The sequence below is a fragment of the Marinoscillum furvescens DSM 4134 genome, from assembly GCF_003386095.1.
In the GTDB taxonomy this organism is placed as follows: domain Bacteria; phylum Bacteroidota; class Bacteroidia; order Cytophagales; family Cyclobacteriaceae; genus Marinoscillum; species Marinoscillum furvescens.
In genome coordinates, this window is record NZ_QREG01000006.1 from 1 (window position 1) to 57,671 (window position 57,671).

General features: G+C 46.0%; 49 protein-coding genes and 1 tRNA gene (1 of these 50 running past the window's edge). 12 read left to right on the top strand and 38 right to left on the bottom strand.

Annotated features, from left to right (window positions below; translation table 11 throughout):
- Positions 1-190 precede the first annotated feature (190 nt).
- From C7460_RS08115 to C7460_RS08125, 3 genes are all read right to left on the bottom strand, one after another.
- Positions 191-272 (bottom strand) — tRNA-Leu (locus tag C7460_RS08115).
- A 203-nt stretch (positions 273-475) separates the two neighbouring features.
- Positions 476-1,057 (bottom strand): T9SS type A sorting domain-containing protein, encoded by a 582-nt coding sequence (locus C7460_RS08120; RefSeq protein ID WP_115867600.1) that lies wholly within the window; start codon positions 1,055-1,057, stop codon positions 476-478.
- A 303-nt stretch (positions 1,058-1,360) separates the two neighbouring features.
- Positions 1,361-2,368, bottom strand: a complete 1,008-nt coding sequence (locus tag C7460_RS08125; protein WP_115867601.1) for an SRPBCC family protein — start codon at positions 2,366-2,368, stop codon at positions 1,361-1,363.
- 57 nt (positions 2,369-2,425) lie between these two features.
- On the opposite strand from C7460_RS08125, the gene C7460_RS08130 reads away from it, so the two are divergent.
- The 4 genes from C7460_RS08130 (at position 2,426) to C7460_RS08145 (ending at position 5,239) form a co-directional block, all read left to right on the top strand.
- On the top strand, positions 2,426-2,812 hold the full coding sequence (locus C7460_RS08130) for an RDD family protein (protein ID WP_115867602.1): 387 nt from the start codon (positions 2,426-2,428) through the stop codon (positions 2,810-2,812).
- A gap of 75 nt (positions 2,813-2,887) precedes the next feature.
- Positions 2,888-3,481 (top strand): TIGR00645 family protein, encoded by a 594-nt coding sequence (locus tag C7460_RS08135; protein ID WP_115867603.1) that lies wholly within the window; start codon positions 2,888-2,890, stop codon positions 3,479-3,481.
- Positions 3,482-3,614: 133 nt separating this feature from the next.
- The gene (locus C7460_RS08140; protein ID WP_115867604.1) at positions 3,615-4,859 is read left to right on the top strand and encodes a cystathionine gamma-synthase family protein; all 1,245 of its coding nucleotides are present in this window, start codon (positions 3,615-3,617) and stop codon (positions 4,857-4,859) included.
- Between the two features lie 5 nt (positions 4,860-4,864).
- A complete protein-coding gene (locus C7460_RS08145; protein ID WP_115867605.1) occupies positions 4,865-5,239 on the top strand; it encodes a DUF4260 domain-containing protein in 375 nt (124 codons plus the stop codon).
- Here C7460_RS08145 and C7460_RS08150 read toward each other — a convergent pair.
- Both C7460_RS08150 and C7460_RS08155 read right to left on the bottom strand, forming a co-directional pair.
- Positions 5,169-5,849 (bottom strand): TFIIS N-terminal domain-containing protein, encoded by a 681-nt coding sequence (locus tag C7460_RS08150; RefSeq protein WP_115867606.1) that lies wholly within the window; start codon positions 5,847-5,849, stop codon positions 5,169-5,171. The genes C7460_RS08145 and C7460_RS08150 overlap by 71 nt on opposite strands.
- 5 nt (positions 5,850-5,854) lie before the next feature.
- Entirely contained in the window at positions 5,855-6,430 is a 576-nt protein-coding gene (locus tag C7460_RS08155; protein ID WP_115867607.1) for a hypothetical protein, read from the bottom strand.
- Positions 6,431-6,651: 221 nt separating this feature from the next.
- Here C7460_RS08155 and C7460_RS08160 point away from each other — a divergent pair, with 221 nt between their 5' ends.
- The 3 genes from C7460_RS08160 (at position 6,652) to C7460_RS08170 (ending at position 9,585) form a co-directional block, all read left to right on the top strand.
- Complete coding sequence (locus tag C7460_RS08160; protein ID WP_115867608.1) at positions 6,652-7,809, top strand: methyl-accepting chemotaxis protein; 1,158 nt, start codon at positions 6,652-6,654, stop codon at positions 7,807-7,809.
- 65 nt (positions 7,810-7,874) lie between these two features.
- Entirely contained in the window at positions 7,875-9,032 is a 1,158-nt protein-coding gene (locus C7460_RS08165; protein ID WP_262511846.1) for a methyl-accepting chemotaxis protein, read from the top strand.
- Entirely contained in the window at positions 9,025-9,585 is a 561-nt protein-coding gene (locus C7460_RS08170; RefSeq protein ID WP_115867610.1) for a pentapeptide repeat-containing protein, read from the top strand. The genes C7460_RS08165 and C7460_RS08170 overlap by 8 nt, the downstream gene beginning before the upstream one ends.
- 66 nt (positions 9,586-9,651) lie before the next feature.
- On the opposite strand, the gene azu is transcribed toward C7460_RS08170, so the two are convergent.
- The gene (gene azu / locus C7460_RS08175; protein ID WP_115867735.1) at positions 9,652-10,176 is read right to left on the bottom strand and encodes an azurin; all 525 of its coding nucleotides are present in this window, start codon (positions 10,174-10,176) and stop codon (positions 9,652-9,654) included.
- Positions 10,177-10,283: 107 nt separating this feature from the next.
- Complete coding sequence (locus C7460_RS08180) at positions 10,284-10,634, bottom strand: HepT-like ribonuclease domain-containing protein (RefSeq protein ID WP_115867611.1); 351 nt, start codon at positions 10,632-10,634, stop codon at positions 10,284-10,286.
- A gap of 63 nt (positions 10,635-10,697) precedes the next feature.
- Here C7460_RS08180 and C7460_RS08185 point away from each other — a divergent pair, with 63 nt between their 5' ends.
- Complete coding sequence (locus C7460_RS08185) at positions 10,698-12,965, top strand: TonB-dependent receptor domain-containing protein (protein ID WP_115867612.1); 2,268 nt, start codon at positions 10,698-10,700, stop codon at positions 12,963-12,965.
- Between the two features lie 502 nt (positions 12,966-13,467).
- Here C7460_RS08185 and C7460_RS08195 read toward each other — a convergent pair.
- The 20 genes from C7460_RS08195 to C7460_RS08290 all read right to left on the bottom strand — a co-directional run bounded on the left by C7460_RS08195 (position 13,468) and on the right by C7460_RS08290 (position 43,435).
- Positions 13,468-13,878 (bottom strand): GlcG/HbpS family heme-binding protein, encoded by a 411-nt coding sequence (locus C7460_RS08195; protein WP_115867614.1) that lies wholly within the window; start codon positions 13,876-13,878, stop codon positions 13,468-13,470.
- The gene (locus tag C7460_RS08200) at positions 13,875-14,990 is read right to left on the bottom strand and encodes a bile acid:sodium symporter family protein (protein ID WP_115867615.1); all 1,116 of its coding nucleotides are present in this window, start codon (positions 14,988-14,990) and stop codon (positions 13,875-13,877) included. The genes C7460_RS08195 and C7460_RS08200 overlap by 4 nt, the downstream gene beginning before the upstream one ends.
- Positions 14,987-15,991 (bottom strand): aldo/keto reductase, encoded by a 1,005-nt coding sequence (locus tag C7460_RS08205; protein WP_115867616.1) that lies wholly within the window; start codon positions 15,989-15,991, stop codon positions 14,987-14,989. Before C7460_RS08205 ends, C7460_RS08200 begins: the two co-directional genes overlap by 4 nt.
- A 13-nt stretch (positions 15,992-16,004) precedes the next feature.
- Complete coding sequence (locus C7460_RS08210; RefSeq protein ID WP_115867617.1) at positions 16,005-17,201, bottom strand: glycoside hydrolase family 88 protein; 1,197 nt, start codon at positions 17,199-17,201, stop codon at positions 16,005-16,007.
- On the bottom strand, positions 17,201-18,430 hold the full coding sequence (locus tag C7460_RS08215; RefSeq protein ID WP_170147934.1) for a DUF4861 family protein: 1,230 nt from the start codon (positions 18,428-18,430) through the stop codon (positions 17,201-17,203). The genes C7460_RS08210 and C7460_RS08215 overlap by 1 nt, the downstream gene beginning before the upstream one ends.
- A gap of 80 nt (positions 18,431-18,510) precedes the next feature.
- Complete coding sequence (locus C7460_RS08220; RefSeq protein ID WP_170147935.1) at positions 18,511-20,064, bottom strand: arylsulfatase; 1,554 nt, start codon at positions 20,062-20,064, stop codon at positions 18,511-18,513.
- A gap of 91 nt (positions 20,065-20,155) precedes the next feature.
- Positions 20,156-21,817, bottom strand: a complete 1,662-nt coding sequence (locus C7460_RS08225; RefSeq protein ID WP_115867620.1) for a CBM96 family carbohydrate-binding protein — start codon at positions 21,815-21,817, stop codon at positions 20,156-20,158.
- 109 nt (positions 21,818-21,926) lie between these two features.
- Positions 21,927-23,429, bottom strand: a complete 1,503-nt coding sequence (locus C7460_RS08230; protein ID WP_221409476.1) for a RagB/SusD family nutrient uptake outer membrane protein — start codon at positions 23,427-23,429, stop codon at positions 21,927-21,929.
- Positions 23,430-23,450: 21 nt separating this feature from the next.
- Entirely contained in the window at positions 23,451-26,786 is a 3,336-nt protein-coding gene (locus C7460_RS08235; RefSeq protein ID WP_245986250.1) for a TonB-dependent receptor, read from the bottom strand.
- A gap of 81 nt (positions 26,787-26,867) precedes the next feature.
- Complete coding sequence (locus C7460_RS08240) at positions 26,868-27,929, bottom strand: FecR family protein (RefSeq protein ID WP_115867623.1); 1,062 nt, start codon at positions 27,927-27,929, stop codon at positions 26,868-26,870.
- Positions 27,930-28,098: 169 nt separating this feature from the next.
- Positions 28,099-28,704 (bottom strand): RNA polymerase sigma factor, encoded by a 606-nt coding sequence (locus C7460_RS08245; protein WP_221409477.1) that lies wholly within the window; start codon positions 28,702-28,704, stop codon positions 28,099-28,101.
- Between the two features lie 104 nt (positions 28,705-28,808).
- Entirely contained in the window at positions 28,809-31,895 is a 3,087-nt protein-coding gene (locus C7460_RS08250) for a glycoside hydrolase family 2 protein (RefSeq protein WP_115867625.1), read from the bottom strand.
- Entirely contained in the window at positions 31,895-33,457 is a 1,563-nt protein-coding gene (locus C7460_RS08255) for a right-handed parallel beta-helix repeat-containing protein (protein ID WP_115867626.1), read from the bottom strand. Before C7460_RS08255 ends, C7460_RS08250 begins: the two co-directional genes overlap by 1 nt.
- Before the next feature lie 19 nt (positions 33,458-33,476).
- Positions 33,477-36,083, bottom strand: a complete 2,607-nt coding sequence (locus C7460_RS08260) for an Ig-like domain-containing protein (protein ID WP_170147936.1) — start codon at positions 36,081-36,083, stop codon at positions 33,477-33,479.
- 416 nt (positions 36,084-36,499) lie between these two features.
- Positions 36,500-40,399 (bottom strand): Ig-like domain-containing protein, encoded by a 3,900-nt coding sequence (locus tag C7460_RS08265; RefSeq protein WP_221409478.1) that lies wholly within the window; start codon positions 40,397-40,399, stop codon positions 36,500-36,502.
- Positions 40,400-40,723: 324 nt separating this feature from the next.
- Positions 40,724-41,443: a LytR/AlgR family response regulator transcription factor gene (locus C7460_RS08275; RefSeq protein WP_115867630.1), complete on the bottom strand. Its 720-nt coding sequence runs from the start codon at positions 41,441-41,443 to the stop codon at positions 40,724-40,726.
- 107 nt (positions 41,444-41,550) lie between these two features.
- On the bottom strand, positions 41,551-41,709 hold the full coding sequence (locus C7460_RS23695; protein WP_170147937.1) for a hypothetical protein: 159 nt from the start codon (positions 41,707-41,709) through the stop codon (positions 41,551-41,553).
- A gap of 100 nt (positions 41,710-41,809) precedes the next feature.
- The gene (locus tag C7460_RS08280) at positions 41,810-42,502 is read right to left on the bottom strand and encodes a hypothetical protein (protein WP_115867631.1); all 693 of its coding nucleotides are present in this window, start codon (positions 42,500-42,502) and stop codon (positions 41,810-41,812) included.
- A gap of 35 nt (positions 42,503-42,537) precedes the next feature.
- A complete protein-coding gene (locus tag C7460_RS08285) occupies positions 42,538-42,957 on the bottom strand; it encodes an acyl-CoA thioesterase (protein ID WP_115867632.1) in 420 nt (139 codons plus the stop codon).
- Between the two features lie 121 nt (positions 42,958-43,078).
- Complete coding sequence (locus C7460_RS08290) at positions 43,079-43,435, bottom strand: hypothetical protein (protein ID WP_115867633.1); 357 nt, start codon at positions 43,433-43,435, stop codon at positions 43,079-43,081.
- Between the two features lie 173 nt (positions 43,436-43,608).
- Between C7460_RS08290 and C7460_RS24365 the strand changes: the two genes are divergently transcribed.
- The 3 genes from C7460_RS24365 to C7460_RS08300 all read left to right on the top strand — a co-directional run bounded on the left by C7460_RS24365 (position 43,609) and on the right by C7460_RS08300 (position 45,397).
- Positions 43,609-43,734, top strand: a complete 126-nt coding sequence (locus tag C7460_RS24365; RefSeq protein ID WP_262511845.1) for a hypothetical protein — start codon at positions 43,609-43,611, stop codon at positions 43,732-43,734.
- A gap of 204 nt (positions 43,735-43,938) precedes the next feature.
- A complete protein-coding gene (locus C7460_RS08295; protein ID WP_115867634.1) occupies positions 43,939-44,379 on the top strand; it encodes a DUF5004 domain-containing protein in 441 nt (146 codons plus the stop codon).
- A gap of 133 nt (positions 44,380-44,512) precedes the next feature.
- Positions 44,513-45,397, top strand: coding sequence for an ion transporter (locus C7460_RS08300; RefSeq protein ID WP_221409479.1), 885 nt, complete (start codon positions 44,513-44,515; stop codon positions 45,395-45,397).
- Here C7460_RS08300 and C7460_RS08305 read toward each other — a convergent pair.
- Positions 45,394-45,993, bottom strand: a complete 600-nt coding sequence (locus C7460_RS08305; protein WP_115867737.1) for a toxin-antitoxin system YwqK family antitoxin — start codon at positions 45,991-45,993, stop codon at positions 45,394-45,396. The genes C7460_RS08300 and C7460_RS08305 overlap by 4 nt on opposite strands.
- Positions 45,994-46,115: 122 nt before the next feature.
- Between C7460_RS08305 and C7460_RS08310 the strand changes: the two genes are divergently transcribed.
- Complete coding sequence (locus C7460_RS08310; RefSeq protein ID WP_115867635.1) at positions 46,116-46,676, top strand: DinB family protein; 561 nt, start codon at positions 46,116-46,118, stop codon at positions 46,674-46,676.
- Positions 46,677-46,721: 45 nt separating this feature from the next.
- Here C7460_RS08310 and argJ read toward each other — a convergent pair whose 3' ends face one another.
- The 10 genes from argJ to C7460_RS08360 form a co-directional block, all read right to left on the bottom strand.
- Positions 46,722-47,939: a bifunctional glutamate N-acetyltransferase/amino-acid acetyltransferase ArgJ gene (gene argJ / locus C7460_RS08315; RefSeq protein ID WP_115867636.1), complete on the bottom strand. Its 1,218-nt coding sequence runs from the start codon at positions 47,937-47,939 to the stop codon at positions 46,722-46,724.
- Between the two features lie 18 nt (positions 47,940-47,957).
- Positions 47,958-48,995, bottom strand: coding sequence for an N-acetyl-gamma-glutamyl-phosphate reductase (gene argC / locus C7460_RS08320; RefSeq protein ID WP_115867637.1), 1,038 nt, complete (start codon positions 48,993-48,995; stop codon positions 47,958-47,960).
- Positions 48,995-50,188: an aspartate aminotransferase family protein gene (locus C7460_RS08325; RefSeq protein ID WP_115867638.1), complete on the bottom strand. Its 1,194-nt coding sequence runs from the start codon at positions 50,186-50,188 to the stop codon at positions 48,995-48,997. The genes argC and C7460_RS08325 overlap by 1 nt, the downstream gene beginning before the upstream one ends.
- A 3-nt stretch (positions 50,189-50,191) precedes the next feature.
- A complete protein-coding gene (gene argB / locus C7460_RS08330) occupies positions 50,192-51,028 on the bottom strand; it encodes an acetylglutamate kinase (protein ID WP_317127693.1) in 837 nt (278 codons plus the stop codon).
- A gap of 25 nt (positions 51,029-51,053) precedes the next feature.
- Positions 51,054-51,896 carry a hypothetical protein gene (locus C7460_RS08335; protein WP_115867640.1) on the bottom strand — a complete coding sequence of 281 codons (843 nt, stop codon included), beginning with the start codon at positions 51,894-51,896 and terminating at the stop codon, positions 51,054-51,056.
- A complete protein-coding gene (alr, locus tag C7460_RS08340; protein WP_115867641.1) occupies positions 51,893-53,053 on the bottom strand; it encodes an alanine racemase in 1,161 nt (386 codons plus the stop codon). Before alr ends, C7460_RS08335 begins: the two co-directional genes overlap by 4 nt.
- Positions 53,047-55,035, bottom strand: a complete 1,989-nt coding sequence (locus C7460_RS08345; RefSeq protein ID WP_115867642.1) for a hypothetical protein — start codon at positions 55,033-55,035, stop codon at positions 53,047-53,049. Before C7460_RS08345 ends, alr begins: the two co-directional genes overlap by 7 nt.
- An 11-nt stretch (positions 55,036-55,046) precedes the next feature.
- Positions 55,047-56,270 carry an ATP-grasp domain-containing protein gene (locus C7460_RS08350; RefSeq protein WP_115867643.1) on the bottom strand — a complete coding sequence of 408 codons (1,224 nt, stop codon included), beginning with the start codon at positions 56,268-56,270 and terminating at the stop codon, positions 55,047-55,049.
- A gap of 289 nt (positions 56,271-56,559) precedes the next feature.
- Positions 56,560-57,123: a hypothetical protein gene (locus C7460_RS08355; protein ID WP_147302892.1), complete on the bottom strand. Its 564-nt coding sequence runs from the start codon at positions 57,121-57,123 to the stop codon at positions 56,560-56,562.
- Positions 57,124-57,239: 116 nt separating this feature from the next.
- Positions 57,240-57,671 carry the end of a glutamate-5-semialdehyde dehydrogenase gene (locus C7460_RS08360; RefSeq protein ID WP_115867645.1) on the bottom strand. It continues 822 nt past the right edge of the window, so only the last 432 of its 1,254 coding nucleotides appear in the window; its start codon lies off the right edge, out of view; its stop codon occupies positions 57,240-57,242.

Consider the following 57,671-nt stretch of genomic DNA (forward strand, 5'->3'; position numbering starts at 1 on the left):
TCGGCTTCCTTCATGCAGGTCTTCACAGACAATACACTTGCCGCTCAGCTAGTACTTCCCCTCATCGGGCGTACAGAGGACTTGTCCCTTTTTTTAAAAAAAAAAAAAAAACTCACCTCCAAGTATTTGCGCCCTGCCGGGCGCACGCATAAAAAAACCCTGACAATCTATAGATTGCCAGGGTTTTCAGTACCTGAGGCCGGAATCGAACCGGCACTCCTTGCGGAACACGAGTTTGAGTCGTGCGCGTCTACCAGTTCCGCCACTCAGGCATCCGTTCAGAGTAGTTTCACCCTACCCTGCTGATAAACGGATGGCAAAAGTATTTAAAGCATTCTTTTAAAACAAGGCTTTACCTTAGAAAGCAAAAACAAAAAACAACACCCCTTCCGACATCAATAATCAGTAAGGTGTATACCAAAAAAAAGGCGCCCACTGAGCGCCTCTTTTCACCTATTAGTCACATTTACCTAAACTAAAACTCGAATTTTTCTTCTTTGATCAACTGATCATCATGATACAGCAGAAATGTTACTGCACCACTTTTAAGGTTAGAAAAATTGTATTTCTTATGAACCTGATGCGTATCAGCAAAAGCCTCTTTGTATACCTGGTTTCGGTCATCATCCAGGATTACCAACGTCATATCCTTACCGTCTTTGTGAGATCCTACTACAGAGATAGCCTTACCATCCCATGGAGTGAGAATGAAGTTGAACCCACTGATGTCGCCAATAGTCAACTCTTCAATGTAAAGCTCTTCTGCAGTAGCTACCTGCATTTCGTATGTTCCTTTAGGAAGATTGGAAAGATCAAATTTCTTCACAAAACCTGAAGACTTGAAATTTTCCTTATAAACAAGCTGATCAACTTCGTCAAAAATTTGAATCTTAACATTCTCCTCTTTTGCAGCCTGATAAATCACTTTGTAAAGCTTGTCTTCTTCTTCCGCTACGATCTTGCATACCGTTGCAAGATAAGCAGTGTCTGCTGCGCTTACCATCGTGGCACTCAAAACTATTAAAAGTGCCAGTACGTGTTTGATTGAATGTTTCATAGTATTATTCATTTGCGTTATGAATTATGATACAAAGGTCAATCAAAACCGACCTAATTCGCAAGCTTTAAGGCATTTTATTAGATGAATTAATTGTTAAGTTCTAAATATTTATAATTTTCATAATTGGACTCACCCCGATTGCTTAGATCGCAATTTACCCCCCTGTTGCAATGGTTTTCATTGCATTTTTTATACCCCATTTGGTAATATTCCAATAATCACCATAATTATTCGGAAATACACCCAATTAATCTATATAAATCGAAAGTATATTCTGACTGAAATAGTCAAAGCGAAATTTTATTCTACAGGATAGAAAACACGCGTGAGCCATTGGGTAGAATCCGCATAAGATTCAGGGCCAGATACGTACTGCTCCCATGGATTCCCGGCAGTTTCATAGTTATAGTACAGTGAAAACTTCATGAGTTCGTCGTAGGCTTTGGCCAATTCACTATGTGGTCCCGTAAAGTCTGCCTGAATGGCAAAACCAGGATTTAGCTCACTAACCTGAAAATCGGCCAACTCCATCTCCGGGCTGATCGCCACAGGTACTCCGCATTCGAAACTCACCAGCTCCCGGTCAAATCTACGAAACACCACCATACGAGGACCAAGTGGCTCGATGCCCTTCACTGCCAGATAAGCATATATATCACCGAAATGTTGAGCCATGCGTGTAGCCATGAGAGCTGGGTCATTTACTGTGGAATCAGGTACCGCCAGATAATGCTGTGTGGATATTTCCGTGAGGTGTACATTATACTTAAACACCGGCGCACTTTCCACTCGCTCTTTTAGCTGCTGAAGGCCGCTTTCATAATCCGCCCCCAAAAAGCCATCGATACCGAGCATGAAAATTTTAGAAAGCCCCTTTACCTGATTTTCGTTGTAGGTCCAGGTCACCTCTGTCCCTCCTGCAGTAGGCGCCAGGAGAAAAGAAGCCACAGGTTCACTGGGGTAACCCTCAAACCTCATTTTGCAAACCACTTTATGATTTTTCTCAACAGCCACTATCTCCATAGACCCATCGCCCACATCAGGGTTCTGACTAGACCAGTGAAAAGCTGCCCCCTCTCCAAAGGAAGGACCTTCATAGGTAAACTTCGTTTTAGGGTCACGCTGGGCCCATGGCGACCAGGTATTGAAATTCCGAAAAGAGATCAACTCCTGATATACCTCCTGAGGTGAAGCCCTAATCACCACGCTGCGTTCCATATGAGCCTCGTCGGGCAAAAAATAGACTGCTCCAAAAATTGTGACCACTAAAAGCAATAAAATCACCAATAAAACCTTTATCGCTTTCATCTCTAGGTATCTTGTTGTTGTTTTTCCAATTTAGCTCAAATAAACCTAAAATACGGAATGACATACGCTGGCTTTTGGCCACGGCTAATGGCCCATAATATTGACCTGCTTATCCTCCTCCCCTGTTACTACCTGTTGAGTTTTGGAATAGATTCCAACAGGTGGTTATTCGTTGCCTGCAGTGTCTTCACGCTGTTATATGAAATTCTATTTGTCAGTAGCAAATGGAATGCCACACCCGGTAAACGTTGGATGAAACTGAAAGTTGTAGACCAACATGGGCAACCTCCTTCACCCTGGAGGTGTGCAGCACGTACACTTATTAAAATAGTCTCGGCGCTCACCTTTTTCATTGGCTTTTTGGTGGTAGCCCTCCACCCTGCCAAACGCGGGCTTCACGACCTATTCTCAAATACTTTCGTCATATTTGTGAAGAATGATTGATTTTTCATTTTGATCATTCGCAATTCAAAATGATATTATCGTATATTTCGGCTTTCATAACTATAGATATTGAAAATGGCACAAGATTCAGGCATCAAAAAGTTTGAGAATTTTTTCGAAGGATTCATGTTTTGGAGTAGATGGGTACAGGCCCCTCTCTATACCGGTCTTATTTTAGGATCATTCCTCTATCTGGTAAAGTTTTTTCAGGAACTCTACCACACTTTTCAGCAAACAACTACACTCCACGAAACTGAGATGATGCTTCGCATCCTCGGGCTGGTGGACATCTCCATGGTAATGAACCTGGTAGTAATGGTAACTATAGGTGGATATTCCATCTTTACCAGTAGAATAGATGTAGACTCGCATGAAGACAAGCCGCTCTGGCTGGAAGACCTTGATGCTGGTCAGCTAAAGATTAAACTTGCAACCTCACTGGCATCCATCTCCGGGGTACAGCTCCTCAAGACTTTTATAGATTATCGTGAGGCAGAGCAAAAAGCCGGAGCCGAAGGAATCATCATCGAGATTGTGATCCACATGGTATTCATCATCTCGGCACTTCTCCTCGCACAAACTGAGAAAATTACGCACAGCTACAAGCACGGACATGCCGCCGCACTCAAGTTTGGTGATGGCACTAAAGAAGAGGAAGACGAACACTAAAAGTCTTCTTTGACAGACTTAAGAAAAGCCCCTGCTAAGAACATTTAGCAGGGGCTTTATTTTTTGTGGTCAGCAGCGCAGTTTGGGAAGAAATAGTATCTTCGAGCGAAGTACAACAACTACCCCAAACAACATGACCTACACCCCAAAACCCGAGAGTCTAATGATGACTCATGGCTACAAACCAGAGCTATCTGAGGGAGCCATCAAATGCCCAATTTTCCAAACCTCCACATTTGTTTTTAAGACCGCCCAGGAAGGCAAAGCTTTTTTCGAAGTAGCCTATGGCAAACGTGAAAAGCTACCCAACGAAGAGCTGGGATTGATCTATAGCCGCATCAACAACCCCGATCTGGAGATCCTGGAAAACCGCCTGTGCCTGTGGGACCAGGCCGAGGACTGTGCGGTATTCGAAAGCGGCATGTCTGCCATCACTACAGTACTTCTGGAGTTTTTGAAGCCTGGAGACCTACTGCTATATAGTCGCCCGATATACGGTGGCACTGATCATTTTATTCATCACTTCTTACCCAAAATGGGGATTGATGTTCTGGGATTTAAACCCGGCCAGAGTGAAGCAGAAATCCTACAGCTACTAGAAGCCTCCGGCAAAAAAAGCCAGCTAAAGATGATTTTCGTAGAAACACCGGCCAACCCTACCAATGACCTGATAGACCTCTCCTGCTGCCGACGTATAGCCGATCAGCTGGAGCAGGACGAGCGCATACTCATCGCCACTGACAATACATACATGGGACCGCTCTGGCAGCACCCCCTCCAGCACGGAGCAGACCTGGTGATGTACTCAGCCACCAAATACATAGGAGGCCATAGCGACATCATTGCCGGTGCAGTGCTCGGCTCCAAGCCACTGCTACAGCGTGTAAAAACACTGCGCACCTTTCTGGGCAATATGGCTGGACCCTGGACCGGATGGCTCATGATGCGCTCCCTAGAGACACTCAAGGTACGCATGGAAGAACAACAGAAAAATGCCCAACAGGTAGCTAAACACCTTGCAGACCATCCTAAAGTAGCCAGTGTAAACTACCTCGGACTCTTACAGCCTGGCGATCGTGGCTATGACATCTTCAGCAGACAGTGCCTTGGAAGTGGGGCCATGGTTTCATTTGAAATCAAAGGTGGCGAATCGGAAGCATTCACTTTCCTGAACCACCTCAAGCTCATCAAACTTGCCGTAAGTCTCGGCAGCACCGAGAGCCTGGCCCAGCACCCCAAGTCCATGACGCATGCCGGAGTGGACGATGAAGACCTTAAAACCATGCAAATTACTGACGCAAAGATCAGACTCTCTATAGGTGTAGAACACCACCAGGATATTATATGGGATATCGATCAGGCTTTACATCACGTGTAACAACCATGAATCAACTCTTAAAACTAGAAGAACTGGGCATTTTCGTATTAGCGATAGTGGGATTTAACATACTTCCTTATACATGGTGGTATTTTCCAGCGCTGTTGCTTTTGCCAGATATCGGCATGCTAGGGTATCTGGCAGGCTCCCGGGTAGGAGCGATTTGCTACAATTTTTTCCACCACCGCTTGCTAGCCAGCACATTGCTACTTGCTGGTTGGTATTTCCAAATGGATCAGTTGTATTTGGCAGGGATCATCCTCATAGCCCACATTTCGCTAGACCGAATGTTAGGGTATGGATTAAAGTTTAGTGATTCCTTTGCTCATACCCATCTTGGTTGGCTAAAGAATACTGCATCGGAGCATGATCAAAAGTAACCTCCAGGTCTCGAATCTCGTGCAAGATACCTGTCAGCGTTTTCTGCTGATAGGTATCTGACAGATGCTTAGACTTCAGCACCTCGTACATAGAGGCGTATATATCTATTTCATAGTCCTTCTTAGTACCCTCCGAGAGAATCAGCGCCTTCTTGGTGATGTACATTGCTTTGCGCAAAGACTTATTGAGCTCGTCAGCTTTGTTTTCTTCTCCCACACAGGCGAGCGCATGCTCCACTTGCAGGTAAGCCATAGCCAACAGCGCCCTTACATAGCAGTCATTGACCATTTCTGTATCCGGCACTCTGCTGAGATAAGCATCACGCATTTTGACTAGCGAAGGCAGCACCTCGTCCACCAGTTCCTGTCCAGATTTATGGTTGAGCCTGTCGCGCAGCAAGTACATCTTTCGTATAGCTGTAGACAGCTCCTGCTGACTCCTGTCATAATCTTCTTCTTGCAGATAGAGCTTAGAGTTAAACAAACAAATCACAGGTTCAATCGCTGTTTGTGTGAGCGTAACAGGCTGTACAGCCTGCTGAAATGCATCGATCACAAACAGGATATTGAAAGCAAACAGAGCAAATGTGAGGTATCGCAGTGGCCTCATAGGCTTTAGTTCGGGTGATTTTCTGAAAGCAACTTCACCTCCTTCACCTGATCTGGGTGAATGTGATGGATGTGCTTATCTATACTTACTACCTTCTTATCGATGTGCTTCAAAAACTTTCCCAGCTTAGTTTCCAGGACGAGTCGTTGCCCATCATAAGAGTACATTCCAGAGGCTTTTTGCAACTCTTCCTTGTTGCGCTCCAGATCTCGACGCGACAGACAGCTTTCCTTGAGAAAGCTCACAAATGACTTTACACCGTATTCAGCTTCAAACTGCTGCAACTCTTTCATGGTCTTGCGGTATTCATGACTACTAATCTCCAGCTCCACCGTAGGATCCTTCATTAGATCTAGCAACACAGAATCGTAGTGATGAATCAGAGAAAGTATCTCCAGGGTATTGTTCCTGAATTTGGCATCATTGCAAAGTAGTCCGAGCCCATCATAGGTCTTGAGTACATCTGATGCTTCCAGCCAGTGCTCCGTGAGCAGATCATATTCCTCCTCGATACTCGTTTGAGCAAACAAAGTGCTGATCGTACTCAGACTTAAAAAAATCAATACCGCTGTTCTTTTCATATTGGTCAAAAAGTCTATTTTCTCAACATCAAAAGTACCGCAGTAAATCGCCAGTTTTTATCGGAGTAATTCACCAAAAAAAGGTCATTATAAATGCCGATATCTGGCATCCGTAAAACCACGTACCCGCCAAAATTAACCCAAGCATAACTCCCCGAATTCACGGTTTCAGCCACTCATCATTAATCTTGCAGATACGTTCACCCATTAGTGAGTAATTGATGCAGATATTTCGAGGGCTTTCAGGTAAATTCTTAATTCCATATGGTCTCACCTTGCTTTTTGGAGGCTGGACATATTTCACCGTTAGTAATATGCTGGAGTATGAAGCCTTGCAAAAAAGTTTTCTAGCGATAAAACTAGATGTGCTAGAACTACGCAAACACGAAAAAGACTTTTTGGCCCGAGCCTATAAAGACACTACTTTCATCAATACCGGGAACAATGAGTACCTTACAGCTCATCGCACGATCAGCCACCACCTCACCTCCCACCTTGACAGTCTCTCTCAGCACGGGAAAGTGGACGCTGTGCGTGCCAATGAAGCAAAAAAACTACTTACCAACTATTCAAGCACGTTTAATGAGTTGGCTACTCAGATTCAAGTCAAAGGTTTTAAAGACCATGGGCTGGTAGGAAAGCTAAGAGGAGCGATTCATTCGATAGAAAATGCCAATATCACTTACAACAGGGCGTATATGCTCATGCTTCGGCGCCACGAAAAAGACTTTTTCTTAAGAAATGACCTACAGTATCTGAAGAAGTTTGACCAGGCTGTAACTGACTTTCGAAAGCACCTAAATCAGCGCGTGGTAAGCGGCTCTCAAAGAAAAGAGCTACTACAACTACTGGACACGTACCAACAGCACTTCCATGAAGTGGTAAGTATCCAACAGGCAATAGGTCTCACAGAAAACAAAGGATTACACGGTGAGCTTCGCCATGCCATTCATCAGCTAGTACCCTATCTGGATGAGTTTATTCGCATCAACCAGACAAGAATAGATCAACGACAACAAGTCAGTCTGATCTCCCTAATTGGCTTTTTTGTCGTGATTGTGAGTATTGGAATCATCATACTCAGGGTTCATATCCGTAAAATCACCCGAAACATCAACCTCATCAACCACAACGCCCACCTCCTCTCCCAAGGTGAGTTCCCTGTAAAGAAGCGAGTAAACTCCCGTGATGAGCTCGGCCAGGCACACCATGCACTCAATCGCCTGACGGATGGACTGATTGCCAAAACACAATTTGCCAACGACATACGAAACGGCAAACTAGACACTCATGTGGAGCTTCTAAGTAACAATGATCTGCTCGGCGCCTCACTGATAGAAATGAGGGACAATCTGGCCACTGTAGTGAAAAAGCAATAGAGGAAGCTGGAATTAAAGGTAACCTTGGTGTACGCATAGATATCAGCAACCGCAGAGGAGCCTGGCTGGAGCTGAGCAAAGCCATCAACCATCTATTGGATTCTTTCTCGGAACCTTTCCAGCACATCAATAGCATCGCCAATGCACTGGCCAACGGCGACCTCACCCAGCGCTACGAGGCTAGCACTCAAGGTGATATTCAAAAAACTACCCAAAACATCAATCATGGCCTGGACAAAGTACAGTCACTTCTCAACCAAATTGCTTCCAGAGCAACTGAGATAGGTCAGTCCTCCGCTGAGCTCAACAGCTCCAGCCATGAGATGAAATACAACACAACAGAAATTGCCTCAGCAGTATCACAAATGAGCAATGGTTCAGCACATCAGCTAACCAAAGTGGATGAAGCCTCTGCTCTAATCGAGCATGCATTCAACTACAGCAACACGACAGACAAAATCTCCAAACAAATCTTTGAAACAGCTCAGCAGGGTAAAGCAACAAGCGAAGAGGGCGCTCAGATTGTCAACAATTTTATTGCTGCTATAGATACCATCGCCGAAACTTCCCAGTCTACACGCCTACTGATGGACTCGCTCGTGGACCGCTCCAAAGAGATAGACCGGGTACTGAAAGTAATTGCCGAAATCTCCGCTCAAACCAACCTACTCGCACTAAATGCTGCAATAGAAGCCGCCCAGGCTGGCGACGCTGGACGCGGGTTTGCTGTGGTAGCAGATGAAATTCGCAAACTTGCCGAAAGCTCCAAAAACTCTACGCGAGAGATCGAACAAATCGTAAAAGACATTCAGCGTGAAACGTCTGAAACTGAAAATGCCATCCAGCAGATGGATCGGCACGTAAAGGATGGACATAGCGCCTCCAAAAACGCCACCCGCGCCTTTGAAGACACTGCAAGTATGGCCGAAAAAACGGTAGCACTGTCGGAACAAATACTAGATGCTACAGGCAAACAAAAAGAAGACCTGGCCAATGTAGTGCGCATCACTGAGAGCGTAGTAGTGATAGCTGAGCAATCGGCCTCCGGCTCCGAAGAAATTGCCTCCTCTACTTCCCAATTATCACAAGGAATGAGTCTTTTCAGTGAAAAATTTGACCGACTCGCTTATATTGCCACCTCTCTTGAAGAGGGGCTGACTCACTTCAAACTACATAAAGACTCAACTACCTACACCAAAGACGCTGAATTGTCGCATGAGTGAAATAGACCTGTTTGATCAATCCTTAGAAGGACTACAAACCCTACAGTCGGGAAAATACGAAAACTGCACGTTTCGCAACTGTCACCTGGAAGGTACCAACCTATCAGAAAGTGAGTTTATAGATTGTGAGTTTATCTCCTGCGACCTGAGCAACACCACCTTGACCAACACTGGACTAAAGGACGTCAGGTTTTCCAACTGCAAGTTATTAGGGCTTCATTTTGAAGACTGCAATCCTTTTTTGCTCGAAGTGCATTTTGAGAAATGTCAGCTGGACCTATCCACTTTTTATGGGTTGAAGCTCCCAAAAACAAGATTTCATCAGTGCTCCCTGCGGGAAGTAGATTTTACCGAAAGTGATCTCAGCCAAAGCAGCTTCGGAGGATGTGATCTCTCAGGGGCTACTTTTGAGCGCACCAACCTGACCAAAGCAGACCTCCGAGAAGCGGAGCATTTCAACATCAACCCGAATCTAAACACGCTGAAAAAAGCCAGGTTTAGCCGCATGGACCTGGCCGGGCTTCTCACTACGTTTGATCTGGACATTCGATAAAAAAAATGCTTTGACCAGAAACTCATCCTGATCAAAGCACTTTCTATAGATACTTTTTGATCGACCTTATTTGGGCTGCACTACAAAGTCACCCTGCATAACTCCCCAGTGACCTGGAAAACTACAGATAAACTTGTAATACCCAGCTGCTGGGGCTTCGAAGGTAATCGTAGCCTCTTCGCCTCCACCAATTACAGGCGTGTGAGCTATCACCCAGTCGAGCTTATCCTGAGGAATATAGTCGGTATCAGGAGCTGAAGTAGCCGCTGCTCCAAACACGGCAGGGTCAGCTTTGGCCGCCAGTAGCACCCAATTGTGTCCCATTGAGCCCTTTGGCATAGAGCCTACATGCTTCAGTGTGAGCGTCACCACCTGACCTTCGGTCACTTTCAGCTCGTCTTTGTTAAACTTCATATTGTCGGTGCCCTCTATTACCAGCGCTACCGAATCAGGCACTGCAGTCGCACTTTCTGCTGCCGGGGCTTCCGCTACCTCTTTACTGGCCGCTTGTTCCTTAGTACCACCACCTCCACAGGCTGACATCAAGACCGCAACCAGTACTACAGCTAAATAATTTTTAAGTATGTTCATGGTAAAAGTATTGGTTATTTTTTTGCGCAATATACATCAGATCAACCCAATATCCTGCGCACATTATAACTGTACCCTATGCATATTTTGACTACATTTTGTAAGCTTCATGATTGCAACTCACCTATTGTAGCTTCTATCTCGTCGGCAATGGCTTCCAGGTCATTGTGTATGAGATTCCATGTATTTTGATGATGCAACTCTGCCTCCTGGTGGTATCGGGCATTGCGCAGGTTGGAGAGCTGCGCCATCGATAGGCTATTTACCAGCTCGTCAGTAGCATGCTCTGAAACTTCATGAGCAATTTGACCTATCTCCTGTAGGTACTCATACACTGCCTCTTTAGTCTGTTCTTCTTTACGAAACTCTTCCAATGTCCGGCCAGATACAGCAGATTTTATCGCTGCTATATTGCTGACAATTTGATTTAAGTGTTGTGTAATCTCTTGCTTTTCCATGTCCTTTTCCTTTTGATTTGTAACCTCATAACCTTTTGACCCCCAGTATTTGTTTTACTCTCTATGACACACCACTCCCTCACTTTTGCTTTTATCTGTATGCTGGCAGCCTGCGCTCACGGCCAAACTACTCTGTCTGGAAAAATCTCCGATGCAACTACTGGTGCCGAACTGGCCGGGGCACTCATCATTACACCTGATGACACCACGACATCCAATACTCAAGGGCAGTTTGAAATAACTGTAAAAACACTTCCTACAACGCTTACAGTGACCTACCTGGGCTACGAAACCTACCACACGTCCACTACTGACAAAAAGCTATACATCCCCCTGCAACCGACCAGCCTCACACTCAATGAAATAATGGTAATTAGTGGGACCAACCCCAAACAACTCAACCACACACCAGCTAGTGTGCGCATCATCAGCCTTCAGATGCTCCGGCGAGATGATCCATTCACCATTACCAATGCCATGAACAGAACGCCGGGAGTAATGGTCCACACCGGCACTTCCACCACTAATAGAATAACACTGCGAGGCATCGGATCGCGCACGCCTTATGGCACCAGCAAGGTGAAAGCCTACTACGAAAACATCCCGCTAACAGATGGCAGTGGCAACTCCACGCTTGAAGATATCGATCAACAGCTCATTGGTCGCATGACGATCACCAAAGGACCGGCATCCAGCACCTATGGAGCAGGCCTGGGAGGTGTCATTCGGCTAGATGCCCCTACCCCAGCACCCTACAGCACTAACCTCACGAGTAGCTACACACTAGGGGCATTCGGGACTAGTCGAACGCTGCTCAGCGCACAGCACCACCAACAAGACTTTGATATTACTGCTACATATTCAGACTTACAGTCAGATGGCTTTCGCCAAAACAATCAACTGGACAAAAAGCAGTTCGGTATGACTGCACGCTGGAGAAAATCTGACCGCACATCATTCTCCTTTCTAGGTGTATTCACCAGGTTAAAAGCCTTTATACCTTCATCCATAAACGAGGGTGACTTTCAAAATGCGCCTAGAAAAGCTGCATTCACGTGGGCTAGCGCTAAAGGCTATGAAGCCTACGATAAGGGACTATTTGGGCTCACCTGGCACCAAAACCTCCCGCAAAAATGGAAATTAGAGAACTCCATTTTCGGTAGTTTTCGCGATGCGTATGAGCCACGACCATTCAACATACTGGATGAATCCACCCAATCGATAGGAAACCGAACCACAGCCACGCGCAAAACGGACAACTTATCTCTAACCATAGGTACAGAGCTATTCCATGACCATTATCAGTGGAAAACCTATGCCAATGAATATTCGGAAAACACCAATGGCAGTGTACAGGGTGACCAACTTTCAGATTTTGATGAAAAAAGACAGTATGCCAACCTTTTCGTGGAGATGGACTGGAAACTTTCTAACCTACTTACCCTGACTGCCGGCTCCAACCTAAACTACACCTACTATCAATTGGCAGACAACCTTCCTAATGAAGAAGACCTAAGTGGCACCTATGATTTTGGAGTAGTGCTATCACCTAAGCTAGGCATGCTCTATCAGATCAATGAACCAGTGACGCTCTTTGCGAATGTAAGTCACGGATTTTCACCCCCAACTTTGGAAGAAACCCTCCTACCTGACGGAGCCATTAATCCGGAAATCGCACCAGAAACCGGGTGGAATTTCGAAACAGGCACTCGCATCTCCACACCTCATTTTCAGCTGGATGCTGCTGCCTATTTTATGCCAATCAGAAACCTGCTGGTGGCTCAGCGAACGGCCGAAGATGCCTATGTGGGCGTCAATGCTGGTGTTAATCATCACTGGGGACTAGATCTGAGTACCAATTACCATTGGCAGGCAGGCCCCAATTATACTGTAAACACTTTTCTGAACACCTCACTGATGCGCTATACTTTTCGAGAGTTTGAACACCAGGATACCGACTACTCTGGAAATCAACTCACAGGCAGCCCTGAAATCATAGTAAACCCGGGCATAGAGCTAATCTCCGCTTCAGGAGTATACGGCAACCTAAATGGCCGCTATGTAGGTGCCATGCCCATAACTGACGCCAATGATCTCTACACCGACTCATACTGGGTAAGCAACCTTAAAATTGGGTATAAACATTCCTGGAAAGCACTAACTGTGGATGTGCACGGCGGGATCAACAACCTGACTGACACGCACTATGCCGGCATGGTACTAATCAACGCCCAGGGTTTTGGGGGCAGGGCACCACGCTATTACTACCCGGCAAACCCCAGAAACCTGTATGCAGGCTTACGGGTAAACTGGAAAATATTGGGCAACTAGAAAAACAGAAAGCTCCGATTTTCGGAGCTTTCTATGTTGTAAAACCAACGTTTGGCATTTGCCAAACATCCGCCGCAATGGTTAAGCGAAACCCAGAACGGATAACATCAGCAATATCAATGTCATTAGGATTGCTAGTCTTTTCATGTGCTTTTGGTTAGGGTTAATGTCTAGGCAAATTGGGGCTGCCCGCATTTTTTCGAAGACTAACAAAAGCGTTTTTGGATGGATAAAAAAGCTCTGAACGGGAAATTTGAGCTTTTTCAATGAAAAATACCCAAAAGTGGGTAGAGGAAATAGAGGGTTTTTTGAAAGAATTAGGTTTCGCTGAAAGCGATCATACTGATAGGAGTGAAATTAAACCGATAACCACAATTTTTAAGGGGATTGTGTGGCTTCCGCAATTTGAACACACATTTGATCAATCAAAAAAGGGCGACCCCTTGGGTCGCCCATGGATTCATCAGATGACTGACAAATCCTGCCTTAGTATTTTTCCCGTTTATAAGTCAGCAGTATCGACCAACAGTGCTTCGCTAGCAAGAGCCACTACTTCTTCATCTTCCTCTGGAGATAATCCACTCACTCCCATCCCCCCAATTACGAGTCCAGACTTTACAATGGGCAAACCTCCCCCCAAACAAGTCATCTGAGGGTCCACCCAGTTGGAAATATCCTTCTTATGCTCCTCGCTCCACTTTCCCAGCAGGTGCGTTGACTTACGCATGCGGGCGGCCGTATAGGCTTTGGCTCTTGCCAAAGGCCCAGTCTGCAGCCCTACGCCATTCATTCTGTAGAAAGCCACCAATTCACCGTGGGTATCGCACACAGCAATAGAGAGGGCTACTTCACGCTCTTCAGCGATTTTGACGGCCTCCCGTACCAATCGATTCGCATCTATACTATCCATCATACGGTTTCTAATTTTGATGTTGTTTCATGCTTTGCTTGTGGTGTCTTTTTGCTCCACCAGGTAGCCAGTGCCGAGCCGCTGATGTTCATCACTGGCCCATTTACCGCCGCAGCTAGTCCCAGTGTATTGATTTTACCCATAGAAGCGGCAATACCTGAAGCCAATCCTCCATTTTGCATACCCACCTCTATAGCTACCGTACGGCAGTCGTTTTCGGGCATACCAAACAATCGTGCTCCCCAATAGCCCAGGAAAAAACCACACGTCATATGGATAAACATCGCCACAATAAGCAGCGCACCTACATTGAGCAAACTATCCCTACCAGCTGCTGTGATGATCACAATGATCAGGACAATACCGATCATTGATAGCTTAGGCATAAAGCGGTCTAGCCAGGCAAACTTCCCATGGAGGAAGTGGTTAAACACCAGGCCTAAACCTACGGGAAGAATTACCATTTTGACCACTCCCCACATCATCCCCAGCACATCTACCTGTACAAACTCTCCACCGAGCATACTCATCAAAAATGGTGTAGCAATAGGTGCCAGTACTGTAGCCACGGAGGTGAGGGTGATTGATAGCGCCAGGTTTGCTTTAGCTATATGCGCCATCACATTGGATGCCAGCCCGCTAGGTGACGACCCTACCAGCACGATACCAGCCGCAATTTCATTGGGAAAACCGAACAAATGAGCGATGGTAAAACCAACAACAGGCATAATGGTAAACTGGCACAACAAACCTACGCCTACACCTTTAGGCATCTTAAGCACTCCCTGAAAATCACGCAAACTCATGGCCGTACCCACCCCAAACATAATCACCTGCAAGAGGGGCACGATGAGCTCCTTGTACTCAAAAGAGCCAGCTCGAGTAAGTGCTTCTGGGAAAGCCAGCGCCAGAGTGACCGCCGCAAAAATGAATAGTGTAAATGTCAGCTGACTAAAGGATCTGAATCGCTGCACGCCGATGGCCAGCGACAGCCAAAAACCTGAGAACAACACATTACCTAAAGTAACCTGACCAATAGCATATGCAGCAATAGCCGACAACAGCACAACTACTGACAGATAGAAAAAAACAGTATAGGTTTGATTGCTTTTCATAACTCCAGTTTCAAGCCATCTAGCAGACCATCGATTAATTCGATATCTTCAGCGTCGAGTTTAAACTCCAGAGCCCGTGCATTGTCTTTCATTTGATGCTTATCACGAGCGCCCACCAGCACAGAGGTGATTCCGGGCTGTTGTATGGTCCAGTTGATCACCAGCTGACTCAGGGTACAGTTCCATTTTTCTTTCAAGGGATGCAGGGCATCTAAAAACCCAACAATTTTCTCATGATTCCCTGCTTTAAACATCGGATTATTAGCTCGGTGGTCTCCTTCTCCAAACTGGTGGCCAGGACGTATTTTGCCAGTAAGCAGCCCTTTGTGCAAAATGGTATGAGCCAGTATGCCCACCTGATGGTCTTTGCAGTAAGGTACCAGCTCATCTTCTATGCTACGGTTTACCATACTGTAAGCCACCTGGTTGGTAGCGATGACGCCATTCGTATCTGCTTTGAGCAGGTCCACGCCAGAGTTGCACAGCCCCGCAGCACGGATCTTTCCTGCTTGTTTTAGCTCGCTTAGCGCCTCCAGTATTTCGTCCATAGGCGTCACAGACTCTGGCCAGTGCATCTGATAGAGGTCTATATAGTCCGTATTTAACCTGCGCAGGCTGGCCTCACACTCCGCTATGATACTGTCTCGTCCGTTGTATTTATAGATTTTTACCGGCGTACCGTCGTTTTGCTCTGAGTCGATAAAAAAATCACCTTTGGCCAGGTCCCACCGCATGCCAAACTTGGTGAGGATCTGCACCTGATGGCGCTTGCCCTGAATTGCTTCTCCTACAATAGACTCACTGGCGCCCATGCCATAGATAGGTGCGGTATCGATGGTAGTGATACCATTAGCAATAGCCGTATCGATGGCCTCCAGACCATCCGCTTTGCTGGCGCCACCCCAAAACCAGCCACCGATGGCAAATGCCCCATAGGTTATGGGTGAAACCTCAATATCCGTATTTGGGAGTATGACTCCCTGTTGTTCTAGTACATTCATTTTATCTCTTTTTTTACTTGGTCATTTCATCTGCTGCTACCATGAGTATACCGGGTACAAAACCCCTAAAACGTTCATTCATCCGATTGACATCTCTGGCTTCCGCAGGCTTGGCCCATGCTGTATATACATTGGTGACGTTACCCTGCTCATCCACGCTTTTTTGAATGTAGTCCCACCCTTTTTCGAAGAACTCACTGTACTGACTTGTGATCCACCCTTCTCTAGAAGCTTCTTTCATGGCCGAAAGACACATGGCCATCCCGGTTACTTCTTCCGGAGAGTTAGGGTCATCTACCAACACATGCAATCCGCCATTCTTACCCTGATGCTTTCTTACAGCTTTGGCGATAAGCTCTGCCTGCTCCGCGAAATATTCAAACCTGGGATGATCCGTAGGCAGGTTTCTGAGGAGCCCCACTATGGACCACAGCAACCACCCCTGAGACCTGCACCAATAAGTTTGGCCAATTTCGTCATTGAAAATACCTGTCCTGACCAGGCCAGTATCCTTGTTGAGAAACACATCTATTCCCGTATCGAGCTGTATGATGGCCTGCTTGTAATACATCTCACTAAGCTCGCCAGTGGTCAGATTACCAGCTATGGCATTGGCTCGAGTAGCCCAGTAAGTGGTATCCGGAATAGCAAACCTCGTAAAGTTACCATCATCATGCGCTACCATTCCATATTTATCCCGAGCACATTCGTGCAAAATAGCATCTGCTACATCCAAACAAACCTGACGGGCTGTTGAATTGTGCGTAAGCTTATAGAGGTCATGCACCGGAAAAGCCACCCCTAAATTGGCAGAATAAATACTGAAGGTAAGTGGCCCACGCCTGTTGATCCGCGCTCTGGCCTTGGTGATGTACTGAGCAAAATACTCCTCATCGGTCATTTTGCTATCGGTCTCCAGACGGTAATCAAACCACTCGGTAGCGTACTTATACGAAGCTGCATGTCCTCTTTTCGCAAAGCGGAGCAAGCCTTCGATTTGGATAGACCCGTCCCAGTTGGTGGTCATCTCACTGTAGGGCTTGTCCAATGCCTGCTCCACCATATTCTTGAGGTTTTCTGGCAGATTGTCTGGCAGATCACTCGTGAGTGACTCCAGCCAGTTGCCACTGGCAGATGCTATGCCCGGTGTGAGCATCATGTGTCCAATACCGGTGGCCATTAGTAGGTTCGTGAAAGTTCTTCTGTCCATTATATTCGGATGATTTCTATTTTATTTGATAGTTTATCGGCCTCCTGCTGTAGGTAGCGCTCAAAGTGCTCCTGAGTGGAGAAGTATTCATCGCTCATCTCCCAGCAAGCAAAAAACCAAATATCATTGTGCCCCTTACCACTTAGTTTCACATAGCTGGTATTGGCTATGGCTCCTCCGTCCCTGATAGCATCATGTCCTTGATACTGCTCATGAGCAAACATGATCGCCATGCCCAGGTGAGTAGCAGTACCGTCAGCTTGCGGTGCATACGTCCAGATAGAGGCCAACTTATCGTTGTGCCTGGTGTACAGGAGCGTATCGCTTTTAAAATTGGGCATGCCTACGGCTAGAGTGAGCGATGAATCACTAAGGCCTATTTCATTGTGATAGTAGTAGTTTCCTTTTTGAAGCGTCAGCTGCTCATAGCCGTTGATTTTTTTAGATCCAGCATCCCAGCCAGTAAATGTGATGCGGTGTGCGGCTGCCAGACTCCCTTCATAGCGCAGCTGGTACCTGCTCTTGTCTGCATCACCTAATCGGTAAAGCTGCCCCTCTTCGCTCACGGCCAGTCCACCCGCTCCCAGCGATTTACCCACCTGCAAGATGTCCATCCCCCAGTCGGCTGGCTTGTGCCAGCTACTGGCTATTCCCGCACGCTTGAGCACTGGCTGCTCCGTCAGCTTCCCATAGATATCTTTCCCATTGCGTGGATCAAAAAAAGTACGAAAGGCCACTTTATCATTTTCTATGCCCGGGCCTTCCAGGTGAAAAAACGGATCCCCAGCAGCCTGTACCGCTCCGCGCTTTCTGTCCATTTCATGTATTTCCAATCCCGTATATACCCCCTCTTTTCTCACTGAAAACGTAATACTATTTGCAGCTGACTCTTCTGACTGATGCTCTGCCTCCAGAAATGAAACTTCCTTTTGCTCAGCCGGACCAAAATCCAAAGCGATGAGCAACTGATCCCACAAACCATCCTGATCCAAATCTACATGCTGAACAGGAAGACCAGCAAACGCATCAGACGAGGCAGTGTAGTGTTTGGACAAATTCATGCCTTTCACATTTATAGTGACCACCTCACCGTTGCGGTGCAGATCGATCGGATTGACTAGCTGAAACCTAAGGTCTTGAGGATGTTCTTCACAGCCGAAAGCCAATACACAGCTCAGAAAAATCAGCAAGTGATGAAGGGTGGTAAATATGGTTTTTGGTTGTCGCACTATTCTTTTCGTCTCTACTAGTAAAGAGGTTTGAGCTCTTTGATTCTACTCAAAAAATCAGCTTCTTTTTTCCGAACACCTTAAAATTCTATGTACTCCTGGTCTTTTATATCCATGCGCTGAGCCCAGTTATAAAACATCGAGTCGAGCTCGGCTACTTTATCTGGTAGTTCACTGGCCAGGTTTATGTTTTCCAAGGGGTCTACAGACAGGTCATAGAGCTCCGTTTCATAGGCATCACCTTGCGAAACAAGCTTCCAGTCTCCTTTGCGCACTGCTCGGTGCTGCTGAGGGTTGCTCTGCCAGTAGAGCACTTCCTGCTGAGAGACGCCTGTGCCTTTGAGGATCGGCAGGAGGCTCTTTCCATCCAATGGTGCTACGGGGTTACCCTTGTAGGCTTGTGGATAGGTGCCACCAGCCAACTCTAAAAATGTAGGCATAAAATCCATGATATGTCCGATTTCATCCGTAACACGCCCTTCTTTGATTTCTTGTGGCCAGTTGACGATCAGCGGTGTTTTGATGCCACCTTCGTGGTTCCATTTTTTAAACCGTCTGTAGGGCGTATTGCTGGCATTGGCCCACGGAGCATCTACCGAGCGGTAAGAGTCTACAGGCCCGGGAGGGATATTCGGGGTATAGTTGGCATCCTCGCCACAGCCGCCATTGTCTGACAAAAACAGAATAAGCGTGTTTTCTCTCTTCCCTAGTTCTTCCAGCTTTTGCACCAACCGCCCTACATTTTGATCAATGCGATCCACCATAGCCGCATATACAGCCATGGTATGGGCCCATTCTTCCTTATTGCTCACGGTATCCCAGGCAGGTACGGTTTCATCGCGTGCACCCAGTGTTAGGTTTTTGCTGATCAGTCCTAGCTCTTGAAGTCTGGTAAAGCGCTGAGCACGTAGCGAATCCCACCCTATGTGGTAAGTGTCTTTGTATTTTTCAATATCTTCAGGCCAGGCATGCAGGGGGTAGTGTGGGGCTGTATATGCCACATACAAAAAGAAAGGATTGTCCTCATTTTTGTATGTTTCCAGATAGTCCAATGCATAATCGGTGAAGGTATCTGTGGAGTAAAAGTCCTTTTCCTGAGTTTCATAAGGCAAAAATTCCTTATCGTCTATCGCCCAGCGTCTAGGATATCCTCTGGGCACGGTAGACAGTTTTCTGCCCGGCTCGGGTTCGCCCACTCGCTGTGGTCCGGGGTTGAAATGATTGGCAGCACCATCTGTGAGGCCAAAATATCGATCAAAACCACGCTGATAGGGTGTTTGATCGGCATGCCACTTACCTACCATCAGTGTACGATAGTCAGCGGTTTTCAATGCTTCTCCCAGGGTGACGCTATTGGTATATTGGGCAGGGCGATTGGTGTATATCCCCACTTTTTGTGGATACACACCGGTAAGTAAAGAGGCTCTGGAAGGCACACAAATGCCGTTGTTGTAAAAGTTGGTAAAACGTAATCCCGTGTATGCTAATTGATCTATGTTAGGCGTGTTAATTTCACCACCATAACAGCCGACATCTGAGTAGCCCATATCATCCGCCATAATCAATACGATATTTGGGCGGTCATCCGTGACGGCCTTCTGAGCACAGCCACAGACAAAATATATGATGATCATTATCCAGGTCAATCTACACATAACAGGTATTTTGGAATTTCAAAAAAATGGTCTGCCACTGAGGTGACAGACCTTTAGTATCATCAGCTACTTATTGCTTAATTATCCGGCCAGTCTTCACACCACCTTGCTTATCATATGCACGGATCAAATAAGTGCCTTTAGCAAGATCTGCCAGTGATATGGTGATTTCTGGAAGCTCAGCATCTATCAGGTGAATACGCTCCATTTTTCCAGATACATTGTACACTACCACTTTGGTGATGGCTGCATTCATATTTGCAATTTGAATCCTATCAGTGGTAGGGTTCGGATAGATGTCCATATTGATCTGTGCATCCTTTACGGCCAATACATCACTCTGCTCGATAACCACTTCCAAATAAGCTCCACCAGTGGAGTGTTCTTTGGTGTGATAGTTCGCTTTGTAAGTGCCCGCCAGCAGACTGTTTTTCACCAAAAGTGAAAGCGTATTGTCAGTTTCTCTTTTTACGAGATCTGTGACATCTATGGTATGCACTGGCTCCAGAGTTTCACCGCCACTAGAGGTAGTCACCACTGCGGCTACCGAATCCTCTGTAGGGGTAGGCCGGCCGGTATTGTAAGTGATTGTTGTCTCGCTCCAGGTATCATCCTGAATGTAAGACACCCACGTGGTACTACCTTCATCACCCCATTTCGTACCAAAAGGCACCAGGTTTAATGTAGCCGACTGCACGAGCTCCAGGTCAGCTATTTCCTGAGACAAGTCGTACTTCAGATAGATCTCGTGGAGGTTGCTACCCTCACCAGAAGCGGCCTGCATGTAATCCCGATCACCAAAATTGGCATCTGACTTAGAGCCCGATCTGGTAAAAGAATCTTCCGCAGGGTAGATTTTGACAGTAGTCACGCCCTCTGCATCTACCACGATATAGCCCGACTGAGTGACAGTATTGGAACCACCTGCATTGGTAGCCTCCAGGGTAACGTCATATTTGCCTTCAGTGCTATAAGTCACTGTAGGGTTTTGCTCAGTACTCTCGGCTGGCGTACCCCCTGCAAAAGTCCATTTCCAGCTTGTAGGGGAATAAGTACTTTCGTCTGTAAAGCTCACTGTACCTCCAGCTTTGATGGATTGAGCACTGGCCGAGAAGGCCGTACCTGGTTTGTGTAGCTCTATTTCCAGGTAAGCTCCACCGTCTGTATATTCTTTAGTGTGGTAATTGGCTTTAAAAGTACCGGCCAGGAGACTGTTGTTTATCCTCATAGATAGCACTTTATCGGTTTCTCCTTTGAGCAAGTCTGTAATGTCTATGGTGTGTACCGACTCCTGGGTTTCTCCTCCAGAGGAAGTGGTGACCACAGCAGCTACAGAATCCTGAGTGGTAGACGGTCTGGTAGTGTAAGTAATGGTGGCTTCACTCCAGGTGTCGTCCTGGATATACGACACCCAGGTAGTACTCCCATCTTCTCCCCACTTGGTACCAAATGGAACCAGATTGAGCGTTGCACTTTTGATCATATCCAGATCGCTTATGTCGTTGGACACATCATATTTTAGATAGATTTCATGGAGGTTGCTACCCTCACCAGAAGCCGACTGCATAAAATCCCGGTCTCCGAAATTAGTGTCAGACTTGGAGCCAGCGCGCGTAAAAGAATCTTCCGTAGCCTGCAGGATCAACTGACCCTGGGCCTGCTGTACCTGCACGATGAGTACAAATACGAACAGCACACAAACGGACATGATACGTTGTATATTATTCTTCATGATTTAATGAATTTGATTGAACAATTATTTAAAAAAGGGCAAAGCAATCCTGATCTCAAATGTGAATATTCAAGCTTTGCGTTATGTATTAGGTTAAGATATTTCTCTGCTAGTAGCCTGTATTTTGAGGCAACAAGTTGGGGTTTCTGTCTAGCTCATCCTGAGGCAGCGGAAGGTAATAATGTACCGCCGGATCAAAATTAGGCTGAGGCTCCAGTGCATCCGCACCAGTAAAGACTTCTACTCCCAAATTTCTTCGTTTGATGTCATACCATCGTTTAAATTCAAAGGCGAGCTCGATTCGGCGCTCTTCCAAAACCGCATTTCGGAAAGACTCGGTATCGGCTGCTTCCACGGCACTTACATCTGCCGGCACGGCATTCCCATTGCGGGCTCTGGCTCGCACGGCATTTACATAGCCTTGAGCCTCGGCTGTAGGTCCGCTCAGTTCGTTGAGTGCCTCCGCGGCTATCAGCAACACCTCCGCGTATCTAAACATCGCATAGTTGTTATCGGTCTTACGTCCTTCATTTTGTGCATTTCCATAGTTTCTAAAATACTTTGCACAGTGAGGGCGCTGCTCAAAAGGATAGTCTTCGTAGTGAACCAAAGAATCATCGATGAGGGTTTCCACCTCGAATGTCACTGACTTGCGGTAATCATCATCAGAAAAAGATTCGAAGGCTTTCATAGACGGAACACTCACGCCCCATCCATTTTTATCTGCACCACGGATGCCGTTTAGGGCTCCCATAAAGTCATCGTTGATGCCAGCCTTGCCTACCACTATTCCGAGGTAGTCTAGCGAAAACACTGTCTCTACCTGACCATCCTGAAGAGCAGAATTGAATAAATTCTGATAATCCGAAACCAGATCGTAGTTCAACTCGCCCTTGTTATCAATTACCCATTTGGCATTGTCGTAGGCATTTTGCCAGTCTTGGAGTGTGAGGTACACAGAAGCCAGAAGCGTATGAGCGCTTCCGCTGGTTGCCCTACTCCGGATGTTGCCCGGATAGGTCATGGGCAGGTGTTCTTTGGCGAATTCCAGGTCTGCAATGATATTTTGATATACCTCCGCTTCACTGGTTTTGCTCAGAGACTCCAGACTGTTGGCCGGTGTTTGGTCTGTAACATACGGTATATCGCCAAACAAACGAACGAGGTGGTAGTATACCAGGGCTCTTACAAGGCGCCCTTCTGCTTCCAACGCCAACTTAATCTCCTGATCAGCCTCTATTATTTGAGCGCCAAAAACGGCATTATTGGCAGCAGCTACAATTTTATACGAGGTAGGCCAAAAAGCTGAGACCATGCCATTGGCAGGATCCGCTCTAAATTCGTTGATCTCTACACGCCGGGCCGAGGTGGAAGGATTTCCGATATCCGACATATCGCTCATGAGCTGTATGGTGAGCGATAGCTTTCGTCCCCAGAATGACTCCTTTGTCATCAGTCCGTAGGCCCCAAAAACGGCCATTTCTACATCTTCAGGACTTTTGAAAAAGCCATCAGGAGCAAGTGTGCCAATGGGATCTTCTTCCAGGTCAGCGCAGTTGAGTGCCGTGATGGAAAGCAGTACAATGAGTAGTTTATTTATATTTTTCATCATGATTGAGGTCAATAATTACAATTAAAATCCGACGCTTACACCTACGGTAAATGACTTGGCCATGGGGTAACTGGCAAAATCAAGTCCCAGGTTTCGGTTAGACGCCTCTTTACCTGAACTTCTGAAGCTTACCTCAGGATCTACTCCTGTGTAATTGGTAGCGGTCCAAAGGTTTTGACCACTCACATAGACTCTAAAAGACCGTAGCTTCATGCGCTCCACCACTGAGGCAGGAAACTTATAACCCAGCGCTACAGACTTGAGACGCACATAGCTACCGTCTTCTATCCATCTGGACGAAAATCGTGCAGGCCTGGATTTGATTGCCGGCACATCGGTATTGGTATTTTCAGGTGTCCAGCTGCGTTTCATTGCTGCCGTGGCATTGCTCTTTCCTATCAGCCCGTCCAGTTCAAATCGTGTATAGTTAGCGATATCATTGCCCTGAGTTCCTTGAAAGAAGATGTTCAGGTCAAAGCCTTTGTAGGTGAACGTATTGTTGAAGCCCCAGATAAAATCAGGGTTCGGATTTCCCATGATGGTACGATCCTCAGCAGAAAGTTTACCATCGTTGTTGAGGTCTTTGAATTTCTCTCCACCTACTCCTTCGCCACCAGATATCACTTCTTCGCCTTCCTGCTGTACGCCTTCATACACAAAGCCATAAAACATGCCTACAGGCTGCCCCACGCGTAAGATTTGGTTTTCACCTCCCAGCACAGCTCCTGGGGAGTTTTTATACAGAACATCTACCGTGTCGCTCAATTCCAGGATTTTATTTCTATTTACTGAGAAGTTTATATCCATATCCCACCTAAAAGCCCCTACAAGATTGCGTGCATTGATCCCCAACTCGAAACCTCGATTTTCTACCTTGCCTGCATTTTTCAGGACTGTGCTAAACCCAGAGTACTCTGGAAGTGGTACTGAGAACAGCAAATCTCTAGTGATCATTTTGTAATAATCCGTGGTGATTAGAATGCGATCTTCGAACAATCCAATATCAGCCCCAATATCCACCTGACTGGTACTTTCCCAGGTAAGGTCATTATTAGCAATGGTGGCAGGAGCTATCGCATTAACAATATTGCCCTGCTGGGTTGTGAGCACTTCCTCTATCGTAGCGAGTGTTTGATAAGGATCTATGGCCTGGTTTCCGGTGACTCCATAGCTCGCTCTTAGTTTCAGCTCGCTTATCACAGACAGATCGTTCATAAATGACTCGTTGTGTACATTCCAGCCAAGCGCTGCGGATGGGAAGTAGGCCCATTTATTATTCTTGGCAAAGTTGGAAGCTCCATCATACCGGTTGGTGATCGTGAGAAGGTACTTGCTTTTGTAGCCGTAGTTTAGACGGCCGTAGTAAGAACTCAACACAGATCGCTGTAGTGATGAACCAGGGATCACAAGGTTGGTACCTCCACCCATGTTCCAGTAGATGCCTGCATCATTCACAAACGTTTGGTTGCTTGAAAAACTGTATTCGTTATCAAAAGACTGGAAAGAGTATCCAGCTACTACAGAAAGGTTGTGATTCCCAAAATCTTTGGAATACGTAAAGTAGTTTTCGTTTAGAAGCGTGGTTTTTCTTCGAAAGGTTAGTTCAGCTACTCCATTTAGACTTTCACCCTGAATGAGGCTTCTTGGCACGTAGTATCCCCGGCGTTCGTTAGAGATCACGGCCCCTACGTTGCTTCGAAATTTAAGGTCTTCGAGTAGTTTCACTTCTGCATAGATATTGGGCTGTACCCGATCCTGCTCGGTATTGCTCTGACGCTCTGTAGCTAATGCATAGGGGTTGTCACTAGGATCTCCAATGATGCTGCGGGTAAAGTCACCATTCTCATCGTAGATATCCAGTGTAGGTGAAAACTTATAGGCTGCACCTACTACTCCCTGATTGTGAGCACTGCTACTCGTTTCCTGAGTCTTGATAGCTCCCTGCTCGGATCTGCGCACAAACAGGTTCAATCCAAGATTGACTCTTTCAGATGCTTTTACGTCCAGGTTACTGGTGACCGAGTAGCGTTTAAAATCCGAGTTATGAATAATCCCTTTGTGATCGTAGTAAATGCCTGATATGTAATACTTCACATTGTCGTTTCCTCCCGAAATAGAAAGGCTATGGTTTTGGATAGCTCCAGGTCTCAAAATCTCCTCTTGCCAGTCGGTGCCCTCACCCAGTGACGCGGGATCATCAAACATCGGGTCTCTGCCGGCACTTGCTTCCACAGCATTCATATATTCGGCAAATTCCGAGGCATTGAGCAGGTCCAACTTATTGATTTCAGACTGCACAGAGTAAGAGGACCTAAAATCGATCTTCGCTTTGCCGTCTTTGCCACGCTTTGTGGTAATCATTATCACCCCGTTGGCTCCCCGGGAACCATAAATAGCTGTTGCTGAGGCATCTTTGAGTATCTCTACGGATTCGATATCTTCTGCAGGAGGAGCAGAACCTGTAGGGAATCCATCTACTACATAGAGCGGATCACTGCTCGCATTGATGGAAGTACCTCCACGTATACGCACTTTGAAATTGCCCCCTGGATCACCGTTGTTGGACTGTACCGACAAGCCTGGAGCTCTTCCTTGCAGGGCCTGAGTGACACCAGATGCTGGAAAAGCGGTCAGCTCTTCGCTGCCTACCGAGGCGACAGAACCAGTCATGTCGCTTTTGAGTGTGGTACCATAGCCGATCACTACCACTTCCTGAAGTTCGCTCAGGTCCATTTCCAGATCTATATCCAACATCGTCTGGTCAGTAATCTGAATCTCACGAGGGCTATAGCCGATATAAGAGATCGTGAGCACATCGCCTCTGGAAACTTCCAAGACATAGTTGCCATAGACATCTGTGACCGTACCCCTACCCGTACCTTTTATAGCTACCGTAGCACCTGGTATGCCATCAGGGCTATCTTCGGCTGTCACTCGGCCTTTTAGTTTCCAGGAGTCTTGTACCTCGGGCACTTGTGGCCTGGCCTGCGGCTCTTCGTCTTTTACACTTACGTAGACGTCATTATTGACTCTTCTAAAGGTAAGCCCCGACTCCTTAGACAAATCTCTCAGCACCGACCCTACGGGCTGACTGGTAGCTGCTATCGAAACAGACTCATTGATATCCAGCAGACCTTCATTATACAGGAATTGGAACCCTGTTTGTGATTCAATATTATTTAATACCGTAATGAGCTGGGTATTACTATCGTTGAGGGTTACAAAAACCTCATCCATGGTTTTGGATTGCCCCATTGCTGAACTAAGGGAGCAATACATCAATATGATCATCGGAAGAATGCTTCCAAATCGCCTGTATAAAATAACAGCCGCCTTCCAGGGTTCACTTCTCATCATTCTCATAGGTTATTTGGTAATTCGTTTTAAGTAATGTTAACAAGTCGTAAGGGGGTGAAACGCCTTGTTATTCTATTCATACTACTGCTTCATTATCTTCACTTTTTTTCCTTCAATCTCGAAATCAAATTTTGAAGTATAACTTATTCCTTCCAGTACTCTTCTGAGAGATTTGTTATCAAACCTCCCCGTGAAGCCATCTGGTATCGAAATGGATTCTTCCATTTCGAACTCTACTCCATACCACCGCTCCAGACGTGTGACGATCTCATCAAATGGTGCCTTTTTAAACACGAGTACGCCAGACTTCCAGGCCAATATCTCATCAGTATCTACCGTTTGGATTTCAGAAAACTCATCTACTTCTTTGTCATAGCTCACCAGTTCGGAAGGGTTGAGCACCACTCCGGAGATGTTGTCCCACTGCAGGTCATCTGACTGGCTTTTGTCATAGCGCGAAACAGACACCAGACCAGATGCCACTGTGACATCTACTTTACCTTCACCTTCATATGACTTGATGTTGAAAGAAGTACCCAAAACCTGGGTGCGAATATTTCCTGAAATGATGACGAACGGCTTATCTGGATTGCGCTTGACATCAAAAAATGCCTCTCCTTGCAGCCAAACAGACCGTACATCTCTCTCGAAATCCTGATAGTAACTAATGGTACTTCCAGAGTTTAGTTTTACGGTGCTGCCATCGGGCAGGGTAACGATCATTTTTCTACCATATAGGCACTCTTTGGAGATCATTACTTCACTCAACTGTTCTACTGGATCATCAGCTTGAAACTGATCTATCAGCCACAGTGAAGCCATGACTATAGGTATAAGCGCTGCGGCTATTTTTAACCATTTCCATGAAGCTCCGCTCTTCTCTATCTCTGTAGTACTCGAATCTACGGTGCGTGCCGCTATTTTATCCCAAAGCTGATCCTCCTCAGCTTTGCTAAAGCTCAAATCCTGATAGTTTAGTGAATCCACTACCGCCCGGGCTTCTGCCACCTCTCCAGCCAACTCTTCATTATCGGCTATTCGGTTTTTCCACTCCATACCCTCCGGAGACTCAGCGTCCATCAAAAAAGCGATGAAGGAGTCATCATTAAGTAATTCTTCGACGGTATATTTTTTATTATCCATTTTAATCCTTGTTAATAGTAAGAGGCTTATCGGAATGTTTTCTACTCAAAAAATTTTAACTTTTTTCAAGCACCAGTTCATACACTCCTAAAACCCCGATTTGGCTAGCTCTTATTGGTTTTGTTTATATAAAATACGAAAGGTTTCTATCCCGATCAATCTACCGGGTCTAATAGCCAAAAGGCTCACATACCTCTAGTAGATACCACGGCACAAATACGTGCATCTTGTCACGAAGTACTTCCAGTGCCCGGTAGATGTTATTGTACACAGATTGCACATTGATTTCCAGGATCTCTGCAATCTCATTATTCGTCAGGTTAGAAAAATACTTTAGGTAGAGCACTTCCTTCTGCCTGGGCGTGAGCTGCTCAATCATGGCTTTCATCTTGAGGATTTTCTCCGAGGACTCTTCGTCTTTTACCTTCATCATCTCATAGGACGGCTGAAATTCAGTAACCGACCTGCGAAACAAATCCATGGGAGTATTTTTATCCTGTTTGATTTTTTTGCGAATGAGATCTCGACGCACGGCTTTCATCAGGTAAAACCGAATCGAGTTTACTTTGCCCAGGTTTTCTCTTTTGTTCCAAAGCTCCACAAAGATGTCCTGTATAGCATCCTGTACCAGTTGCTTATCAGAAACTACACGCATGGCATAGTTGGTAAGAAATCCTATGGTGGTACTGTAAATCTGTTCGAATGCAGCCCGATCTCCGGCCTGAAAGGCCATCCACAATTGGGCTTCTGTAGTCTCTTGGGGTGTTCCGATCATATTACAGTCCCTACTTTGGCTGATGATTGGGGAAAGTTGCATATTCTAAAACGTTTTAAATTAAAGGAATTCATACTAACATCAAAGGCGCTTTTTCACTTAGATTATTTCACATCTGCCTCCCCGTTATTCAACCCGTAAGCTGCCATATTAAGCACAAACTGAAGTGCCACCGGGTCATACCGATAGCCATAAAGCTCTGGTGAATCCTGAGAAGATGTCAGCCTCCCTGCAGTAAAAAGATTGGATACCATGAGCTGTGCCCCGTGATCAAACTCCACCATGATTACAGGCGTTTTGTTGAGCCCGTATCCGGCAATTACCATTGGTACGATTTTTTCAGACTTTCCTTGCAAGCTTTGGTATACGGCCGATATATCTTGAATTTTGGCATCACTGTCTGGATTGAGGAGTCCTTTGAGCGAGACCAGGTCCTCTACTACAAAATGCACTCGCTTGTACAAATCCTGTAGCACATACAAATCGTCATTGGTAGACGAAAACCCAAAGTAGCCCTCCAACTCATAGGCGTAGTATGGGCCTGATTTGATCAGTGTGGTATCTGCCCCGCGCTTGGCCCAAAAATCCAGGAAGCTGGCCTGATCCAGATCGTTGATAAACAGGTTGACCGCTGGGACGGTAAGTCCTCCACGTAAGCCGTTCCACAGCCAGGTTTGCTGCAGGCTACCCAGATGCTGCCACAGCGCTTCACCATTGGCACTGGGGTGGAAATGACTCTCAGGTTCGAAAGCATATTTCATACTCAACCCAATACCTCCAGGAAAATCACCTGTCCAGATATCTTGTTTGCGCTGAGCTTCAAATTCATCCGAAAACTGCCTACTAGCAATCAGCAGGGTGTTTTTAGAGGTATCTGCTTTGGCTATGGTATGTGCGGGATAGGTGCGACCATCCAGCCCTTCTATGGCTGCCGGCTCTGGGCATTTCTCACCATGAAACTTTGGCCCCACATCTAGCATCACCACCTTTTTACCTTTAGTTATGGCTTTATCGAGCTCCTGCATCAATGCCTCGTCTCCAGCACTGATAGCGTTCCAGGAATGGAAAGAAGTCACCACCACATCCACAGATCTGCTAGCGATCGGATAGGTATCGAGTCCTACCTGATCTAGCGCCTGCTTGAGTTCATGATCTACCGGACTTACTCCTATTTTAGCGTTTTTGAGTTCTGCTGGAACTACCAGCTGATGTACATTCACATCCCAGCGCGATACCACAGGCACAGTCACCCCGCCTACGGGGTTCATCATTTCGGCCTCCAGCACATATGAACCATGTGCTGAGGGCATGGTGACTGAAGATAAAGTCTCTACTGTGCTATAGGCTTCAGCCCACACCTTGAACTGCCTACGGGAAATCACCTGATTTTCCAGATCTTTCAGGCGAATTTCAATCGCCAAGCTATCAGATTCATGGTATTCATTAAATACATAGAGCGGGAGGTTTACCTCTTGCCCCGGACTAAAATTTCGATCCCAAAGCTCAATACTCACGGCACGCGGCGAAAATACGGGAGCCAGAGCATCCCAAAGTGGCTTCAGGTTAGCCTCTTCCAGTGGGCCTACGTACCAGTTGCCTCCATCTTCATAGGGTCCCAATGTACAAAAAGGTGCTACACCCTGGATGCCTATTCTTCTCCAATACTCACCTATTTTACCGTAGGACCATTCTTGCATTTTCTGACGCATGGCTGGCGTATGGCCTTTATTTAAAAACCGATCAAAACCAGGAGCCGCCCGAGGATAGCTACTCACTTCCCAGTATTCGTTCATGTAGTTGGCACCAAACTCATCTATAATCGTAGGTCGATCATAATCTTTCCAGGAGTTGGCATAGAGTGCAACATTTTCGGACATGCTCCACCAGTAGCGATGGAGATTGTAGGTGTCGTGATTGGCGATAACATAGGAAGGAAAATCATCGCTAATCTCCAGGTAAGAATGATACATCTGGCGTTCTAGCTCTTCCTCTGTTTCATTGTATAGCTGTATGATCGCTGTGGACGGATGCTGAGCAGCCATGGTCATCAGCTTGGCATAGTAGGGCGGCAGTGTCTCATCTGACCCACCTCGCCCATGAAAGTATTGGGCCTCCAGCTGAGTGAGCAAACCATACTCATCACACATATCCAGCATCCACTCTGGTGGTGGGTAGAGGTGAAACCGAAGAAGGTTAGCTCCGTGATCCTTAAAGGGCTTGATCACTGCTCGGTAGAACCACTCTCGGTCATCGATGAGGTTTTTGGCGGCAGCCTCCCGGGCAAATCTGTTCCAAACAATACTGCCACCGCGCAGGGTACATGTATTGCCATTGAGTAAAAAGCGACTTTTGTCCGCCGACACTTCAAATGTTTTAGGGGCGTAGTTGATCGTTTTCTCGTGTGCAATGCCTTCGCCATGCATTACCCGCATGCGGATTTTATAAACATTGGGATCCAGCGGAGACCACAGTTTCATCTCTTCAGGTAAAGGCAGGACCAACGTACCTTTCAGGTTTTCTGGTGATTCTACTTTGCTGGCAAGCACTTTTCCTTCGGCACTAAGCAGGTCTACCTCAATACTCCGAGGCAAGTCCTCTACTCGTGCAGCCAGGCCCCACTCCAGGCGTACGTTGTTTTGCTCCAGATCTGTAAAAGGGATAAGCCTGTCTACCCGCCAGTGGTTATAAAGAATCAGCGACAAGTCATCACGCACCCACGAGGCCTGTGACGACCGCCACAGATCTGCTGGTGATGGCTTTGCAGGATCGTCATCTGGCACATTACTCAAAGAAGCCAGCTCTATTTCCAGAGTGACTTCATTACCAGGACGCACCTGCTGGCTTTTCAAATCGAAATAAATGGGCATCATGCCTCCAATTGCTTCACCGACCTTTTGGCCGTCTATATAGACTTTGGGTCTGTATAGCGCACTTTTTACCAGCAGCGTAGCATGAGACCACTTGCCCGATGGCAGCTGCACTTTGCGCTTGAACCACACATTCCCCGGAGCGGGATTGTGGGTGTCAGTGGTAGGAATTCCCGGTAGTGTGAGTGTTTCGGTATAGTTTCGGTTGATTCCTGTCTCCCACGGACCATTGAGCGAAACCACCTGCCCGATGGATGAGCCCCCAAAACTCAACAGGCACCATAAAAAAAGATACGTCCGAATTTTAAAAAATTGCTTTTCCATTAGTTAATGTCTTTTGTGATTGGAGATAAAGCCCCTGCCCAGGGTTGATGTAGGATTTGATCGTCTACGCCTCGGTCTTTGTTGAGTCCTACTACCGCATTTTCAAAGAGCCGTACGTGCTGTGCTTTTTCTGTAGGCACAATATTTTTTATGCACAGATTGATCGGATCGGTGAGCCTGGCAAACTCAAAGCAGTAGTCTTCCAGCCATTGCAAATCAGAGACGTCATAGGCACAACTGCCGCCCCCTTCTAGTGGAAGCAGTTCGGTGTTGTAAAAAACATTTAGGTCTGCATGTACGCCTTTGTTCGGCTCTATTGCCGCATTTTGACCATTGATAATCAGATTGCCCATGATATCGCTGTTCCACACTTCTGACTCTATCCACAGGCCGGGTTCTTCTACATCCACGATGGTATTGAAATAATACTCATGCGAAAACTGCTTTTGTGTTACAGGACGGATGGCTGCAATGGCAGCCTTGTAAAAAATATTTCGAACTACCGAGAGGTGATTGGACGACCCTCCACCAGTACCTGTAGCTGTGGTGAAAGGCAGGTCACACTCGTAAAACACATTGTCGCTAAATTTGATATAGGCCTTGTGCCCGGAAGCATTGCTAAAATCTATTGCCCCTGGCGATCCCCCAGTACCTCCGTCAGAAGACCCTATCCAGGCAAATCGATTACCTTGCACACGTATCCAGTCCCCAGGATCGGCTGCCCCTCCATCTTTAAAGTCCACGCCATTTTCGTGTGGAAAAAAATCCAGTTTTTCGAAATACCTGGAAGCGTCTACATAGATATCATTGTCTTGAATGACACATCCACGATGTGCATCATCTGATGGGTGTACCTGGATGGCATCTCCAGCACAATTGTATATCTCGCAGCCCATCACGGTAGAATAGTCGGACTTGTTTGCAAAAACGATCCCATGATTGTCTCTACCTGGCGTGATCATGGTATTGCGCAGCACACTGTTTTTCACCACATTGTAAGCTCCATGCAGCTCGATCTGTCCTCCACCGTGGCTGCCATACTCGGTCAGCACAGCGTTCACTTCATTGTAATCCCCATTTAGCCTAATGATATGAGTCCGGTGCTGGTTTTTATAGCCTTCTCCGTACAGACCTACGATACGCCAGTGGTTGCCATCTACAGTGAGCTGTCTCACAGTGGCGCGCTCTTCTTTGGTGAGTTTTACCGGATGCTCCGGATATACACGCTCAGTCTCGGGATCATAAAAGACCACCCATCGAGGGTCCTCTGCCGTACCACTGGCTGACAATACAATCTCACCGAGGCTCGTATAATCTCCAGGTGCAACAAAAAAGAAGCGTGCATTTTCATCATTGATGCGTTTCCAATCTGCGTTATTCCTGATCAACACCGATGAGGGGCCAGCGGAGTAATCAGGCACATACCCCACCAGGTTGGCGGTCCGACTAATCTTTTCTGGAGCGCTCGCTGGATCATTTTCTCCTGACGAACACCCTCCTACCCAGATGCTTAGCATCAAAAGCATCGCTACCATTTGTTTACTATTTCTATATATTTTCATGCTGTATTAAGTCGCGTTCCTAATCAATTTTCAATACTCTCACTGTGTGGCGTATCCCATTTTGGGTTTTTAGATCCAATAGATATAGCCCAGCGCCTACCCTCCTCATGTCTATAGGCTGCAGTAAGTCATGTTTACCTTTTTGAATAATCTGTCCGGAAGGGGTGTAAAGCGTATACCAAACTGGACTGTTTGAATCCTTGATGTGTAGTATAAATGAATTGCGCACTGGGTTGGGCACAATAGATATATCTGCCACCCAACCATTAGGACGGAGAATGATTTCATTGTACACAGTTACATAGAACGCCCTGGAGGGCACCTGGTTACCATCTGCATCGGTGGCTACAGCTATGAGTTTATACTCGCCATTTGGAAACAGCGCCGTATCCCACTGCCAACTATAAGGTGGCTCATAGGCGGTACCTATGGTATCATCTCCAGCAATAAATGAAACGCTCACCAGGTCATTGTCTTTATCGTAGGTATCCGCCTCCAGCGTTACTTTGCCCGTAAGCACGGAATCATTTTGAATGCTGGAAAGATTTACTTGTGGAGGGTAAGAGTTGTCCACAACGACCTCTATTTCTTCTGTTTTCACCAGATTACCTGCCATATCACGGGCTTCAGCCCACAGAGTGTACGCTCCATCGGTTACCGTGTGGGTGTACCAAATCCGCTCAAAAGGCTCAACGAACCTTTCCATCCCTAGCGGCTTACCAGCCACAAAAAATCGAACTCCTACCAGATTGTCATCTGTGTCTGTAGCGCTGGCTACAAGTGTAACGTCATTTGCCAAAGTGTCGCCTGAGTTTGGATAATCCAGTGTGATTGTCGGAGCGGCCTCAGGCACATTGTCTACAAAGACCTTAACCGTTTGGGTATAGCTACTATTACCTTTTTGATCCAGAGCTTTGGCTTTCAGGTGGTACCAGCCATCATTCAGCTCCTGGGTGTCCCAGTCGTAGGTATAGGGAAAACCAAGTTCGGCACCTAGCTCCTCACCATTCAGGTATAGCTGTATGGATTGCAGGTCGTCATCAGCATCCTCTGCAGTCAATGCCAGGGATACCATACCACTCACAGTGTCGTTTGGAGCTACACTTGTAAATCCCACCTGTGGGAACCCCGTCACCGGGGCTGGATATAGTGCTCCGCACCAATCCTGATTGTACGGTTGATCGCTAACGCCAATACCCTGATTGGCACCGAAATATACCCCTGCTGGTAGATAACAAAATGCAGCAGTCTGCTTGGGACATGCCTGAGGTATGCAAAGCGTATCAGTGCTTGTATGCATTTTGAACGTATAACAGAAGTCCTCAAAGTCTTTTGCATCGTAACTGTCTAAGAGCACTGAATGGGTGCCTTCTTCGGGTGTGGCAGTGGTATTGTAATACACGTTGTAATCAGCTTCATAGCCTCCTGCAGGCAGGGCATTGCCACCGCCATTCACTACCAGGTTGCCATATAGCTCTAGTTCAGTACTTTCTGTCTCTATCCACTTTCTATCGCCGTTAAATGCACTGACACCGATGATGGTATTGTAGGTGACTTCATGCCCAGACACCTCTCCGGTAAGCCAAACCCCAAATCGTGTAGCATTGTATACCAGGTTTTTGGTAAAAGTGAAATTGCTCATGGCTCCTCCACCTTTGGTATCAAAAGGAATCTTACAATTATAGAAGACGTTGCCCTCTACCAGCACATGAGTTTTGAGTTCGTTTTTATTGCTAAAATCGATGGTGCCCTGATCAGGATTGGGGCTGGTACCACCTGGAGTATGTGCTATGTTTCTAAAACGGTTGTTTTTGATCAGCACATAGTTGTGCTCTGTACCCGGTACTCCCGCTTGCTTGATATCTATTGCATTTTCATGAGGGATTTCTTCTACCTCTTCAGGGTACAAAGCTGGATCGATATAGAAATCATTATTATAGATAACCATCCCCTTAAATGTTTCTGTTTTATCTCCCAGCTGTACGCCATCTCCTGCAAAATTGTAAATCTCATTGTTGACAATACGAACGTCTACTCCCTCGCTTGCTTTGATGGAGTGAATGTCGTTGTTGGGGATTATTTGTGTGTTTCGCAACACGCTGTTTTGAATCACAATTTCAGAACCCTGGATAGCCACCTGACCGGCACCTCCACCCCCTCCTTCACAAAGGACTCTATTGATCACTATATTTGACTGAATTAGCTCCAATGTAGGGTTTTTGGACCCTTCTGTAGCCGTACCATAGAGTCGATCCACGATCCAGTGGCTACCGTCAATTTTGATTCTCTCAAACTCTGCACGCTTTTCGCGCTCCATAGCTACTGGATGTGTAGTGGTATCCGAAGGGTTTTCAGGATTATAATACACCAGCCATTTGGGGTTGCTGGCACTTCCGGAAGTTGTAATCTTGATCATCCCGAGAGCGGTATAATCACCGGGAGCTACAAAAAAATACGACTTGTTTTCATCGTTGATGGTGCTCCAGTCCTCATTCGATTGTATCAACACCATGGTGGTATCACTGGGGTCATACTGCGGAATATCGCAAAGGTATTCGTAAGGGTTTTGCCCATGAGCAGAAAGTGCAATTACCAGAAGAGTCACTATGCTGTACCAATTCTTCATTTGTGTTTCTTTAAGGGTCACCTTCGATTTACAGCAGGACGATGAACAAACAACGACGATTGATCCCCGCATAGAGAAGCCGGGAGCCAAGAGAAAAGCAACATTAGGCAGGTTACTTGCCTATTAGTTTGCAGTGTCTATCCGAGTTAAATCGTTGATGACTCGTGATGCAATCAGGTTTGAAGCCCAATACACTTATAAGAGGAATGGCCAGCTGATTTTTACTCAAAAAAATGCAGGAAAATATTTCTGAATCTAACCAAGGGGCGCTTCACGCACCTATATCAACTAAAAGTCAAGGGTTTAAGTATTTCAATACGTTCTTTAACCCACACTATTTGGGGGAACCCAATTGTTGAGATAAAAAAATCTCCCCCATAAAGTATGAAGGAGATTCATTTTGGTAGTAGTAGAATCTAATCTTTAATAATTCTAAATATTTGAGAGGTATCATCCTGAAGTCTAATGTCCAGGAGGTAAACTCCTGCTGGCAGGTGTTCGGTGATGATCTGGTGTTGTTTCCCAAAAAGCACTCCCTCGGACATTATCGCCCCGCTGATCGAGCGAATGCTAAACTGCCCGCTGAGGTCATCGCCTCCCTGACTAATCTTGAGTAGGTTAGTGACTGGATTAGGGAAGACATTTACAGTTGTCTGCACATTTTTATCCTTAACCAAATCTAGACTCCCCTGACGGCTAGAGCTATTCACAGAGATATTGCAAACATCCACTTCATAGCCAGAGTTCGTACTCTTCAAAATAGCAGGTAACTTATCGATTTGAGTGATCGATGAAGAATTGCTATGAAAATCATTGTCATTGGCAATTTGAGAAGGTGAATCTCCCGTTTTATTGGCAAAGACATCATACGTATGATTCGTAAGGTCTACTACCATTTTGATATGGTAAGTATCACCAGCACTGAACGGTATGTTCGTTGAAGGCCAACCTTGATTATCTCTTGCATGAATCTTTCCACTTTTGAAGCGAACTACTGCAGCTACGTCATTTTCATGACTCACGCTCCCATCAGACAAACCGATTTCAGTATGTAGATTATGACTTGGAGTCACATCAAATTCTATAGTGAAATTGGACGTTTGGGTAGCTATACTGGTATTTACGTAGCTATTATTATTCGGCAAGGTCTCACAGCTTCCACCGGAGTTTGAGACATTTACAGTAATGCTCGATGAAGTAGTCGAATTGCCTGCTGCATCGGTAGCTAAGGCAGTGATCGTGTGAGACCCATTAGAAACTCCGTTGGAATCCCAGCTCAGTGAAAACGGTGCAGACGTATCCTGTGAGCCCAGGTTGCTACCGTTTAGCTTAAACTGCACCCCCACCAAATCACTATCCGGATCAGAAGCTGAGGCACTGATGGTCACAGTATTGGACACCGTGGCATTGTGACTCGGAGCTGTCACAGATACTGTAGGAGCGCTCCCTCCGGAGGCATTGGACACTGTCACGGTGATACTCGACGAAGTAGTGGTATTACCAGCTGCATCGGAAGCTTCCGCTGTAAGTGTATATACACCATTGGACACTCCGGTGGTATTCCAGCTATAGCTATATGGCGAAGAGGTATCCTGGGACCCCAGGTTGCTTCCATTCAACTTAAACTGAACTCCCGATAGATCACCATCTACATCAGAGGCTGAAGCATCTATGGAAATTGTACCAGAAACCGTAGAATTATTTGATGGAGACGTAATGGAGACTGTAGGTGCTGAGGAGCTAGACCCGTTTCCGTCCACCTGAATGTTACACACATCTACCTGATAGCCAGTGCTTGTACTTTTGAGTATGGCAGCCAATTTATCAAAACTCGTAATAGATGATGAGTTGCTATGAAAAGCATTGTCTGTGCCTATCTGCGTAGGAGTATCTCCATCGGCATTGGCATATACGTCGTAGGTATGGTTGCTCACGTCGATGACCATTTTGATATGGTAGGTCTCATCTTCGATATAGGTAATATGTGTTGACGGATAGCCCTGATTATCTCTGGCATGAATTTTACCACTTTGAAAACGAATCATTGCAGCTACATCGTTTGCGGAGCTAGCATTACCATCCGAAACACCAATTTCACTGTTTACATTAGACTGATAAGGAATCACATCAAATTCTACCACCACGGTTCCCGATTGACTACCCAGATCAGTATTGGTCCAGGTATTTGTATTGGGCAATACCACGCACGTAGGCAAAGGATTGTCTACTGTGACGGATATGGCTGAAGAGGTAGTGGTCATGCCCGTGGCATCTCGAGCTACCGCCGTAAGACTATAAGTGCCATTTGATACGGATTTGGTATCCCAGCATGCCGAATATGGATAAGAGGTATCTTCATCTCCCAGGTTTTCACCATCGAGTTTAAACTGCACGCCTACCAAATCACCATTACTATCGCTTGCTGAAGCCGTCACAGTAATTTTATCTTCTACGGTGGAGCTGTTGGATGGAGAGGTGATAGACACTGTAGGGGCCACATCTGTTTGGTTGTCTACGATCACAGTAATTGTGGCAGAATATCCCAGGTTTCCGTTATCATCACGGCCTACTGCTTGCAGGGTATGTTCACCTTCGCTGGCGGTAGTAGTATTCCAACTAATCGAATAAGGTGATCCGGTATCTTCTGCTCCCAAATCACTCCCATCCAGTTTAAATTGTACTCCGGCCAGGTCATTATCAGGATCTGAAGCGGATGCAGTAAGCGTAATGGTCCCATCCACAGTTTGGTTATTGCTGTGGCTTGTAATGGACACCACCGGATTGGCCCCGTTGCCATTAGGAGATAGTGCTCCTGCCCAACTTTGAGTATAAGTATCGCTGTTGTCATAGCCAATGCCACTGTTATTGCCAAAGGTTATGCCGTTGGTCAGGTTATAGTGTGGCGAGCTGGTGGTAGGTACCGCATTGGGTATTGTAAGGGATACGGTGCCGGTAAACATTCCCATCGTAAACGAGTAGTCTGTCTGATCGGCATCAGCAGCGGTAGAATAGCTAATGGAGTTGGTTCCTTCGAAACTATGCCCCGAGCTATTGTAAAATGCATTGTAATCTGACACCGTACCACTAGGAGAGTCACTCAAAGTGCCACCACCATCTATGATTACATTACCTACGATGCGAGTACTGGTAGCCCTGGACTCCATCCACTCCTGATCACCATTTAGAGCTTCTACTTCCACCACCGTGTTGAGGTAGATATCATGGTTGTGCTCTGTGTTTTTTGGCATCCAGATAGCAAATCTTTCTGCTTTATACATGAGATTTCTTCGGATGGTATAATGATCAGTAAGCTTGCCTCCTTTAGTATTGATAGGCACTCTACATTCGTAAAAGATATTGTCTTCGATAAGAATGTAGCTCTTATCTGTACCATCATTACTATGATCTATGGCCCCCTGGTCTGTATTTGGGCTCGTGCCCCCTGGGGTTTTACCGAGATTTCTAAACCTGTTGTTCTTTATCAGCACATGTTCTCCACTTCCAGTGCCACCAGCGTTTTTGATGTCTATCCCGTTTTCATGAGGAATTTCTGAAACACTGGAGCTGTATTTGGCAGGATCTATGTAAATATCATTGTCGTAGATGACCGTTCCTTTGAAAGGCTGATTTGGCCCGAGCTGAATTCCATCTCCTGCAAAATTGTAGATTTCATTATGCACAATTCGGTTGTATTCTCCCACATCAAACTTGATTCCGTGATTGTCATCTCCTGTGGATATTTGGGTATTTCGAATCACACAATGCTGTACCACGCAATAATCCGCGGGACCTTTACCAGAACCAGTTCCTCCCATACTAATCTGGCCGGCACCTCCGCCACCATGCTCCAACAAACAACGGTTGAGCACAATGTGGTCATCTACCAAATAGATATTGGGATTTCGAGTAGGTTCGTCACCTATGGCTCTGATTCTGTCCAATCGCCAATAGGCGCCTTCCACATTTAGCCTACCGAAGGTGACATAGTCTGAAGGATCCATGTCCACCGGATGAGTTGTATAGTCTGTGGGGTTGTTGGGATCATAGTAAATCAGCCAGCGGGGGTTGCTAGAGGTCCCATCACCAGTTAGCGCTGTGGTCCCCAGACTCGTATAATCTCCGGGTTGAATAAAAAAGATCCGCTTGTTGGTATCACTTATAACCGAGCTAAAATTGGCTGGCGAAGTGATCATCCCCATCTCGCTGTTGTTGGGGTCGTAGACAGGTATTGTAAGAGACTCTTCGTAGGGGCCTTGGGCTCTCACTAGTCCAAAACATAAAAGTATACTAAGGCATGACAGTATTACTTTCTTCATCATCATAGGTTTGGTTTAAAATTCTACATCATTAGATCTGATAGTCTATTCATCATGAGCGTGAGCTTTTTTGAGTTTACAATTAGTGCATAGAAGTGGCCACTCCATACTAGATGCAATCAAACACAACAAAGCCTTCTAAGGCTTACAGACAGAAGAGAAGGAAGAATTCAACTTCTACTCAAAAAAATTTTCTTTTTTTCAAGAAACAGAAAAATGCCTCGCTCTTTAAGGCCTGTTTTTACAATTTCCTCAACACCCTCATGAATAGGGAGGCGAAATTGGACGAGATGAAAAATGGAGGTTAAGAACAAGGTTAGCGCCTCAAATCGTTTTGATGAGCTTCATAAAGCTTTCCTTCTGAGAGGCGCTTATTGGTATTTCCTGCATGCCTATGTATATCACATTTCCTTCGAAAGAATCGATGGCGTCTACATTCACCAGATAGGATCGGTGCACCCGAATGAATTTGGGGTGGTTGAGACGTGACATGAAATGTTTAAGGTTTAGGGTAAGGGTGATTTTCTTGTCTGAAGTGTAGATATCGCAATAGCTTCCGAGTGCTTCTACATAAGCAATATCGCTTATCAAAAGCTTGTTGAACCGATGCCCCTCACGAATAAAAATGCGATCATTGACAAAGTAAGCACCATCAGGTTCTTCTTGCTGCTGATCCAGTTTTTTGAAGGCAAGCTTGATGGCCACCACAAGGTTACGGGCCTCGAAGGGCTTCACAATGTAGGCTGCAGGTTCAACGCTGGAGGCACGCTCCAAATATTCTGAATCATCAAAAGCGGTGAGGAATATGACCGCAACATTGGAAATCTGCTTGAGCTCTGCAGCCAGCTGTATTCCATCTTTATCACCATTGATGTTGATATCACAAAGCGCAATATCTGGCTCCATGAGACGCGCCAGCGTAAGTGCCTCCTCGGCATTTGCAGCTTTACCTACCACTTCGAACTCATGCTGATCGAGAACCTGAGCGATTTCTTCGGCCACAATAAATTCGTCTTCAACAACCAGCACTTTTACTCTATGCATAGTATACTTCCTCTTGTATCAGGGGAGAATATCCTCCCAGGTCAGTCTCACAGCGGTAAGTAAATCTATCGAATTTTATTAGATCAATGAAATCTCAGGCTAACTAGCTAATAACCATCGTTGTAGCCATCAGCATCACCATCAGCATACCCTGAGTTATAGGCTCCAGTAGTTTCAGATTTTACAGGTTGAATGTCTTCGGATTGGTCAGTACAGCCACTAAGGATAAGTAGCAGTACCACTGCAAGGGGTGATAAGGTTTTCATTGTTTTGGGCGGTTAGTAAAAATTAGGACAGAGAATTTAATCACAAATCCAATGAATTACAAAATAGATTCGATGAACAACTACAGCATCCTCCTACTTCTCAATCCACCGTTAAATCCTCTACCTGCAAGGTAAAACCTAAAGGCCCTAAATGGTGATCAGCAAACCACACTTCACCATACTGCTGCCAATTTTCCCATGAAAACTCCACCCCTCCGACAGGAATGATGCTTACCCACATTTGCCAGGCAACAGGGCGATAGGTATGTTTATCTAGCACCCACAAGTATGAATCACCAGGAGTTACACCCCCACTACTGTATGTCACCAACAATCCATGTCCACGGTCGGTCTCTACATAACTTCTAGACGTCCCCGGATCCCGCACTTTAAAAGGTGCCACTAACCAAAACGAATCATTAGCAAAATATTCCCAGGCCTTCCACAACACTTTGTCTAACTGTTCTCCACTCAATGGGCGCTCTCCCCGATAGGCGTAACCACGAATTGATTCTGTAGACAGCATTACTGTAAATTCATCCCAACTTACCTGTACACTATCCTGCTGCTTATCCCAAACATAATGATGGCCTGGCGGATAACTCCAACGTATCGTTTCCAGGTTTTGATATCCATCATAACCCACTGCTGAAAGCAAACTATCTGCGAGACGTTCAGCACGCAATCCTGGCTGACCTTGAGGAAGGCTTTCGTGAACTGAAACACCTAAAAATGTAAAGCTCAAAAAGAGTACAAGTACCAGTAGCCCCAGTATTTTAAATAGTTTAGTCATGGTGAGCGATGAAGTTTGTCATGAACAACAGGCTATCAATCATTCTGTTTGATTTCGTCTGAAGATGGAGCAAATAAATGCTTAATTTCATCAGGAATACGTGTGGGACGCCTTCGTTTAGTATCAATCATACACCATTCTGTTTCTGCCTCTACCAGAAGAGTCTCATTTTTAAAGACCTCCACGCGCCGAACAGATCTCACCCCCTCTGTATCTTTAACGAATGTAACCAGTCGTAATTCATCGCCGGGCAAACCAGGCTTGTGATAACGAATGTGATGACTGAGCACTACCCACAAATAAGCACTTTTAAGCTCATCTGATGCCAATCGCTCCCAATGAGCCCTCGCTATGTCCTGAATCCATTGCAGGTACACTACATTATTGACATGGCCTAGCTCATCCAGATGCTCGTTACTTACGGTTAGTCTTTCCTCGTATACTCTAGCTTTCATAGCTCAACCATAAAAAACCCCCTCACTGAAGGAGGGGGCGTTAATGAATTAATTACTAATGCGGGTATGAATTAATTCAGTAACTAAAGATACATTTTTTTAACATTCGTCCAAAGCAATGTCAGTCGCGTGGATCACGACGCACCAGCAACACAAACCCCTTATCTAATTCTAAATAGCCCTGCTCATAGCAAAACCGATAGGTACGCCCATCTTTCGTGGTATATGTATTGGTCACATACTCCATATCGAAACCACCCTTCAGGAGCTGTTCACGATGTAGGGTCGTTTTTCCCTCGGGGTTGAGGCGAGAAAGTATCTCACGATTTTTTCGTAGCTTTCGGTTCACAGAGCGTACGAGCTTGTCGGTGCCTCCAGTCAGCTTGTTGTTATAAGCACTGCGGCACGCGTCTCCACAGAAGCGCTTATCAGCTCGCCCGTAAATCTCACGACCACACTCCATACATTCTTTGGTCATAATGTTCTTTTAGCAAATGATTACGACTGAAATTAGCCAATTAATTAATTTTATACAACACACCACTTGCACTGCTCACTTTCATTTTTTTCCGGTTCGCCGAATTTTTTTTGTATTCCACCATGTTATATAAATAAATTTATAGAAGGTGAATAAGATAAAAAGCCAGTGTCATGAAAAAGCCAAATCACATAGCAAATCTCACAAACATCCTCCACTACGCGTTTTATGACTTATTCCAGAGCATCTGGAAGTTCATCAACAAGCGTCAGAGCCGATTCAAACTCTTTACCAGCTAAAGACATCAGAAGCCATGATCACCGAGATTTTGGCTTTTTTTATTTCTTAATAATAGCGAGGAAACCCTTATCCGTTGACAAACGTCAGCTGAGAGAATCAACTATGCTGTTCCTAAAAAGGTACTTTCCATCCGGTAATTCGACCATTATCTCCCAAATCCACAGGATAACGACTAACTTTACGTAATTACAAACAGGATGGTCATGAAACAATTTTTATCGCTATTGATACTCACCACTCTCTTATTTGCCTGCAAAGAAGATGACGCTACTGAAGAGGTACTGGCAACTATCCAGGGGGAATGGAAGGTAGTCAACATTCAACGATCCGGATGTACCGACGAAGCTGACAATGGCAGCTTTTCTCCACAATGTACAGAAGGCAACTGTATTCGGTACTTTTTCGAAACCGACACCACTGGACTGCAATACCGCATAGAAAACACAGGTACCACAGATCAGGAAAACGAACTCGGCACCTATACAGTGGATGATACCACGCTAGAACTGTGCGTGGATGAAGAGGGTGAATTATTTTGCCGCGAAGCACAGGTTGTCATCACCTTAAACAAACTTCAAATCACTGAAACAGAGGAAAACACAGGATGCTCTGTACTCCGTACTTTAGCACGTGTAGACAAGTAAATCATCCACCGCTTTTTCTTCGTATTTCTCTATCCGTTAAAACACGGAATTGGCTGTAAACCAACGCTATCACCACGTCCTTAAACAATGTTGTGGGCTATTTTGGTTATCATTGTACTATCAACAGATAAAGATGGAAGGGCAGACAAAAAATCCTCTAAGTGTAATTATGGATAGAGTGTGGAGGCTCAATGACCTCAGAGAGTTTCTTGAAAGCAAAGGATTTCAGTATACGATCATTGGCTTGATCATACTCAATGCGATTACAATCGGGCTGGAAACATCTCCTGCCATAAGAGGCGCCATAGGCGAGTGGCTTACCGAAATTGATAAATATATCCTGGTGGTTTTCACCCTGGAAATTGCCCTGAAAATCGTCACCTACAAGCATCGGTTTTTTGCCAGTCCATGGAATATCTTCGACTTCCTAATCGTAGCAATAGCCCTGGTACCTGCAGCTGGGCCATTACATATTCTGCGTACACTGAGGATACTTCGTACTGCACGACTTATTAAAAATGTTCCGAAGCTTCGATTGATCATCGAATCCTTACTCAAATCCATTCCTAGCATAGGTTGGATAGCGGTATTGCTGTTTATGATCTTTTACATCTTTGCCGTGATAGGCACAGACCTCTATCAAGATCGGTTCCCAGAATACTTTGGTGATATGGGCAAAACTTTCTTTACGCTCTTTCAGGTCATGACACTTGAGAGCTGGTCATCGGGCATTGCACGTCCTATGATGCAGGAAGTACCGTTCGCTTATTTCTTCTTTGTACCCTTCATACTGCTAGCTACCTACACTACACTCAATGTGTTCATCGCCATTGTGGTAAACACCATGAACGAAATCAACCGGGAGGAAATGAAAGGCGAAGAACAGCGGGTAAAAGACTTTGTCCATATGGAACATGAGCAAATGCTCTCCTACCTGGAAGACATCCAGAAGAAAGTAACTCAGCTCGAATCAAGACTGGAAAACGAAGATAAAATCAAAGAAAAGGTGGAAAACTAGTCCACCTCAGCTTCCTTATCAACCAACTCTCCCTGATCGTATTCATAAGCAAGTTTTAGGTTCCCCTCCTGATCAAACCACTTGGCAACACCATGCAAGTTGCCCTGATCATAGGGAGCTTCTTCTTTAAGTCGGCCATTGTCATAGTACTTACGCACCGTGCCATTGAGCTCCCCTGCCGAATACAGGCGTGATTCCATCAACTTGTTGCGCTTGTAGACCAGGTATGGACCATCAAATTCGCCCTGGACATAAAACTTCTTATTTTTCAAGTACCCTTGTTTATCAAAATCCAGCACCACTCCCTGCTGGACACCACGGTGATAGGTAACCAGTGCTGATGGCTTCCCATCAGGGGTAAATTCCATCCAGGCTCCATGGCGTAAACCATCAATACTCTCACCTACCGAGCGGAGACTTTCTCCATCCCATACTTCCGCACGGGCTACCCCAGAACCATCCTCATATGGTGTGACAACAGCCACCTCTGGCACTTTTTCTAACTGCTGCTCCCCAACAGCCGATTCTGATTGCGTTTCAGTAGAACACGCATACCCCACAACAACCAATAAAATTAATGCTATGATTCTTTTCATTTTAAAGTTGATTTTGAGTGTGTAAAAAGTGCCTCAAAAATAACAGGCCAAAACATTTTTCACTAATATCGACTCCCTGATCCACGCCAACAATATCATCATTTAAACGTTGATATTACACTATGAAAAATGAATACCTGGAAGAATGGATCCAAAATGCTGCCCTGATACATCACGAGATCAACGAGCTATTTGATGGACTGAGTGAAGACCAATTGAATAACAAGCCTTCTCCTCAAAAGTGGAGCATTGGAGAACAACTAGAGCACCTTATGGTCAGCAACACATTGTATTTTCCAAAACTAAAAGCAATAGCTGCCGGAAAACACAAAAACCCAAGCGCTGCCCGGTTTACCTACCTGCCACAGTTTTTTGGCAAGTCCATTCTTAAAGCCGTGCAACCGGACAATGAAAAAAAGCTGAAAACATCTAGAAAGTTTCTACCAGATCAAAAGCATCACACCTTACAGTTGAAAGACAAATTTAGCAGGCACCAAGATGAGCTAATAGAGCTGGTAAAAAACACCAACCACATCGATCATAAAAAGGCAATCATCACCTCTCCTGCAAATCGCCTTATATTTTACTACCTGGAAGACGCTATTAAAATCATACTCGCTCACGAGCGCAGGCACATACATCAAGCCCAGCAACTTTTGGATAAAAAACAAGCCGTTGCTTAAAGGCGAACGGCTTGTTTGATGTAAAGGTAAACGTTTATCTTAAGGCTATGTGGTGTACATGGAGTTGAACATCACATAATCTGTGGTGAGGTCTGTACCCCATCCCACGGCAGTTGCTCTGCCTTCTCGTAATTTCATTTTGATGATAATCTCCGACTGCTTGAGGATTCGCTTCACCAGGTTCATGTCAAACTCCAGCGGCCTGCCTTGTTCCAGCATTTTCACTTCCTCATTTTCATTACCTAGCCAGAGGTCTACTTTATCTGTATCAAATTCTACGCCAGACCTGCCCATGGCGGCTAAAACCCTACCCCAGTTGGGATCTCGGCCAAACATAGCCGTTTTCACCAGTGAAGAGTCCGAAACCACTCTTACGATTTTCCGAGCATCCTCCTGAGTACGTGCACCAGAGAGGTGGTATTCGATAAACTTACTGGCGCCTTCACCATCAGAGATAATCAGCTTGGCAAGGTGTACCATCAGCTCTTTAAGTTTTTCTTTGAAAGTGATGTAATGCGGATCACTAGCGGAGGTAATCATATCATTATCCGCCAGTCCATTTGCCATGATGCTCGCCATATCGTTGGTAGAAGTATCACCATCTACTGTGATCATGTTAAAAGACTCGTCCACAGCCTCTCTAAAAGCCTTATCGAGCAGCTTTTGATCGATGTTGATATCAGTAAAAGCAAACGCCAGCATGGTAGCCATATTTGGATGAATCATTCCAGATCCTTTGGCTATTCCTCCGATATTGATGGTATTGCCATCTATATCAAACTCCACATACCCTTCCTTGGCGAAAGTATCGGTGGTAAGGATTGCATTGGCTGCAAAACTACCCGCACGACTATTCTCAGAGATTTTCTTTACATTTTCTTTGATACCAGCCACTACATCCTCGGTAGGAAAAGCTTTTCCGATGATTCCTGTAGAGGCGATCAACACCTGATTGGTATCCAGTTTCAGTTCCTCAGCAGCAGCTTTGGCCATAGCCAATGCACCTTCTTCGCCCTGCTTGCCGGTCACAGCATTGGCATTACCCGAGTTTACCACAATCGCCTGCGCGGTATTATTGGTTTCCTCCAGGTGCTTCTTAGTGAGCTTGATAGGCTCAGCTATCACAAGGTTTTGGGTAAACACTGAAGCAACTTTGGCAGGCACTTCTGAATACATGATGGCCAGGTCTCTTCGCATGGATTTTACACCCGTATGAGCTCCCCAGCATTTTATTCCACGTACGTTGGTTATATTCCTGATCATTTCTTTACTATGTAGTTTTTACGGTTGTATTGGTGCGATACTCAGCCCATCTGTTTCATTGAGCCCGAGCATCAGATTCATGTTTTGTACGGCCTGGCCCGCTGCGCCCTTCATCAGGTTATCGATCACCCCAATGGTGATGATGGAGTTGGTACGTCCATCATAGGTGACATAGATATCGCAGTAGTTTGTACCTCTCACTTGCTTGAGGCTCGGCAAACTGTTGCGTAACCTTACAAATGGTTCGTTTGCATAATATTCCTCAAATACTTTTTCCAACTCCTCGGTGGAGACGCTCTTCACCGGAGTGGAATAGCAAGTAGAAAGTATGCCCCTATCTACCGGTAGTAAGTGGGGGGTAAACAGCACCGTAACCTCATCATTAGCATATTTGCTGATGATTTCTTGAATTTCTATCGTATGACGATGTGACTTGATACCATATGCGGTGAAATTGTCATTGACCATAGGGTAATGCGTGTTGGGCTTTGCTTTGATCCCCGCTCCGGTCACCCCTGTTTTTGAGTCTATGACTATTCTGCTTTTGTCTATCAGCCCCTCTTTGAGTAATGGTGCCAATGCCAATATAGAAGACGTTGGAAAACACCCTGGGTTTGCTACCAGTCTGGCATCCTTGATACGCTCTCTAAACAACTCTGGAGCACCAAAAACCGCTTGCTCAAAGCCGGCTTCAAAATTATGCTCTTTCTTGTACCAGGCTTCGTACACTTCCTTGTTTGAAAGTCTAAAGTCACCACTCAAATCAACGATTTTAAACGCCTTATCATGGTTGGCTTTTACGAAATCCATGGATACACCATGAGGCAGTGCCAAAAACACCAAATCAAGGTCCATCTCAGATATATCATCGATACCTACCAGCTCTGGCTCAAAAAGCCCTTGAAACTGCGGGTGTACGTCTGAAAACTTCTCTCCTTTTCTGCTCTCTGAGGTAATGGCCGCAATATTCACCCCAGGGTGATTGATCAATACCCTTACCAGCTCGCTCCCGGTATATCCGGTAGCCCCTACTATTGCTATATTTTTCTTCGCCATTATCTAAGTTCTTTTATGGATTGTAGCAGTACTTCAAAAACGGTTTTCCAGTCTTCCATAGGAATGTTCAAAGGGGGCACGAGTCGGACCACATTACCAGCCGTAGCATTGGCCAGCACTTTGTGATTCATCATGGCCACCACTATTGGCTTTGCCTCCACGGTAAGCTCTATCCCCAACATCAATCCATAGCCGCGTACTTCTTTGATCTCTGGATAGTCTGGCTTCACCTTTTCGATTTGATCTTTCAGCCAGGCTCCTTTTTCTACTGCCTGGTGCATCAGATCTTCTTCTTCTGTCACCTCTATGCAAGCCAAAGCTGCTGAACACACAAGTGGATTACCGCCGTAGGTAGTACCGTGATCTCCCCAGTCTATCGCTGATCCCACGCGCTCTGAGGCCAGCACCGCCCCGATAGGCACACCGCCACCTAGTGCTTTGGCCAGCGTCATTACGTCTGGCTTTACATCAAAATGCTCATGAGCAAACCAGTGCCCAGTACGGCCCATACCGCACTGCACTTCATCAAAGATCAGCACGATGTTTTGCTCATCACAGTACTGGCGCAGTTCTTTCAAAAACACGGGATCAACTGGATTGACACCCCCTTCGCCCTGAATGGGCTCCAGCATAATACCCGCTACATCATCATTTACCTTTTCTTTGAGCAGGTCCATATCATTGAATGGCACATGGCAAAAGCCCTCTGGAATAGGTGCAAAGCCCTGCATCATGGCTTCCTTGCCTGTGGCAGCCAGAGCAGCAAGAGTTCTACCGTGAAAGGCATTTTTCATGGCAATGATGGTACCACCACGTCCATTCTTACTCGCATATTTTCGAGCGATTTTAATGGCTCCCTCTGCAGCTTCTGCTCCGCTGTTGCCAAAAAATACGCGCTGAAGACCGGAGAGGTCTGCCAGCTTCTTTGCGAGCTTGATCTGTGGCTCACTCACATAAAAGTTGGAAATATGAATCAGTTCATTTGCTTGCTTGCTGATAGCTTCAGCCAATTTGGGATGTGCATGACCGAGGTTGTTTACAGCAATGCCCGCTAATGCATCGATGTACTCATTACCTTCCATATCCCATAGCCTGGATCCCTTGCCTTTTTTGAACGCCAAAGGATAGCGGCGAAAAGTAGGCAAGTAATACTGTTTGTCTAATTTGTGTAATTCTTCTGTTGAATAACTCATTGGTTATTTGGAAATTATTGTACCTATTGGTTTATGTTCTAAAATAGCGTCTGTAAGGGTTTTGAGCCTGGTGCCATTGACAATTCGCGCCGACTGTGCGCCATTATCGATCGCAATCTGGCAAGATTCGATTTTGGGGATCATGCCGCCTACAATGACTTTTTGAAAGAGCGGCTGCAGCTCATGCACTTGCAACTGCTGAATCAGTGAAGAAGCATCATCCTTGTCCATCATCAGTCCGTCAACATCCGTGAGAACGCAATAGTGATCTGCCGAAATGGCGCCTGCCACGGCACCAGCCATCATGTCTGCGTTAATGTTGTAGGTATTGCCTTGCTCGTCAGGGGCTACACAGGCAACTACGGGAATGTAATTTTTGTCCAGCAGATCAAAAAGTATCGTTGGGTCTATCTGATCGATATTGCCAACTTGCCCCAAATCTACAGGATTTTCAGCTTCTTCTTGATGAAATCGCTTAGAAGCTCGTGCGAGTCCTCCATCTTTACCACTGAGACCTACTGCTCGCTGGCCCAAATGATTGATCAGCGTAACCAATCCGGAATTGACCTCACCTAGCAAAGTCATCTCTATATATTTCATCGCCTCTGGGGTGGTTTTTCGGTGTCCACCGATAAACTCCGAGGTGATTTGGACTTTCTCTAAAATGGAATTGATAAAAGGTCCTCCGCCATGGACGACCACTACGCGATGGCCTGCGGCATGCAGCTCACAGATATTTAGCATTACGGAGCGCTTGATCTCATCATTGACCATAGCGTTGCCTCCATACTTGATGACAATCGTTTCTTTCTGGTTGATAATTGTGTGGGTTTGTAAAATTGATTGAGAATTTTCGCTGAAAAGCTTACTTTATTAACCGCTCTCGTTGCATTTTGTTCAGCAAACTATCTGATTTTTTCAAAATTTGGGCGTTTTCGACCACCATCGTCCTCAACCTCCAATGAAAATGCTTCAGGCTTTTCATCTGCCCCATCTGCTCTCCCAATCCTATAGACAGCTCATCCAGCGCTTCGGTATTGCGTGCGGAGTTGCGCATTAGCGCCAGAATTTTTTCAGACTGCCATTGTAGTGAGTCTGCCACCTGCTCCCATTGGATATTTTGAGCGGCTACTTCCTCATGAAGTGCGTTGAGCATACGCTCCTGCCTCTGAGCTGACTGCACTTGCGCACGATGTGTGACCTGCAAAGAAGCCAGCAGACATAGTATCACCAGCACAAACCCCGCCACTACAGCGTTGAACATCTGGCGGGAGCGCTTTTCTGATAGTGTCTTAAAGTTGCGTTTCGCCAGAAGTTCCAGGCGATGACTGAGCGTATACCGCCTATTGGCGAGGGTGAGAAGCTTAGAAGCCAGCGCCAGGTCTGGCAAGTAGGCAGGCTCTGCTGAGTTTTCCTCCCCACACCTTACCGTATTGTCCTGCATCGGAAAAGCCTCCCAACTATGGATGTATCCGTGCTTTTCCAGAAAGGCCACAAAATCCAGTGTAACCATGAGGTGAATCATCACTGAGTCCATGCCCTCATCCTCCTCGAGGTACACAAACAGCTTTTGCTGATAACTGCTTAGCTCCAGCATGCCTTTGGGCCAACCCACACGCACAAAATCCATAATGGAGTAGGTAGCCTGCTGTCTACCGACCAGGTCTTGTATCACGCGTTTTTCATGCTCACTAAAGCTATGCATCATTTCACGATTTTGCGAGGAATGGCGGCCGGCAGACGGCTCAGCATTTCATTGTTCATCAGCTGGGTGACTTGGGTAAAAGAGCTAATATTGATGGTATTGTTTTTTTGCTTGCCTACCAGCACCACTTCTTCGCCAACCTCCACATCAGGGATATGGGAGACATCTACCATGAAAAGGTTCATATTAATCAAGCCCACCACTGGTGCTTTCTTTCCCTTGATGAGTACGTATCCACGATTGGACTGCCCACGGGGATAGCCATTGGAGTAGCCCAGCGGCAGCACTGCCACGCGCATGTCTTGTGTAGCCTGATAGGCAGTGCCATAGCCTATAAACTCACCTGCCCTGACGTCCCGTACGTCCATCACATCGGTCTTCCAGGTAAAAATTCGCTTGAGTGGTGATACATTGTTGCGTCCGCCCTGCTCCTGCATGTGTAGGTAGTAGATGTCTGGGCTGGGCCAAAAGCCATACTGTGACACCCCCATCCGCACCATATCATACACCGTGTCTTTGTAAGCCAAAGCTGCCGCCGAACATGCTATATGCCGGATTTCCGGGAGCATCTTACGTTTTTCACACTGCTTTAAAAATTCTTTGTACCGCTCATGCTGCGAAGTGATTTTAAACTGATTGGAAAAACTCTCCGCACCGCCAAAATGAGTACACAAGCCCTTAAAGTGGATGTCCTTGGCATGCTTTTTTAGAAACTTGAGGGTGTCTGGAAATTCCGAGGCCTGCATACCGGTGCGGTTGGCTCCGGTCTCTACTTCTATATGTACTTTGGCGGGAATCCCTAATGCCTGAGCTCGCTCCAGCACATACGGAAGCCGCTCATAGTTGAAGACATAAAACTCTATTCCATTGCTAATGGCCCAGTCAATATCCTCCTTGTACAAAATACCCATGATCATAATGTCTGACCCGGCTGACCTGGCCTCCAGCACCTCCTCGGCTTCAAAAGCCGATGCGGCCGCAAAGTGATCGACTCCTGCCTTTTCGGCCATTTTCACAAACTGATGAATGCCATGGCCATACGCATTGGCTTTTACTACAGAAGAAATACGTACCCCAGGACCTATTTTTTTGCGGATAAAATTGATATTCTTGGTTAGCGAAGATTGACTCAGCTCTATTCTTGACGAGTGTCTTACCATAGTTTTATTTGTTGGTTCCAGACATATGATTTCCCCCAGCTGGCACGTGCCAGCTGCTCTACTTGATGGAGTTCTTTTTCAGGCACTTTGGGTACCAGCTCTTTGATATCTAGCGGATTGTAATGAAAGGCATACAACCTCGCCGTAAACTGATGAATGGGCAATGACGACTCGCCAAACTTCTCCCCATGACCATAAACCGAAGGCTCTATCCCTTGCCCCCAGTCTTGTCTACCTTCATTGTTGGGATTGAGAAAATAAGCCCGCACTTGCCCTTGGTCATCCTCTGCTACTCGCAAAAGCGAAACCGCATGAAAACCGACCATATCTCCTTTAGAGCTGGTGATAAAGATGCCCACGGGATTGGGGTATGCCATCTCCCGTCCACCATTATAATGTGGGTGAAATGACGCGTAAAAGATGCGCACAAAGCCTTCAAAATCCAGGATACTATTGCTCAGGTAGTCGTAGCATGAGGCAAACCCCAGCTGAATCCACTGACCATACATGGAGGGGTTTACCCATTTGTGGGGATCTTCACCACGCCCGGAAGAACGCTTCATCATCTCGTTGTACAGCTTATCGAGATGAGGCACCAATATCACCGAAACCGGATCCAGGTTATAGTCTAGCTTTTCCAGCAACCCCTTTCCAAGCTGATTAGAGGTGAGGTCATGGTTTTCATAGCGCATCACCAGATTATTTTGAGTAGCCACCGTGATGATCATGTCGATCAGCTTAGCAGGAGCATGCTGACTCCACATACTAATCCCTCTGGCTGACTGGCAAGTAGGGTTGTTGCCCTGACCTACCCCCAGCGGCTGGCCCAACACTTTGATGACTCCTCCCAACAGGTACTGTAAGGCAGTTACCTCCTCGGCAGGATGAGCTACTGACTTTAAGATGCGCTTTTCTACCTGGGAGTTCAGCTTGATTCGGCGTAGGTTTTCGAGCCCTACTCGAACGGGCCTTCGGCTAAACAGGTTTTGACCTAACATACGTGCCAGACCGTAGATGCACTGCGCATTGGATGGACTCACCACTTCCAAAATGATGGTAGTCACAAACTCATGAAATTTTTCCCATTCGGCTATTCCCCGATCATTCAGATCCAAACAATTGGGAACAAGCTCTGGATGCTTTTGGGCCAAAAACTTCAACAATGCGGCATGGTGCTTACTGACCAGTCCTGTGCTGCTCATGCTGTGCCCCATGGCATCTGCCTCTGCTTCGAGCGTGGAGGGGTTGCAACTTTCTAAAAAGCGCGTGTAAGCCTCTGTAGACTCATACTCCCGGCAGTGGACCGTAGGAGCACTCACCGCATGAATGTAATGACGCACCTGGCGATCAATTTCGCTATCCCCAGAGGTATCAAACCGCTGATCTACCAGCCTAATCAATTCACGCGCTTTGCGAGTGACAATGGGTCGCTGCTCACAGATTAGTTTGATCTCCTGCGCCAACTTGCTGTACACCCCGTGCAAATCAATTTCTGAGACGATAAAGCCAAACAGGTTGTATGCCTTTTTGAGCTCACGCTCAGACATCACACTGCGGGTTTCTTCGGTAGGCTCTTTGAGAGCAAACTCCAGGTTGTGCACCACCACCTCTTCCAGAAAATCCTGAGCTTCCCTGGCCGATATGAACGAAGACTCAGCATCGGCCCGTGCATAAGCCAGCAGCCTCAGCTCCGATAGTATCTCGAAGCTAGAGGTAGGATGCCCCGCCTTCAGTGTTCCCTTGACTAGCGTGGCTACCAGCTTGTCTGGTTCATTCCATGCCGTACCCTCAAAAATCCCCGCCTCATCCAGCAAAGAGCTTTTTTGGTACAAGTAAGTAAGTCCATCTCTGGTGAGACTAAGCACATCTATTTGGCTCGACAGCTTGGTGGCCTTGTCTCTACGCGTGAGATCTGTTGCTTCAGCAAAATCTTTGAAGCTCTGCTCGAAATTTTGAAATATCCTCTCGGATGCTTCCTGCATGTTTACTTGTTTTAGACGTAAAAATCCACTTTTTCATAGTGTAAGAGGAGCTCCGTCATGCGGTCAGGATCTTCGCCTTTGAAATTGATGGTGCCGAAGTGGTTGCCAAACCCTTCGCGATCGTCGCTGATCTTTTGAGTGCTCAACGGCGGCACGAGCGTATGGTCCACAAAGTACGGCTCATTGTTGAGCTCTTCGGGGATTTCCAACTTCGAAAACTGACGCTTTTGTGGATAGATCATCACATTGCCGTGATAGTTTTTAGGCTTGAAATCTTTGGGAGGGAAAATCGCATCGAGTTCTTCTTCGGTAGCATTGGGATCATGACAAACCACAAATGCTGCCAGGGCATCAAACTCCCAGGATTTGCTAGCCAACTCCAGTATGTGTCCGCCAGGTATTCTACAAGCCGTTTCACCGAAATTGAGCTCGTCATTTTCTGTAAGGAACCACTCGGGGTGTACCATACCATATTCTATCCCGAAGATATCGACTAGCTTTTGCACGTGATCGTGGATGAGCTGACGCTTGCTTTCCAGGTAATGGCCTTCAGGGATGAAATTAGAATAGCCCAGGTGTACATACTCTGTGATGTTAAGAAAGCGGATTTTTCCTTTATGGATAAATGCCTCACAGCTAAACTCTCTACCCGGCAGGTGGCTTTCGGCCAGGCATGGAAAATCTCCATCCTCGCATTTTTCATCGATATCACTCATCGACCTCAACAAGCGATGCCCTACTGTACCAGCAGATGCAAATGGCTTGATATGTACCCAGCTGTCCTCTTCACCTTCCAGCTGCAGGTTCGCCTCATTGAGTCGCTTCATAAAAGCCTTCACGCCCTCTTTGTTGTGCACCTCTTCGAAAAGCCCCACACGTAAGCCTCCAATAAGTGCCTTTCGCTTCATCATGGCTTTGTTTCGAAAAAGAAAGGCCCGGTTGAGCACACGTGGGTCTCCTCTGTAGATGGAGTTGAGCGCACCGGCCCACTCTACAGTTTCTTCAAAAAGCGGTACAGCTACGTCCACTCCATAAGGTTGCAATTTTTCAAACAAGTCCAGCGAGTTGCTAGTATCACTCCATTCGTCTAGCTGATATGGCACAAACGGAATGTTATTTTCTTTAGCATATGGTTCAAAATCTGGAAAGGAAACCACTACGTAAGGTTTTCCCAGCTTCTCCATACTCTCTATTACGGGCAGACTCCAGCCCATCAATGCAAAACATTTAGCCATGGTTGTATTGTGATTTTGGTTCGGAATTCGATTTAAAAGAACAGATGAACCCCTTCTGTTGGCTATTAGGCATATTATTTCCCTCTTCAGATGGAATCATCTAGTAAGACAATGAATAGCACAGGCTAATGTTCCTAATAATTTCAATTGATTGGCTGAGTACAGTGATTTCTTAGAAAAAGACAAATAAAAACTTAAACTGTATGCCTGTCGGTCTGAAAATGAAAAAGGGCTGTTCATCTGAAAATACAGATAAACAGCCCTTTTTTGGCAATTCCTTCGCTTCGTATTACTCCACTGTAATAGACAAAGGAAGCTCGTAAGTACCTTTCACTTCCAGTGTTTCTTCAGTAGAAGCATTTACGAGAGTCACGTCAAAATCTCCGGTCAGTTCAAAGTCATAATATCCATCATTCTCTCCCAGACTTTTTACTGTAGTTACGTTTGCTACATTGGTAGCAGTAGTATCCATCACCAGTTCGGCACTTCCCACTTCACCTGATAGTTCTACATAAACATCTGACTCACGGTCAAAAGAAAGTGACTGACCTGCAAGAGATTCTAGTTTGGAGGCCTCAACCGCCGAAGCGATCTTAAAGGTCAGCTCGTCAAAAGGAGCACCATTGCCCTCCACTGAGTAACTGTTGTAACATGTAGGCTCAAAACAAATCGTGGTGCTAATCACCAAATTGTCTTCTCCATAATCGTCAAAAGTCTCCGGCACAATGTACGTATAGGTGGATCCCCCTACTTCTACCGTGAAGTCACTACTCGCTGTAGTTTCTTCTTCTTTACAAGCTGTGAATGCCAAAGCAATCACGATCATCATGGCAAATGATTCTACAAAATTCATGTTCATTAATTGGTTAGAGTTAAACATTACGCAATTCTAACCAACGAAACAGTTAACAACCAAATCAAACTAACAATTAACTGTTTAATTTGAAGAATTATTAAAAAACCCCCTGTTTAATTTCTAATTTGACCGTCACCTATCACCACCCACTTGTAGCTGGTCATTTCTCGCAACGCCATTGGCCCTCTTGCATGGAGCTTTTGTGTGCTGATGCCTATCTCTGCACCCAGCCCAAACTGAGCGCCATCGCTAAACGCAGTGGAAGCATTGGCATAGACACAGGCAGCATCTACATGCATCAAAAACTGATCAACAACTGCCTGATCCTGGGCCACTATCGCTTCGCTGTGTTTGGAGCTATACCGTGCTATATGATCCAGTGCCTCCTCAAAGCTTTCTACTACTTTGATCGACATTTTATGGCTGAGCCACTCCACACCAAAATCTTCAGCTGAAGCTTCCACCAGTAAATTCTCCTGATACCGCCCTTTGAGCACTGCATGGGCCTGCTCATCAGCAAAGATTTGTACCTCATGAGCCTTATC

What these genes read in the sequence shown, in the direction of transcription:
- C7460_RS08180 (WP_115867611.1), bottom strand. Translation starts at nt 10,634, where the DNA reads ATGGAAAAGCAAGAGATTACACAACACTTAAATCAAATTGTCAGCAAT.
- C7460_RS08355 (WP_147302892.1), bottom strand. Translation starts at nt 57,123, where the DNA reads ATGAATTTTGTAGAATCATTTGCCATGATGATCGTGATTGCTTTGGCA.
- C7460_RS23695 (WP_170147937.1), bottom strand. Translation starts at nt 41,709, where the DNA reads ATGAAAACCTTATCACCCCTTGCAGTGGTACTGCTACTTATCCTTAGT.
- C7460_RS08280 (WP_115867631.1), bottom strand. Translation starts at nt 42,502, where the DNA reads ATGACTAAACTATTTAAAATACTGGGGCTACTGGTACTTGTACTCTTT.
- C7460_RS08285 (WP_115867632.1), bottom strand. Translation starts at nt 42,957, where the DNA reads ATGAAAGCTAGAGTATACGAGGAAAGACTAACCGTAAGTAACGAGCAT.
- C7460_RS08210 (WP_115867617.1), bottom strand. Translation starts at nt 17,201, where the DNA reads ATGGACAGAAGAACTTTCACGAACCTACTAATGGCCACCGGTATTGGA.
- argC (WP_115867637.1), bottom strand. Translation starts at nt 48,995, where the DNA reads ATGGCGAAGAAAAATATAGCAATAGTAGGGGCTACCGGATATACCGGG.
- C7460_RS08305 (WP_115867737.1), bottom strand. Translation starts at nt 45,993, where the DNA reads ATGAAAAGAATCATAGCATTAATTTTATTGGTTGTTGTGGGGTATGCG.
- C7460_RS08255 (WP_115867626.1), bottom strand. Translation starts at nt 33,457, where the DNA reads ATGAAAATATATAGAAATAGTAAACAAATGGTAGCGATGCTTTTGATG.
- C7460_RS08300 (WP_221409479.1), top strand. Translation starts at nt 44,513, where the DNA reads ATGGAAGGGCAGACAAAAAATCCTCTAAGTGTAATTATGGATAGAGTG.
- C7460_RS08145 (WP_115867605.1), top strand. Translation starts at nt 4,865, where the DNA reads ATGAATCAACTCTTAAAACTAGAAGAACTGGGCATTTTCGTATTAGCG.
- C7460_RS08250 (WP_115867625.1), bottom strand. Translation starts at nt 31,895, where the DNA reads ATGGAAAAGCAATTTTTTAAAATTCGGACGTATCTTTTTTTATGGTGC.
- C7460_RS08185 (WP_115867612.1), top strand. Translation starts at nt 10,698, where the DNA reads ATGACACACCACTCCCTCACTTTTGCTTTTATCTGTATGCTGGCAGCC.
- C7460_RS24365 (WP_262511845.1), top strand. Translation starts at nt 43,609, where the DNA reads ATGAAAAAGCCAAATCACATAGCAAATCTCACAAACATCCTCCACTAC.
- C7460_RS08225 (WP_115867620.1), bottom strand. Translation starts at nt 21,817, where the DNA reads ATGAAGAATAATATACAACGTATCATGTCCGTTTGTGTGCTGTTCGTA.
- C7460_RS08265 (WP_221409478.1), bottom strand. Translation starts at nt 40,399, where the DNA reads ATGAAGAAAGTAATACTGTCATGCCTTAGTATACTTTTATGTTTTGGA.
- argJ (WP_115867636.1), bottom strand. Translation starts at nt 47,939, where the DNA reads ATGATCAGGAATATAACCAACGTACGTGGAATAAAATGCTGGGGAGCT.
- C7460_RS08205 (WP_115867616.1), bottom strand. Translation starts at nt 15,991, where the DNA reads ATGAATGTACTAGAACAACAGGGAGTCATACTCCCAAATACGGATATT.
- C7460_RS08290 (WP_115867633.1), bottom strand. Translation starts at nt 43,435, where the DNA reads ATGACCAAAGAATGTATGGAGTGTGGTCGTGAGATTTACGGGCGAGCT.
- C7460_RS08170 (WP_115867610.1), top strand. Translation starts at nt 9,025, where the DNA reads ATGAGTGAAATAGACCTGTTTGATCAATCCTTAGAAGGACTACAAACC.
- azu (WP_115867735.1), bottom strand. Translation starts at nt 10,176, where the DNA reads ATGAACATACTTAAAAATTATTTAGCTGTAGTACTGGTTGCGGTCTTG.
- alr (WP_115867641.1), bottom strand. Translation starts at nt 53,053, where the DNA reads ATGGTAAGACACTCGTCAAGAATAGAGCTGAGTCAATCTTCGCTAACC.
- C7460_RS08235 (WP_245986250.1), bottom strand. Translation starts at nt 26,786, where the DNA reads ATGATGAGAAGTGAACCCTGGAAGGCGGCTGTTATTTTATACAGGCGA.
- C7460_RS08155 (WP_115867607.1), bottom strand. Translation starts at nt 6,430, where the DNA reads ATGAAAAGAACAGCGGTATTGATTTTTTTAAGTCTGAGTACGATCAGC.
- C7460_RS08245 (WP_221409477.1), bottom strand. Translation starts at nt 28,704, where the DNA reads ATGATCGGAACACCCCAAGAGACTACAGAAGCCCAATTGTGGATGGCC.
- C7460_RS08140 (WP_115867604.1), top strand. Translation starts at nt 3,615, where the DNA reads ATGACCTACACCCCAAAACCCGAGAGTCTAATGATGACTCATGGCTAC.
- C7460_RS08195 (WP_115867614.1), bottom strand. Translation starts at nt 13,878, where the DNA reads ATGATGGATAGTATAGATGCGAATCGATTGGTACGGGAGGCCGTCAAA.
- C7460_RS08350 (WP_115867643.1), bottom strand. Translation starts at nt 56,270, where the DNA reads ATGGCTAAATGTTTTGCATTGATGGGCTGGAGTCTGCCCGTAATAGAG.
- C7460_RS08295 (WP_115867634.1), top strand. Translation starts at nt 43,939, where the DNA reads ATGAAACAATTTTTATCGCTATTGATACTCACCACTCTCTTATTTGCC.
- C7460_RS08275 (WP_115867630.1), bottom strand. Translation starts at nt 41,443, where the DNA reads ATGCATAGAGTAAAAGTGCTGGTTGTTGAAGACGAATTTATTGTGGCC.
- C7460_RS08230 (WP_221409476.1), bottom strand. Translation starts at nt 23,429, where the DNA reads ATGATGAAAAATATAAATAAACTACTCATTGTACTGCTTTCCATCACG.
- C7460_RS08130 (WP_115867602.1), top strand. Translation starts at nt 2,426, where the DNA reads ATGACATACGCTGGCTTTTGGCCACGGCTAATGGCCCATAATATTGAC.
- C7460_RS08240 (WP_115867623.1), bottom strand. Translation starts at nt 27,929, where the DNA reads ATGGATAATAAAAAATATACCGTCGAAGAATTACTTAATGATGACTCC.
- C7460_RS08260 (WP_170147936.1), bottom strand. Translation starts at nt 36,083, where the DNA reads ATGAAGAATTGGTACAGCATAGTGACTCTTCTGGTAATTGCACTTTCT.
- C7460_RS08125 (WP_115867601.1), bottom strand. Translation starts at nt 2,368, where the DNA reads ATGAAAGCGATAAAGGTTTTATTGGTGATTTTATTGCTTTTAGTGGTC.
- C7460_RS08345 (WP_115867642.1), bottom strand. Translation starts at nt 55,035, where the DNA reads ATGCAGGAAGCATCCGAGAGGATATTTCAAAATTTCGAGCAGAGCTTC.
- C7460_RS08220 (WP_170147935.1), bottom strand. Translation starts at nt 20,064, where the DNA reads ATGATCATCATATATTTTGTCTGTGGCTGTGCTCAGAAGGCCGTCACG.
- C7460_RS08200 (WP_115867615.1), bottom strand. Translation starts at nt 14,990, where the DNA reads ATGAAAAGCAATCAAACCTATACTGTTTTTTTCTATCTGTCAGTAGTT.
- C7460_RS08120 (WP_115867600.1), bottom strand. Translation starts at nt 1,057, where the DNA reads ATGAAACATTCAATCAAACACGTACTGGCACTTTTAATAGTTTTGAGT.
- C7460_RS08325 (WP_115867638.1), bottom strand. Translation starts at nt 50,188, where the DNA reads ATGAGTTATTCAACAGAAGAATTACACAAATTAGACAAACAGTATTAC.
- C7460_RS08150 (WP_115867606.1), bottom strand. Translation starts at nt 5,849, where the DNA reads ATGAGGCCACTGCGATACCTCACATTTGCTCTGTTTGCTTTCAATATC.
- C7460_RS08135 (WP_115867603.1), top strand. Translation starts at nt 2,888, where the DNA reads ATGGCACAAGATTCAGGCATCAAAAAGTTTGAGAATTTTTTCGAAGGA.
- C7460_RS08310 (WP_115867635.1), top strand. Translation starts at nt 46,116, where the DNA reads ATGAAAAATGAATACCTGGAAGAATGGATCCAAAATGCTGCCCTGATA.
- C7460_RS08335 (WP_115867640.1), bottom strand. Translation starts at nt 51,896, where the DNA reads ATGATGCATAGCTTTAGTGAGCATGAAAAACGCGTGATACAAGACCTG.
- C7460_RS08160 (WP_115867608.1), top strand. Translation starts at nt 6,652, where the DNA reads ATGCAGATATTTCGAGGGCTTTCAGGTAAATTCTTAATTCCATATGGT.